The following is a 57,463-nucleotide window of genomic DNA, read 5'->3' on the forward strand; positions in this document are numbered from 1 at the left end:
AGCCGCGCATCGCCGCCGGCAGGTTGTGCATGCGGCGGGCGATCGTCTCCCAGTTCTCCACGGTCGCCGTCGGCTCGAGGTCGAAGATCTCGCGCAGGCCCTGCTCGGGCGAGGCGATCACGTTGAGATCGCGCTGGTAGAAGCCGGCCTCGTACTTCTCCAGCTCGAGCTGCAGTTCGCGGGCCAGATCGAGCTTGGTGACGCGGTCGACCTCGTCCACCGGTTCCGCGGCTTGCACCCTGCGCAGCACGTCGGCCTGGGCTTCGGCCAGGCGGGCATTGCCTTCCGGTGAGTAGTCGGCGTACTCACCCTCACGGCCTGGGCGGCCGAGCCACACGTGGTACTCGGGGACGATGTCGAGTTGCGTGTCGACCCACTCTTCGGCGAGTGCGTCGATGGGCGTGGGAGTTCTCTGCGGTTGCTGAGTCATGAGGGTCAGCCTATGACCACCTCAATGCGCGGCGGCGTCCCAGTTCTCTCCTCGGCCGAGCTGCACGGTGAGCGGCACGCGCAGCTGCGCGGCCGTGGACATGCGGCGCGAGACGATCTCGGCCAGGGCATCCCACTCACCCGCGTTCACCTCGAAGATGAGCTCGTCGTGCACCTGGAGAAGCATGCGAGACCGGAGCTCTTGTTCCCGGATGTCGGCATCGATTCCGATCATGCCGATCTTCATGATGTCGGCGGCCGAGCCCTGGATCGGCGCGTTGAGCGCTGCTCGCTCCGCGTTGTCGCGGATCACCCGGTTGGTGCTGGTGAGATCCGGGAACGGGCGACGGCGCCCGAAGATCGTCTCGGTGTAGCCGTCGACCCGAGCCTTCTCGACCACATCGCGCAGGTAGTCGCGCACTGCGCCGAACCTGGCGAAGTAGTCCGTCATCAGCTGCCTCGCCTCCGCGGTCTCGATGCGCAGCTGCTTCGAGAGGCCGAACGCGCTGAGCCCGTATGCGAGGCCGTACGACATGGCCTTCACCTTGGTGCGCATGATCGGCGTGACGTCTTCGGGAGCGACGCCGAAGATGCGCGCACCGACGAAGCGGTGGAGGTCTTCGCCCGCGTTGAAGGCCTCGATCAACCCGGCGTCCTCGCTGAGGTGCGCCATGATGCGCATCTCGATCTGCGAGTAGTCCGCGGTGAGCAGCGTCTCGTAGCCCTCACCCTTGATGAAGGCGGAACGGATCTGCTTGCCGACCTCGGTGCGCACCGGAATGTTCTGCAGATTCGGATCGTTCGACGAGATGCGCCCCGTGGAGGTTCCGGTCTGGTCGTACGTGGTGTGGATGCGCGCATCCGGTCCCACGGACTTCTCCAGCGTCTCGATGATCTGCTTGAGCTTCGTGGCATCCCTGTGCTGCAGGAGCAGGTCGAGGAACGGATGCGGATTCATCTCCTGCAGGTCGGCCAGCGAGCCGGCATCCGTCGAGTACCCCGTCTTGGTCGACCGCGTCTTGGGCATGCCGAGCTCGTCGAACAGCACCTGCTGCAACTGCTTCGGGGACCCGAGGTTCACCTCGTGACCGATCTCGGTGTACGCCGCCTGGGCGAGCCCGTCGGCGCGAACCGTGAGCTCCTCGCGCTGGCTGCGCAGAATGCCCGTGTCCATCGCGACACCGTTCAGCTCCATGCGGGCGAGCACGCCGGTGATGGGCAGCTCGATGCGCTCCAGTACGCCGCGGGTGCTCTCCTCGAGCGCCACGGAGACCGCCTCAGCGACCCGGTGCACGTACCAGGCCTCCGTCGCTGCGCCGACCGGCTCCACCTCGGGAACGAGCTGCGCCGGATCGGACTGCGGCATCTGCTCCCCGAGCACCTCGTACACCTGGTCGGCGAGTCCCGAAGGCGTGCGGTTCGGGTTCACGAGCCAGATGGCCACGCGCGCGTCGCACTGCAGTCCGCCGAGGGCGACGCCGGCGGCATCCAGCGCCTTGAGCTGGTTCTTCGCGTCGTAGAACCACTTCGGGGAATCGGAGGCGAGCCACGCGACCAGTTCCGGGTCGAGCGAGCGGTTCTCGCCGGCAGGCACATACGCCGATGCGTCATCGGTGGACAGGCCGACGCCGGCGAGCACCACACCGGCGAGGTCGAGCTGCACAGCTATGGGACGCGTGCCGTTCGCGGATGCCTCTACCAGCCATCCACGCAGCTCGTCCCCGACAGGCTCCCGCACCTCGGGCGCCACGACGGTGCCGATCTGCGCGCCGGTGACCGCGCCGGTGTCTGAGCCATCGCCCTCGATCAGCTTGAACACACGCTCCAGGAGCGTGCGGAACTCGAGGCGGGCGAACAGGTCGCGCACCGCCTGCTCGTTCATCGGGCGGCGGGCGAGGTCAGCGGGCCCGACGGGCAGTTCGACGTCGCGCACGAGCTGGTTCAGCCGCCGGTTGCGTAGGGCGTTCTCCTTCTGGTCGCGCAGGTTCTGCCCGACCACACCCTTGATCTCGTCCGCGTGGTCGATGAGGTTCTGCACGTCGCCGTACTGCAGGATCCACTTCACGGCGGTCTTCTCGCCCACCTTGTCGATGCCGGGCAGGTTGTCGCTGGTCTCGCCGACGAGAGCCGCGATCTCCGGGTACTTCTCCGGCGGAATGCCGTACCGGTCGAGCACCGTCTGCCGGTCGTACCGCTTGAGCTCGGAGACGCCACGCACGTTCGGGTAGAGGAGTGTGATGTCGTCGTCGACCAGCTGGATGGTGTCGCGGTCGCCGGAGACGATGAGCACTCGGTAGCCCTGCTCCGCGCCCTGCGTGGCGAGCGTGGCGAGGATGTCGTCAGCCTCGAAGTCGTCCTTCTCCAGCGTGGGGATGTTCATCGCCGCCAGGGCTTCCTGCAGGAGCGGCACTTGCCCCGAGAACTCGGGAGGCGTCGTGCCACGGGTGCCCTTGTAGTCGGCGTACTCCTTCGTGCGGAACGAGTATCGCGACACGTCGAACGCGACGACGAGGTGGCTCGGACGCTCGTTCTGCAGCAGCAGAAGGAGCATCGACAGGAACCCGTGGATCGCGTTCGTGTGCTGCCCGTCACGGGTGGTGAAACTGTCGACCGGAAGCGCGTAGAACGCCCGAAAAGCCAGAGAATGGCCGTCGATGATCAGGAGGGTAGGCTTTTCCGAGTCCGACACGCCTGCCAGCCTACAAGCGGCGTGTGACACTCGATTGAGGCTCGGAAACGGGTGCTGGCATCCGTGGCCGGGCCGATTGAGAGTGTTGAACGGCGCAGCCGGAACACGTTCCTTTCCGGCCCGCGAAGCACCAGGAGCAGCATGTCGACGACCGGTGAAACGGATGCCGCACCCGACGCCCTCGAGTATGTCAAGAGGCGTGGGATGGGCGCCCTCGCGGCGAAGATGGGCATCGAGATGATCGAGTTCTCGGTCGATCGCGCGGTGGCCACGATGCCTGTCGAGGGCAACACGCAGCCGGCGGATCTGTTGCACGGCGGCGCCTATGTCGTGCTGGCGGAGACGCTTGGATCCATGTCCGCGAACCTGTGGGCAGGCGAGGGTCGACTGGCCGTCGGCATCGAGATCAATGCTTCGCACACGCGATCGGCGACGAGCGGCATCGTTACCGGGGTGTGCACCCCGATCCACCTCGGGCGCACCCTGACGACGCACGAGATCGCTGTCACGGATGACCGCGGGCGCCGCTGCTCCACGATCCGCATCACGAACCTGATCAAGGAGCGCGGTTAGCGCCTACTTCTTCGGCGCGAGCTGGTCGATGATCGCCTTCGCGACGTCGTGCATCGTGAGTCGACGGTCCATCGACGCCTTCTGGATCCAGCGGAACGCCTCGGGCTCGGTGAGGCCCATCTTCTCGTTCAGCAGGCCCTTGGCGCGGTCGACGAGCTTGCGGGTCTCGAAGCGCTCGTTGAGGTCGGCGACCTCGGCCTCGAGCGCGATGATCTGCTGGTAACGCGCCAGTGCGATCTCGATGGCGGGCAGCAGGTCGTTCGGGGTGAACGGCTTCACCACGTAGGCGAGTGCGCCTGCCTCGGTGGCCCGGTCGACGAGCTCCTTCTGGCTGAACGCGGTGAGCAGCACGACGGGTGCGACGTGATTCTCCGAGAGCCGCTTCGCAGCCTCGATTCCGTCGAGGTTCGGCATGCGGACATCCATGATCACGAGGTCGGGGCGCAGCTCCGTGGCGAGGGCGACGGCGGTCTCGCCATCGCCGGCCTCGCCGACGACCTCGAACCCGTTGTCGCGCAGGATCTCGACGATGTCGAGACGGATGAGCGATTCATCTTCCGCGACGACTACTCGACGCGGTGCAGCGGTGTTCTCAGTGTCGGTCACGGTGAACAAGCCTACGGTATGGGTGATTGAGCCGAGAGCGACTCGAGCTTGCTCGGGTCGCCGAGGCGATTGAGCCCATGAGCGGCGAAGCCGCGATATACGCGTTGAGCGTGTGAGCGACGAAGTCGCGATATCGTGAACAGCGCACCTGAGCCGGTGTGGCGGAATGGCAGACGCGGAGCACTCAAAATGCTTTGCCCGAAAGGGCGTGTGGGTTCGAGTCCCACCACCGGCACGTTTTAGGCGATCCGCGCGAAGATACGCGATTGCGCCCGAGGGCCGGCCAGCGAGTTTGCGCTACACGGATCGGCATCCGCTACACGAACGTTCTGTAGCGGATGCCGGTTCGTGCAGCGGATGCGAGTTCGGTCGCCGCGCGGCGGGTCTCGCGCCGCACGAGTCGGGTCCGGTGCGGCCCCGGCGGTGCGTCTCTTCCTCCCCAGGTGGCGGACTCCTGTGGTTATCAACAGGCCAGGTCAGCGGTGGTTTCCGTGTCCCGGGAATGTCGGTGGCATGGCCTAGCTTCGAAGGTATGAACGACGTAGAACTAGCACCGGTGCCGGAGGGTGATGCCGCCTTCTGGGCGGAGTTTGCGGACGCGTCGTTGTTCGACGAGTCCGCGGAACTGCTGTTCCTGGACCGACCTTCCCACCCTTCCGCAGACGAGCTTGTGTCGTGGGCTCGGACGACGTTCGGTGCGGGGTTGATGCGGTCCGTCATTGATGATGCGGTCTCCTCGCAGACGATGGTGAACCTGGAGGCGGCACGGCAGCTGTTCGCCATCGGTCGGGCGTTCGAGTACGCCCGTAAGGACCCGAGTATCTACGTTCCGGTCGGGGCGACCGAGAAGGACCCGCGGGCGGAGGAGGTGGACTTCGCGGTCCGGGCTGTCGCGTTTGATCTGGCGCAGTGGTTGCACCTGAGTGAGAACACGGTCCGGTCCATGGCCTGGCAGGCCGAGGTCCTCAACGCTTCGTTGCCGAGGTTGAAGGAGTTGTTCGTCTCCGGTCGGATCAGCCCGAAGCACGTCCGTGCCGCCGTCGAGTCCTGCACCGGGCTCCCCGACGAGGCGGCTTACGCGATGTTTGACGAGCGGATGGCGGGGATCGTCGAGAAGTTGAACCCTGGTGTGTTTGCACGTCGGTGCCGCCTGTTGCGGGAACGGTTGTGTGCCGACACTCTGCAGGAGCGGCACGAGGAGGCCCACACGAAACGACGGGTGGTGGTGGAGGCGGGTGCGGATGCGATGGCCTGGTTGAACCTCCACGCGTCCGTGATGGATGTGGCGCAGATCGAAGTCGCGTTGACCGCGGAAGCCCGCCGGTTGCGCACTATGCCGGGTGAGTCCCGCACTCTGGATCAGGTGCGTGCCGACCTGGCGGTGCAGTGGCTGAAAGGCGACACCACGGGTGCCGGTGCGCACCGTCGTGGTGGTGCGGGGGTGCGGCCGTTCGTGCTGATCGATGACGCGGGCCGGTTCGCTGAGCTCCTCGGGTATGGGCCGATCCCGCCGAATCAGGCGGCAGCCGCACTGCGGGACGCACCCTCGTTTCGGAAGGTGCTGGCCGATCCGATCCGTCCCGCGGTGTTGAACCTGGACACCACCCGGTACCGGCCGACTCCGGATCAGAAGACGTGGCTCACGTTGACGTACGGGCTCGACGAGAACGCCGGGGGGTGTCAGATGGTGTGTGTAAACGGGGCGCTCTGACTGGAAGCGGTCGCTTCCGGAAGGGTGGTTCCTGTGACTATCAAGACGAGTGATGATGGTGTGCCGGTGGTGCCGGCCGAGCTGAGTGATCAGGTCGCGCGACTGGTCGAGCAGGCGCAGTACGACGGTGTGCAGTTGACCGGTGAGGGTGGTCTGCTGCCGGACATGATCAAGCAGGCCGTGGAGGCTGCGCTGCGGGGTGAGATGACCGCGCATCTGGGTTACGACCGGTATGCGGCGGAGGGTCGTGGCAGCGGGAACTCACGCAACGGGTCGACCTCCAAGACGGTGCAGACTGCGGCGGGACCGGCCGAGGTGCAGGTTCCCAGGGATCGGGCTGGCACGTTCGAACCGGTCACCGTGCCGAAGGGTTCCCGCCGGCTGACCGAGTTCGACGACCTGGTCATCGGTCTGTACGCGAAGGGCCTGACGACGCGGGATATCGCCGAGTGGCTCGAGGACACCTACGGGGCCGACATCAGCCACGAAACCGTCGCGAACATCACCGACAGCGTCAACGAGCTGGTCAAAGCGTGGCGATCACGCCCACTGGATGAGGTCTACCCGATCGTCTATATCGACGCGATCCGGGTCCGCGTCCGGGACGGCGGCACCGTGCGGATCAAAGCCTGCCATATCGCTGTGGGCGTGGATCTGGAGGGCCGTAAACGCGTGCTGGGCATGTGGATCGAAGCCACCGAGGGTGCCCGGTTCTGGCTGAACGTGCTCACCGAGCTCCGCAACCGCGGAGTCCGGGACGCGTTGATCGTGTGCTGCGATGGCCTCACCGGCCTGCCCGACGCGATCGGGCAGATCTGGCCGGAAGCGAAGGTGCAAACCTGTGTGGTGCACCTGATCCGTAACAGCATGCGATACGCGTCCTGGAAGGACCGCAAAGCGATCGCTGCCGCGTTGCGCCCCATCTATACCGCTGCCACTGTCGAGGCCGCCGAGCTGGCGTTGGAGGACTTCGCCGACTCGGACCTCGGCCGCCGCTGCCCCGCAGCAGTCGATGTCTGGCGGCGGGCATGGCACGAGTTCACCCCGTTCCTCGAGTTCGTACCCGAGATCCGGAAAGTCGTCTACACGACCAACGCGATCGAGTCGATCAATTACCAGCTGCGGAAGGTCTCCAAGACCCGAGGCCAATTCCCCAACGACGAGGCGGTCTACAAGATCCTCTACCTCGCCATCTGCGACATCGAGACCCGAGACAAGAGCAGAGGAGGGGACGCGAAGAAGAAAAGCATCCTCTCCCGCGGCGCAGCCACCCACGGCTGGACCGCCGCCCTGAACCAACTCGAGATCGCCTTCCCCGGCCGGCTCCCCGCCGGAATCTAACAACAACAAAACAAGCAGCGAACCGATTTACACAGAAAACTTGACACGCTCGAACGCCGCCCCGTTCGTTCCGGTCGGTATCGTCACCGGCGCCGAAGTGGATCACGTCATCGAACGCCAGCACGGCGGACCCACGAACGTGGGCAACCTGGCACCGTTCAAACCGAGACTGCACCGGATGAAGACCGTGACCAGAATCCGGCTGGACCCGAAACCCGACGGCGGCATCCGCGTGAGAACACCCACCGGATACGACAGCGACCCACCACCCTTCTAACGAAGCGACCGTCTCGCGTTATGCCGGATGAGTTCCCCGACCGCGGTCGTCGCCTCGAGTACGCCGTCGAACCACCGTGTACCGTTTGGCAGGGTGAGCACCATCATCCGCGCGTCCGCGATCCTCTTCGACATGGACGGCACGCTCGTCGACTCGTCCGCTGTGGTGGAGCGCGTCTGGACCGACTGGGCCATGGCGAACGACCTCGACCCGGCCGAGGTGCTCGAGGTCGTGCACGGCAGGCAGGGTCACGAGAGCATGGCGATCCTGCTGCCGGAGAGAGCGACCGAGCAGAATCTGGCCGACAACCGCGCGATGCTCGCGCGCGAGACCGCCGAGCTCGACGGGATCGTGGAGATCGTCGGCGCAGCGAGCCTTCTGAATTCCCTGACGGACGCGCCGCACGCCCTCGTCACGTCTGCGACCCTTCCCCTGGCGACTGCACGCATGAACGCGGCCGGTCTCGTGGTCCCGGGAGTCGTGGTCACGGCCGAGAACGTCTCGGCGAGCAAACCTGACCCGGAGGGCTTCCTCGCCGCTGCGCATGCGCTCGGCGTGCCGCCAGAAGAGTGCGTCGTCTTCGAAGACTCCGGCGCGGGCATCGAGGCCGCGCGGGCAGCAGGGATGCGGGTCGTCGGAGTCGGCGGAATGGCGCAGGGGCATGACCCGGACTGGGTCGTGCCCGATCTCGCAGACGTTCGTGTCACCGTCGACGGCGACACGCTCGAGCTCACGCTGTAGCGGTCAGCACGGCGGTTATGACCCTTCGTCGGCGCTATGGTTTCTCGACAGCAGGAAGAACCGCTGAGAGTGAAGAGGTCGCCGTGGATTGGGCCGTGCTTGCCGACTTCGGCACCGCGATCGGCACACTCGTGCTTGCCGTCGCCACGTTCGTCTCGACGAGGTCGGCGAATCGCTCGGCCCGGCTGGCTGAGCGTGCTCTCCTAGAGGGACTGCGCCCGCTCCTGCTTCCTTCGAACTTCACCGACGATGTGCAGAAAGTGCGCTTCATGGACGGCCGCTGGCTCACCGTACAGGGTGGGCGGGCCACGATGCAGGTGGACGAGTCCGTGGTTGCGCTCGCCATGTCGGTGCGCAACGTCGGCTCGGGCATCGCGGTATTGCATGGCTGGCACATCCCGGAAGGCCCGTATGTGCAACCGGCGGAGCCCGAGCAGTTCCAGCGTCTGACCAGAGACATCTACCTCTCGACCGCGTACGTCGGCTTCGTGCAGGTCGCGATCCGCGATCCACAGTCCGACGCATATCGACGAGTCGTCGATCGGGTGAATGCCGATGAATTCGTGCTTGTCGATGTGCTCTATGGAGACGCTGAGGGGACTCAGCGGGTGATCAGCCGCTTCAGCGTGAGCAAGGGGCCGGCCGAGCACGACGCATCGGAGCAGGAGTTCTTCGTCACTGTGTCCCGGCACTGGAACATCGACCAGCCGGCGCCGCGCGTCTGAGTGGCGGCTCAGTGCGGGCATCCGCCGGCGATAGTCTGCACTTCATGTCTGATGCCCCCACCACAACCGGGACTGACGCGGCGTCTGCTGGAGTCGCGAGACCAGTGAACCTGCCGCTGACGAAGCGGCCGTTCGACATCGTGTTCCTGGTCATCTTCGCCGCGTTCATCGTCACCTGCATCATCAGCGACTCCGTCGAGGGACTGGGCCTCGACCAGGTGAGGGACTCACCGAACATCCTCGTGCAGTGGAACTACTGGTACGCGTCGAACTTCGACCCGCTCTATCGGTCCCATCCGGTGTGGCTGCGGTTCATCAGCGGCACCTCCGCGTTCGTCTACGTCGCGTTCTATGTGCTGCTCATCCTCGCCATCGTGCGCAGGTGGAACTGGATCCAACTGCCGAGCGTCATCTACGCGACGATGATCATCTCGCTCACCGGCATCCCGATCTTCGGCGTCGAGTTCTTCGGATCCGCTGCCGAGCGCACGCCGAACCCGGCGGTGTTCCTGGCGTTCAACCTGCCGTACATCGTGTTCCCGCTTCTGCTGCTGATCCGCATGCGCAAGCCACTGCCGTTCACCCGCAGGTTCTGAGCGAAATGCGTCGAGCCGGATGCCCGCGCATGGGCATCCGGCTCGCGCTCGGTCGTCGTGCCGCCTAGGCGAACACCTTCACGCCGTTGGCCATCTTGAACGTCGGTGCGATGATCACCGCGAAGAACGGCACCGCGATGCGCAGGAAGTAGACGAGCGGCACCAGGTGCAGGAAATCGCCGAACGCGAAGCCGACGACCGCGATCAGGGCGAACAGCAGCGCGATTCCGAAGCCCTTCACCGTGTTGAGGAACGGTGTCGCCGTGCCGATGCTCGCGATCACGATGCCGACGTCGACGATGAACGGCTGCCATGCCCCGGCGTTGCCGAGCGCGGCCCCGGCGATGATCCAGGCGGCGATGGCCACCAGCCAGAACAGCACGAACACGGCGCCTGCGATGCGCTTGTCGAGTTCACCCTTCGGTGGCCGAGCGATCATCTTTTCAGTAATCCTTCCGAAGGCTGTGGTCCGGCGGCGTTCAGCATGCTGCCGGCGGTGAGACGGACGGCCCGAAGGCCTTCTCGATAGTACCGCCGGGCGGGAGCAGGGCGAGCGTGATCACCGCCGCTGTGCCGGATACCGTTGAAGCATGTACACGAGCTATGTCGCGATCGGAGACAGCTTCACAGAGGGCGTCGGCGACGTGCTGCCCGACGGCCGCGTGCGGGGCTGGGCCGATCTCGTCGCCGTCGGCCTGGCCGCGGCAGCGGAGGAGCCGGTACGGTATGCCAACCTGGCGATCCGCGGCCGCAAGCTCGGCCCGATCGTCGGCGAGCAGCTGGATGCCGCCATCGCCATGAGCCCGCAACTGCTGAGCATCAACGGCGGGGGCAACGACATCATGCGTCCGCGGGTGTCGGTCGACGACATCGCGGAGAAGACGGCTCGGGCTGTCGGCAAGGCCGTGGACGCAGGCATCCACGTGCTGCTGCTCAGCGGAGCGAATCCGAGCGACAATCTGCCTGGCGGCCGCGCGGTCCAGCGCAGAGGTGATGAACTGGCGGTACGGGTGCGCGCCTTCGTCCGCGAGGTGACGGCAGCCGAGAGCGCCGTCACGTTCGTGGACAACTTCGCGGACGCGGGCCTGCGCGACCTGCGCTACTGGTCGCTGGACAGGTTGCACCTGAACTCCTTCGGGCACGCTCGCGTCGCCTCGAACGTGCTCATGGCGCTCGACGTTCCCGTGCCGGGCGCGTGGCGTGTCGACGAGGTGGCGGCAGAGCCCCCGCTGGGCCGCCGTGCGCCGTCGCTGGCGTATTACCGCGAGTACGTGCTGCCGTGGATCGGACGCCGGCTCACCGGACGCTCGTCGGGCGACGGCCGCAGCGCGAAGCTTCCGGAGCTCACTCCGATCGATCCTGACATCGTGTTCTGAGCCCGCGGGCGCCGGCTTCGGTCCTCCTACAGATGCGGGGCCGAGTTCAACCGGCGTCAGGCGCAAGGGGTTGCCGCTCCTGCGTCCGTCCTCTTACCGTCCCATCGTCGTGTCGAGGAGGGGACGTCGGGGGGACGCATGAGCACACACGAGTTGAAGACGATCCGCACGAGCATCCCGGCCCGCATGGACCGGTTGCCGTGGTCGAAGTGGCACTGGATGGTCGTGGTCGGCCTCGGAACCGTGTGGATCCTTGACGGCCTCGAGGTCACGATCGTCGGCGCGATCGGCAGCCGCCTCACCGAGAAGTCCAGCGGGCTGGGCCTCACCGCCGGCGAGGTCGGCCTCGCCGCGGCGATCTACGTGGCCGGTGCGTGCGTCGGAGCGCTCGTCTTCGGTTACCTCACCGACAGGTTCGGCCGCAAGAAGCTCTTCATGATCACTCTCGGCCTCTACCTGCTGGCGACGGTCGCGACCGCGTTCTCGTTCAACCCGATCTTCTTCTTCGCCTGCCGGTTCTTCACCGGGGCAGGCATCGGCGGCGAGTATTCGGCCATCAACTCCGCCATCGACGAACTGATCCCGGCGAAACGTCGAGGCGTCGTCGACCTCGCGATCAACGGCTCCTACTGGCTCGGCACGGCGTTCGGGGCCATGCTCACTGTCGTGCTGCTGAACACCGCGATCTTCGCACCGTGGCTCGGCTGGCGTCTCGCGTTCGGCCTCGGCGCGGTGCTTGGCCTCACCATCCTGCTGGTCCGGCGAAACGTCCCTGAGTCGCCCAGGTGGATGTTCATCCACGGCCGTGACAGGGACGCCGAGAAAGAGGTCGGCGAGATCGAGCAGCAGGTGGAGGACGACACCGGCGAAAAGCTCCGGAGCGTCGGCGACGACAAGGCCATCGAGATCAAGCAGCGCAACACGACCGGCTTCGGCGAGATCGCTCGTGTGGCCGTCACGAAGTATCCGAAGCGGTTCACTCTGGGGCTGTCGCTGTTCATCGGCCAGGCGTTCCTCTACAACGCGGTCTTCTTCACCTACGCGCTCGTGCTCACTCAGCTCCTGCACGTGCCCGACGACGTTGCTCCGTGGGCTCTGGTGCCGATCGCGGTCGGCAACTTCCTTGGGCCCCTGCTGCTCGGGAGGCTGTTCGACACGATCGGTCGCAAGGTGATGATCTCGCTGTCGTACATCCTGAGCGGTGTGCTGCTGGTGGGCACCGGCATCCTTTTCGATGCCCGCATTCTGGACGCCACCTGGCTCACGGTGTGCTGGGTCGTCGTGTTCTTCTTCGCGTCGGCGGGTGCGAGCGCCGCCTACCTCACCGTCAGCGAAGTCTTCCCGATGGAGACCAGGGCCATGGCGATCGCATTCTTCTACGCGGTGGGAACGGGGCTCGGCGGCATCATCGGCCCACTGCTGTTCGGCCAGTTCGTCTCCATGGGCATCGGCGCAGTCGCCGTTGGTTACTTCATCGGTGCCGGTCTCATGATCGCCGCCGGTCTCGTCGAGGTGTTCCTCGGCGTGAACGCCGAAAGGAGATCGCTCGAGGACATCGCCGATCCGCTCTCCAAGACGGATGCACCGCAGCAGGAAGCACACGCGACCTGACCGAGTCCCATCGCCTCGAGGTTGCCGCCCGCCCGGTTCCGCGCGGATGCGGCGCCGTAAGCTTGGGCCGGAAGGGCCCGACATGATCTTCGTGGATCGTCTTGACGCGGGGCGTCGCCTCGCCGCAGCGTGTTCGACGTATCGGAACGGGTGGCCGACCCCCGTGGTCCTCGGCATTCCGCGCGGCGGCGTGCCGGTCGCGGCGGTCGTCGCCGATGCACTGGATGCCCCGCTCGACGTCATCCTCGTGCGCAAGCTCGGACTGCCGCGCAACGAGGAGGTCGCGATGGGCGCGATCGGCGAGGGAGTGCGTGTCGTCGACGACGGGCTCGTCCGCGTGATGGGCGTCACCGACGAGCAGCTGGCCCGCGTCGAGGAGCGGGAACAGGCGGAACTGGAACGGCGTGTGCGCCGGTACCGCGAGGGCAGGCATCCGGTCGACCTGAACGGTGCGACGGCGGTGGTCGTCGACGACGGGCTCGCCACTGGGGCGACCGCCCGCGCTGCGTGCGCCGTGGCGCGGGCGCAGGGAGCGGCATCCGTGGTGCTGGCCGTACCGGTCGCCCCTCCCGACTGGGAACCCCAGCCAGGAGAGGACGCGGATTCCTTCGTGTGCGTCGCACGACCGAGCGGATTCTTCGCGATCGGTCAGTGGTACCGCGACTTCACGCAGACCACCGACGCCGAGGTGCGCCGGCTGCTCGGCCTGCCCAGCGAGTGAGTTGAAGGGCGAAGCCCGATCAACGCAACGCGGCGTATGCGGGCGCTGCCTCGTTGTGCACATCGCCGACGACGTGCACACGCACGTCGTTCGTCGAGCCGGGGATGCCGGGAGGAGACCCGGAGATGACGACGACCTTGTCTCCCATCTCCGCCAGGCCCTTGCCGATGAGCAGATCGTCCACCTGTCCCATCATCTGGTCGGTGTGCGTCACCCGGTCGACCAGGAACGCCTCGATACCCCACGTAAGCGCCAGCCGGCGGCGGATGCCCTCGCTCGGCGTGAACGCCTTCATCGGCAGCGGCGAACGCAGCCGCGACATGCGTCGTGCCGAGTCGCCGGACTCGGTGAAGACGCAGAGGTAACGGGCGTCGACGAAGTCGGCCACTTCGGCAGCGGCGAGCGTGAGCACGCCGCCCTGCGTGCGGGGCGTTGTTCCCAGGGGCAGGATGCGCTCGAGCCCGTGCTCCTCGGTGGACTCGATGATGCGCGCCATCGTCTGCACCGTGACGACCGGGTACTCCCCCACGCTCGTCTCACCGGAGAGCATGACGGCGTCGGCGCCGTCGAGCACGGCGTTGGCGCAGTCGGATGCCTCGGCGCGCGTCGGGCGGGGGCTCGTGATCATCGACTCCAGCACCTGGGTCGCCACGATGACCGGCTTCGCCATGCGGCGCGCGATCTCGATGGCGCGCTTCTGCACGATCGGCACGGCCTCCAGAGGCAGTTCGACGCCCAGATCGCCACGGGCGACCATGATGGCGTCGAACGCGTCGACGATCTCGTCGAGGTGGTCGACCGCCTGCGGCTTCTCGATCTTGGCGATGACCGGCACGCGCCGGCCCTCCTCGTCCATGATCTCGTGCACGCGCTTCACGTCGTCCGCGTTGCGCACGAACGACAACGCGATGTAGTCCGCGCCGAGCTTGAGGCCCCAGCGCAGGTCCGCCTCGTCCTTCTCGCTGAGTGCGGGAACGTTGACCGCGACGCCCGGCAGGTTGATGCCCTTGTTGTTGGAGATCGGTCCGGGCACGATCACCTGGGTCTTCACGCGCGGTCCGTCGACCTCGAGGACGCGCAGCGCGACCTTGCCGTCGTCGATGAGGAGCGGGTCGCCGGGCTTCACGTCCTGCGGCAGACCCTTGAACGTGGTCGAGGAGAGCTCCTTGTTGCCCAGCACATCCTCGGTGGTGATCGTGAAGATGTCGCCCTCGGCCAGCTCGTACGGTCCGCCCTCGAACTTGCCGAGACGGATCTTCGGGCCCTGCAGGTCGACCATCACGGCCACGGCGCGCCCCGAGTCATCCGCAGCGCGGCGCACGTTGGCGTAGACGGCTTCGTGCACGTCGTACGTACCGTGGCTCAGGTTCATGCGGGCGACATCGACGCCCGCATCGATGATGGCGCGGATGTTCTCATAGCTGGACGTTGCCGGACCCAGCGTTGCGACGATCTTGGCTCGTCTCATTCTTCTTCTTCGTACTCCATGGTTGCTTGCACGTGCACTATCGATCGGCACCGTGGCCGGTGCGGGTGCGACGAGCGTCAGATCGTGATACCGCGGTCGGTCGGCCTGATGGGCGAAGGGAGGGCGGTCTCCCCTTCAAGATACCGGTCCACCGCTGCCGCCGCAGCCCGGCCCTCCGCGATCGCCCACACGATGAGCGACTGGCCCCGGCCCGCGTCGCCCGCGACGAACACGCCGGGCTCCTGCGTCTGGTAATCGTCGTCGCGCACGACGTTCCCGCGCTGGTCGAACGGAACGGCGAACTGCTCGCCGAGCGTGTCCTGCTCAGGACCGGTGAAGCCGAGCGCCAGCAGCACCAGGTCCGCGGGGATCTCGCGCTCGGTGCCCGCCTTGGGCACGCGACGGCCGTCGAGGTACTCCGTCTCGGCGACCCGCACGGCCACCACCTCCCCGACCTCGTTGCCGACGAACTCGACGGTCGACGCCAGGTACTCGCGCCTGCCGCCCTCTTCGTGAGCGGTCTGCACCTCGAACAGGGTCGGCGTGGTCGGCCATGGCTGGTGCTCCGGCCGCTCGTTCGGCGGCTGCTTGCCGATGGCGAGGTTGGTGACGGATGCCGCCTTCTGCCGGTGTGCGGTACCGATGCAGTCAGCTCCGGTGTCGCCGCCGCCCAGAACGACGACGTGCTTGCCCTCCGCGGTGATCTGCGTCGGCACGGAGTCGCCGGCACCGACGCGGTTCTGCTGCACCAGGTACTCCATCGCGAAGTGCACACCGGCGAGATCGCGGCCGGGGATCGGCAGGTCGCGCGGCACCATGGCGCCCGTGGCGATGACCACGGCGTCGTAGCGCGCCTTGAGGTCGGGCCAGCTGATGTCGACGCCGATGTCCACACCGGCGCGGAACCGGGTGCCCTCAGCGGTCATCTGCGCCAGGCGCGCCTCGATGTGCTTCTTCTCCATCTTGAAGTCCGGGATGCCGTAGCGCAGCAGACCGCCGATGCGGTCGTCGCGCTCGTACACCGCCACCGTGTGCCCCGCCCTGGTGAGCTGCTGGGCCGCGGCGAGACCGGCAGGACCGGATCCGACGACGGCGACCGTCTTTCCGGTCAGTCGCTGCGGCGGGTGCGGCTGCACCCACCCGTTCGACCACGCCTGATCGATGATGTCGTGCTCGATCTGCTTGATGGTCACCGGCGGCTGGCTGATGCCGAGCACGCAGGAGTCCTCGCACGGGGCAGGGCACAGGCGACCGGTGAACTCCGGGAAGTTGTTCGTCGCGTGCAGTCGCTCGATGGCCTGACGGCCCTCGCCGCGCCACATGAGGTCGTTCCACTCGGGGATCAGGTTGCCCAGCGGGCATCCCTGATGACAGAACGGGATGCCGCAATCCATGCAGCGGCCCGCCTGACGGCGCAGCTGTGCGGGATCGCCGGCCTCGTAGACCTCTTTCCAGTCCATCAGGCGCACGGAGACGGGCCGCCGCTTGGGCAGTTCGCGCTCCGTGACCTTGAGGAAGCCCTTCGGGTCAGCCACCCGTCACCTCCAGAATCCGATTCCAGACGACGTCGCCGTCGGGGTCGAGGCCCTCGTCGACGGCGTTCCTGCGTGTCTCAAGCACTGCCGCGTAGTCGCGTGGCAGCACCTTCGTGAAGCGGGCGGATGCCGCCTCCAGATCGGTCAGCAGCGCCTTGGCCACGTTCGAGTCCGTCTCAGCGACGTGCTGCTCGAGCAGGTCGCGCACGATCTCGATGTCCCCGCTGCCGAGCGTGGAGAGCTCCAGCTCCCCGGTGGCCAGCGCCTCACGGTTGACGCGCTCTTCGCGCAGGTCGAGCACGTACGCGGTGCCGCCCGACATGCCGGCGCCGAGATTGCGCCCGGTCGTGCCCAGGATGAGAGCGAGTCCACCCGTCATGTACTCCAGCGCGTGGTCGCCCACACCTTCGACGACGGCGGTGGCTCCCGAGTTGCGCACCAGGAACCGCTCACCGACCGTTCCGCGGATGAACATGCTGCCCTGTGTCGCGCCGTAGCCGATCACGTTGCCCGCGATCACGTTGCGTTCGGCGGGGAACACGCTCGAGCGGTCGGGACGCACCACGATGCGACCGCCGGAGAGACCCTTGCCGACGTAGTCGTTCGAGTCGCCCTCGAGGCGCAGCGTGATGCCGCTGGGGAGGAACGCGCCGAACGACTGGCCGGCCGATCCGGTGAGCGTCACGTCGATCGACCCGTCCGGCAGCCCGTGCTCGCCGTGCCGCACGGTCACCTCGTGACCGAGCAGCGTTCCGACCGCGCGCTCCGTGTTGCGGATCGGCAACGCCAACTCCACGTGCCCGCCGTGCTCCAGCACGTCGGCCGCTTTCTCGATGAGCCGGTTGTCGAAGTGCTTCTCGATCTCGTGGTTCTGTCGCCTGCGGTTGCTGCGCGGGGCATCCTCAGGGAACTGCGGCCCGTGCAGCACGGGGGTGAGGTCCAGCCCAGACGCCTTCCAGTGGTCGACGGCGCGGTCGACGTCGAGCAGCTCGACGTGCCCGACCGCCTCCTCGATCGAGCGGAAGCCGAGTGCCGCGAGGTACTCGCGCACCTCCTCCGCGATGAACTCGAAGAAGTTGACGACGAACTCGGGCTTGCCGCTGAACCTGCTGCGCAGCACCGGGTTCTGAGTCGCCACGCCCACCGGGCACGTGTCCAGGTGGCAGACGCGCATCATGACGCAGCCGGAGACCACGAGAGGTGCGGTGGCGAAACCGAACTCCTCGGCCCCGAGCAGTGCGCCGACGATGACGTCGCGCCCGGTCTTCAGTTGACCGTCGACCTGCACCACCACACGATCGCGCATCCCGTTCAGCATGAGCGTCTGCTGTGTCTCGGCGAGACCGAGCTCCCACGGCGTCCCCGCGTGCTTGAGCGAGTTCAGAGGGCTCGCCCCCGTTCCGCCGTCGTGGCCGGAGACGAGGATGACGTCGGCCAGCGCCTTCGCGGTGCCCGCGGCGACCGCCCCGATGCCCGTCTCGCTCACCAGCTTCACGTGCACCCGGGCATCCGGGTTAGCGCGCTTGAGGTCGTAGATGAGCTGCTTCAGGTCTTCGATCGAGTAGATGTCGTGGTGCGGCGGCGGCGAGATGAGGCCGACGCCAGCAGTCGCGTGCCGGGTGCGGGCCACCCACGGGTACACCTTCGTGGGCGGCAGCTGGCCGCCCTCTCCCGGCTTCGCACCCTGCGCGAGCTTGATCTGCAGGTCGGTGGCGTGGGTGAGGTACATGCTCGTCACGCCGAACCGGCCGGAGGCCACCTGCTTGATGGCGCTGCGCCGCTCCGGGTCGAGGAGTCGGTCGATGTCTTCGCCGCCCTCACCCGTGTTCGACTTGCCGCCGAGGCGGTTCATCGCGATGGCCAGCGTCTCGTGCGCCTCGCGCGAGATGGAGCCGTAGCTCATCGCGCCGGTGGAGAACCGCTTCACGATCGAGGCGACGGACTCGACCTCCTCGATCGGCACGGGAGGCCGGATGCCCGTGCGCAGCTCGAACATCCCGCGCAGCGTCATGAGCTGCTCCGACTGGTCGTCGACGAGCTTCGTGTACTGCCGGAAGATGTCGTACCGGCGGGTACGGGTCGAGTGCTGCAGCCGGAACACCGTCTCAGGGTTGAACAGGTGCGGAGCGCCGTCGCGACGGTACTGGTACTCGCCGCCGGTGGCCATGCGCTCATGCGCGAGCACGGCGCCCTCCTCCGGATACGCAGAGCGGTGACGCGCAAGGTTCTCCGCGGAGATCACCTCGATGCCGACACCGCCCAGCTTGGAGTTGGTGCCGGTGAAGTACTCGTCCACGAACCCCTGGGCCAGGCCGACCGCCTCGAACGCCTGAGCGCCGGCATAGGACGACACCGTGGAGATGCCCATCTTCGACATGATCTTGAGCACGCCCTTGCCGAGCGCCTTGATCACGTTCTTCACGGCCTTGTCGCCGGAGATTCCGGTGATCATGCCGCTGCGCACGAGGTCTTCGCACGTCTCCATCGCCAGATACGGGTTCACCGCGCTCGCGCCGTAGCCGATCAGCAGGGCGACGTGGTGCACCTCGCGCACGTCGCCGGCCTCCACCACGATGCCGACCTTGAGGCGGTTCTCGGTGCGGATGAGGTGGTGGTGCACGGCGGAGAGCATGAGCAGTGACGGGATAGGCGCCAGGTCCTTGTTGGAGTCCCGGTCGCTGAGCACGATGAACTTCGCGCCGTCGGCGATCGCCTGGCTCACCTCGTCGCAGATCTCGTCGAGGCGGCGCTCCATCGCATCCACGCCGGCGTCGAACCGGTAGAGGCCGCGCACCGTCACGGTCGTTCGCTGCCCCGGCGTCGGATCGATGTGCTGGATCTTCGCCAGCTCGTCGTTGTCGATCACCGGGAAGTCGAGCACGACCTGCCTGGTGTGCTCCGGTCCGGGCTCGAGGAGGTTGCGCTCCGGCCCGAGGCCCAGGCTCAGCGAGGTCACGACCTCCTCGCGGATCGAGTCGAGCGGGGGGTTCGTGACCTGGGCGAACTGCTGCGTGAAGTAGTCGAAGAGCAGGCGGGGCCGCTTCGAGAGCACCGCGATGGGCGTGTCGGAGCCCATGGCGCCGAGCGGCTCTGCGCCGGTCTTCGCCATCGGGGTGAGCAGGATGCGCACCTCCTCCTCCGTGTAGCCGAATGTGCGCTGCCTGCGCGTCACCGACGCGGGCGTGTGCACGATGTGCTCGCGCTCCGGGAGGTCCTTGAGGTTGATGCGGCCCGCATCCAGCCACTCGCCGTACGGCTGAGCGGAAGCCAGCGACGACTTGATCTCGTCGTCTTCGATGAGCCGACCCTCGACGGTGTCGACGAGGAACATCTTGCCGGGGCGCAGCCGCCCCTTGCGAACGACCCGGCTCGGGTCGATGTCGAGAACACCGGTCTCGCTGCCCAGCACGACGAGCCCGTCGTCGGTGATCAGGTAGCGTCCAGGGCGCAGCCCGTTGCGGTCCAGCGTTGCTCCCACGAGCGAGCCGTCGGTGAAGACGAGGGCGGCCGGGCCGTCCCACGGCTCCATGAGCATCGAGTGGTACTCGTAGAACGCTCGACGTGCCGGATCGATCTCGGTCTGCTTCTCCCACGCCTCCGGCACCATCATCATGACGGCGTGCGGCAGCGAGCGCCCGCTGAGCGTGAGCAGCTCGACGACCTCGTCGAAGGATGCCGAGTCGCTCGCCCCCGGCGTCACGATCGGGTACAGCGGCTTCAGCTCGCCGAGCAGGTCGCTGTGCAGCTGCGACTGGCGTGCCCGCATCCAGTTGCGGTTGCCCTGCACGGTGTTGATCTCGCCGTTGTGCGCGATCATGCGGAACGGCTGGGCAAGCGGCCACGACGGGAACGTGTTCGTCGAGTACCTGGAGTGCACGAGCGCCAGCTTCGACGCGAACCGCTCGTCGGAGAGGTCGGGGTAGAACGGCTCCAGCTGCAGGGTCGTGACCATGCCCTTGTAGACCAGGGTGCGGGCCGACAGCGACGCGAAGTACACGTCGAGCTCACGCTCGACCCGCTTGCGAAGCCGGAATGTGAGCCGGTCGAGCGCAATCCCTGACAGGTGCGAACCGTTCTCGGTCGTGCGCTCGGTGTCGACGTACAGCTGCTCGATCGCGGGCATCGCCTCTCGCGCGAGCGTGCCGATCTCGTCCGCACAAACCGGCACCTCGCGCCAACCGAGAACACGCAGGCCCTCTTCGTCGGCGATGCGCTCGATCGCCGCCTTGACGGGCGCGCGCTCGGAGTCCACCAGGGGCAGGAACGCGTTGCCGACGGCGTACTTGCCCACCTGCGGCAGTTCGAAGTCGACGACGGCGCGCAGGAAGGCATCCGGGATCTGCGTCAGGATGCCTGCACCGTCACCCGTGCCGGCGTCGGAACCGACCGCGCCGCGGTGCTCCAGGTGACGCAGCGCGTTCAGCGCGTTGTCGATGATGTCGTGGCCCGCGGTCCCGCGCAGGGTGGCGACCATCGCCAGGCCGCACGCGTCGCGCTCGGCGCTCGGGTCGTAGAGGCCCTGGGCGTCGGGAACGGTGCTGAACCGGGAAAACGGGGTGCGCTGCGCCATGGGTACCGTCCTCACATCGATCGGGGAGAGGGACGACGTCGGCCCGTGGACAGGGAGAGGGATCGCGGGTCGCCCGCCGTTTGGTGGGGAGACGCTCGCAACGTGGCTGTACGGGTGTGCCGTGATACCTGTCAGTCAGTTGTCGTTTTGGGTTCAGCCGGCAGAGCTTGTGGCTTCGGCCTTGGCTTCACTCGATTCGCTCGAATTGCTCGTCGCGGAGGCGTCGTCGTCGACGTTGTCCTCATCGGAATCGGTGTCGAACGAGTCTACCGCGTCGCCGGACCGCTTCCATTCACGCCCTGGAAGGTACACGCTCGTCTCCAATCCCGGGTGCCTGCGGGACTGCACGATGAACAGCACGAGGCCGAGAACGAAAGCGAGGAAGGCGGCCCACACGTTGAACGGAATGCTCAGGAACGAGTATTCGCTCGGGTCGATGCGGATGGACTCCAAGTAGCTGCGCCCGAGTCCGTACCACATCAGGTAGCCGGCGAACATCTTGCCCCAGCGCCAGTTGAGCCGCTTCTCCAGCGCGAGCAGCACGATGACGCCGACGACGTTCCAGATGATCTCGTACAGGAACAGCGGCTCGAACACGGTGCCGCTCGGCAGCCCCGTCGGGTAGGCGGCGTTCGTGCTCTCGATCTGCAGCCCCCAGGGCAGATTCGTGGGAAGCCCGTACAGCTCGTGGTTGACGTAGTTGCCGAGCCGGCCGATCGCCTGGGCGAGCAGGATGCCCGGGGCGAGGGCATCCGCGAAGGAGAGGAAGCGCACCCCGGTCTGTTTGCTGGCGATGAACGCGCCGATCGCGCCGCCGATGAGCGAACCGAAGATGGCGTTGCCGCCATCCCAGATCGCGAACACCTTCCAGAGGTTTGCCCCAGGGTAGAAGTAGTCGTGCGGGTGCGTGAAGACATGGTAGAGACGCGCGCCGACGAGGCCCAGCACGACGGCCCAGATGAGGAAGTCGATGACGACGCCCGGCTCTCCGCCCCGTCGGGTCAGCCTGCGCGATGTCCAGATCGTGCAGATGATGATCCCGACCAGGATGATCAGAGCGTACGTGCGGATGGTCCAATGCAGGCCGAAGATGTCGATGTCGAACCCTTGCCACGCTATCGGCGGGCTCGGAATGCTGAGCGGTGCGATCACCTGTCGGGTTCCCTTTCGTGTGGATGCGCAGTCGGGCTGCGCGTCGGCAACTCAGTCTAAGAGGTACCGCTGGTGAGGCTCGCCTGAGCTGGTCTCGACGAGCTCAAGGGCCGGTGTGCGTGCCCTCGGCCAGGCTCCTGGCCACGTCGGCGGCACCCGCGACTCCGCCGTCGGCCAGCGCGTGCACGAGTGCCGACCCGACGATGGCGCCGTCGGCGTACTCCAGCACCTCGCGCACCTGCTGTCCCGTCGAGATGCCGATGCCGACGCACGCGGTGGATGCTCCGGCGGTGCGCAGGCGGGAGACCAGCGTGCGGGCCGCGGCATCCACGTCCGCACGCTCTCCCGTGATGCCCATGGTGGAGACGGCGTAGACGAATCCGCGGGAGGCGCCGGCCGCCAGACGCAGCCGCTCGTCGCTCGAGGTGGGAGCGGCGAGGAACACACGGTCAAGGCCCGTGCGGTCGCTGGTGGCGATCCAGTCCGCTGCGGAGTCCGGTGTGATGTCGGGCGTGATGAGCCCGCTGCCGCCGGCTGCGGCGAGCTCGTCGGCGAAGCGGTCGAGGCCGAACTGGACGACGGGGTTCCAGTACGTCATGACGAGTGCCGGAACATCGACGCGGGAGCGGATCTCACGCACCGCCGTGAACACGTCGCGAACGCGGAAGCCGTTCTGCAGCGCTTGCTGCGTCGCCGCCTGGATGACCGGCCCGTCCATCACCGGGTCCGAGTACGGCAGGCCGAGCTCGAGCACGTCCACGCCGTTCTCGGCGAGGGCGACTGCCGCATCGATGCTCGTGGCAAGGTCGGGGAATCCGACAGGCAGATATCCGATCAGCGCGCCGTTCCGTGTCTCGCGGGCCGCCGCGACGACCGGCTGCACGTGCGCCAACGCCGTTTCGGTGCTCATCGTCTCGTGCCGTTCGCGTCGCTGCCCGTGCCGGGAACCTGCTCGTCCAGGAGCCCGAAGTATGCGCCCGCGGTCTCGACGTCCTTGTCGCCTCGGCCCGACAGGTTGACCAGGATGAGGGCATCCGGTCCAAGCTTCTTGCCCAGCTCGAGCGCTCCGGCGAGAGCGTGCGACGACTCGATGGCGGGCAGGATGCCCTCCGTGCGACTGAGCAGCCGGAACGCCTGCATCGCCTCGTCGTCGGTGATCGGCAGGTAATTGGCACGCCCGATGTCGCGCAACCACGCGTGCTCGGGACCGACGCCCGGGTAGTCAAGACCGGCGGAGATGGAGTGCGATTCCATCGTCTGGCCGTCTTCGTCCTGTAGAACGTAGGTCTTCGTGCCGTGCAGGATGCCGGGGGTGCCCTGACTGAGCGTCGCACCGTGCTCACCGCTGGCGATCCCGTGGCCGCCGGGCTCGAAGCCGTAGAGCTGCACGTCGGTGTCGTCGAGGAACGCGTGGAAGATTCCGATCGCGTTCGAGCCGCCTCCGACGCATGCGGCCACGGCGTCGGGCAGGCGGCCGGTGAGGTCGAGGACCTGCTGCCTCGCCTCCTCGCCGATCACCTTGTGGAAGTCGCGAACCATTGTGGGGAACGGATGCGGGCCGTTGACGGTACCGAGCAGGTAGTGCGTGTTCTCCGCGTTCGCGACCCAATCCCTGAACGCCTCGTTGATGGCATCCTTCAGCGTGCGCGAACCGGTCTTCACCGGGACCACCTCGGCGCCGAGGAGCCGCATGCGGGCGACGTTGAGCGCCTGGCGCTTCGTGTCCACCTCGCCCATGTAGATGGTGCACGACATGCCGAACAGGGCGGCGGCCGTCGCGGTGGCGACGCCGTGCTGTCCAGCCCCGGTCTCCGCGATGAGGCGCGTCTTGCCGAGGCGACGCACCAGGAGCGCCTGGCCGAGCACGTTGTTGATCTTGTGCGACCCGGTGTGGTTGAGGTCTTCCCGCTTGAGGATGACGCGCGCGCCGCCCGCGTGCTCCGCGAACCGCGGCACCTCGGTGATGATCGACGGGCGGCCGGTGTAGGTGGCGTGCAGGCGCGCCAGCTCTTCGGCGAAGGCCGGATCCTGCTTGGCGGCCGCGTACAAGGCCGAGAGCTCGTCGAGGGTGGCGATGAGCGACTCGGGCATGTATCTGCCGCCGTAGTCGCCGAAGTCGGGACCGTTCGTCTCGCGTAGGGCCATGGTCACTTCCCGTCGGGGATGGGCACGGAGAGGAATTCTGCGAGACGCGCCGTCGGGTCGCCGGTGACGAGAGCTTCGCCGACGAGCACCACGTCGGCTCCCGCCTCGCGGTAGTGAGCGACGTCGTCCGGTCCGATCACCGCGGACTCGGCGACCTTGATCACGCCGGACGGGATGCGGTCGGCGAGCGAACCGAACAGGTCGCGGTCCAGTTCGAACGTGTCGAGATCGCGGGCGTTGACCCCGACGACGGCGGCTCCTGCGTCGATCGCGCGGGAGATCTCCTCGGCGGAGTGGGTCTCGACGAGGGCGGTCATGCCGAGCCGCAGCGTCAGTTCGTGCAGTCGGACGAGCGTTGCCTGGTCGAGGGCCGCCACGATGAGCAGCACGATGTCGGCACCCGCAGCTCGCGCCTCGTAGACCTGGTACGGCTCTGCGATGAAGTCCTTGCGCAGCACCGGAATGCCGACGGTGCTCCGCACCGCTCTGAGGTCGTCGAGCGAGCCGAGGAACCGGCGCTGCTCGGTGAGAACGCTGATGGCACTGGCACCGCCCTGCTCGTAGAGTGACGCGAGGGCGGCGGGATCCGGGATGTCCGCCAGCCGACCACGCGACGGGCTCGCTCGCTTCACCTCGGCGATGATCTTGACGCGGTCGGCGGGAGCAAGCGCCGCGAGCGCATCGAGCGCCGGAGCAGCCTGTTCAGCGGCAGTGACGACGGCGTCGAGCGGCACCTCGGCGGCGCGAGCGCGGGCATCCGCCACCGATCCGCCGACGAGTTCGTTCAGCAGCACTCAGTGACCTTTGGGCTGGTACTTCGGCCCGTTCACGCCGTAGCCGGCCTTGGCCATGATGACGCCGACGATCGGGCCGATGACCACCACGATCGCGCAGGCCACGACGATCCACGGCTGGTCGAACCAGAAGGCGAAAACCCCGACGACGAAGCCGACCAGCATGATGATGACGGCCGTCCATGCCGCAGGCGAGTGACCGTGGCCCGGATCCGAGGACTCAGCGCTCATGACTCTCTTTCGGTACAGGTGAGTGGGGCACAGACATCCTATCGAACGGGAGGCTCCTGCCCGTCCTCGGTGGGGTCGTCGCCGCGGCTGAGCTCGTCCCAGTCGTCGATCGCCGCGTCGCGTGTCCTTGCACGGCGATCGGCGGGTGACAGCGTGTCGTCGTCCTCCGCAACGTCTCCCTCGGGATGACCGGTCCGAGGATGCCCGGCATCTTCGGTGGCACCATAGCGGCGCGACGTGACAGGCCAGAGGTGGCCGGTGCCGGCGACGCAGAGCGCGGCGATCGCGAGCGCGATGCCCCCGGCCAGCGCGAGCACGGGCCAGGGCGAGGCATCCGCGTGGGCGACGATGGCCCGCACGCTGGTGTCGCCGGCGATGCCGGTGGCCTTGCTGACCACGGTGATTCCGGTGCCGACCGGGTCCGTCATGGCCGAGATCGTCGAGCCGATGATGCCGGCGGCCAGTATGAGACCGAGCAGCGCGAGCACGTAGCGAAGGATGCGGCCGGCCAGCGCGAGTGCGCCGGCGAACGCGACGCCCGCGAGCGAGAGCGCGGCGATCGCGGGCGCTGCCTGCGAGCCGGTGACGGTCAGCGTGCCCGCGTGGCCGGACGCCGCCGTGAGGTGCAGCGTGTACCAGGTCTGCGTCGACGCGGTCAGCGCCAGGCCGCAGGCGAGCACGGCCAGCAGCATCGTGCCGTACTTGAGACGACCTGCGATTCGCGCGCGCTCTGCCATGTCAGACCACGCGTTCCAGTGCGTTCGCGATCGCCACGGCGCGCAACGGCGCCGCCGCCTTGTTCTGGGACTCGATGAACTCGCTCTCCGGCACGGAGTCGGCGACGAGGCCACCGCCGGCCTGCACGCGGGCGACGCCGTCCATGATGGTCGCGGTACGGATGGCGATGGCCAGGTCGGCATCACCACCGAAGCCGAAGTAGCCGACGACTCCCCCGTACACGCCACGCTGCGCAGGCTCGAGCTCGTCGATGATCTCCAGCGCCCGCGGCTTCGGAGCCCCGGAGAGCGTGCCGGCCGGGAACGTCGAGCGGAACACGTCCACTGCGGTCGCGTCGTCCCGAAGGTCGCCCTCCACCGACGAGACGATGTGCATGATGTGGCTGAACCGCTCGACGCGCATGAACTCGGTCACCTCGACGGTGCCGGCAACGCACACCCTTGCCAGGTCGTTGCGTGCGAGGTCGACGAGCATAAGGTGCTCGGCACGTTCCTTCTCGTCGGCGAGCAGCTCGGACTCGAGCTCCGCGTCCTCCTCCGGTGTCGCGCCTCGCGGCCGGGATCCGGCGATCGGATGCGTGTACGCTCGCCGCTCCTGCACCTTCACCAGCGCCTCCGGCGACGACCCGACGACGGTATACGGTGCTCCGCCGACGCGTTCCAGCTGCAGCAGGTACATGTACGGGCTCGGGTTGAGGCTGCGCAGCACGCGGTAGACGTCGAGCGGATCCGCGGCCGTCTCCAGCTCGAACCGCTGCGAGACGACGACCTGGAAGATGTCGCCGGCCCTGATGCGCTCCTTCGCCGTCTCGACGGACGCCAGGAAGTCCTCGCGCCTGGTGCGCGAGGAGACGGACGGCTCGACCGAGAAGTCCGCGCGCTCCAGGTGTGCTTCCGCCGGCTTCGACAGCGCGGCCTGCATGCGGTCGAGCCTGTCTTGGGCATCCGCCCACCGTTCGTCGGCCCAGCCTTCATCGGTGCCGACGTCATCGCCGGGCGCGAGCACGTTCGCGATGAGTTGCACCGTGCCGAACCGGTGGTCGACGGCCACCAGGTCGGCGACGAAGCACAGCGCCTGGCCGGGAACGTCGAACTCCGCGGGCGGCTGGTCCGGCAGCCGCTCCAACTGCCGCACGGCCTCCCAGCCGATGAAGCCGACGAGGCCGCCGGTCAGCGGCGGCAACCCCTCCACCGGTTCGGAGCGCCAGCGCTCGTACAACAGCGCGAGCAGCTCGAGGGAAGGGGTCGTCGAGAGCCGGGAGGCGGCATCCGTGCCGAAGGCGGAGGAGGCGTCGAGCCCGTAGTCGAGCCAGAGCGCGTCGTCGCCGTTCTGCGTGAGCACACCGAAGGCCGCAACCCCGACGAACGAGTACCGCGAGAAGATGCCGCCCTGCTCCGCCGACTCGAGGAGGAAGGTGCCAGGACGCCCGTCGGCGAGCTTGCGGTAGATGCCGACGGGTGTCTCACCGTCGGCGAACAGCTCACGGGCGACCGGGATGACCCGTCGTGTGCCGAGCAGCTCGTCGAACCGCTCCCGCGTGGTGGTTCCCGTGCCGCTCATGATCCGTTCCGTTCGTTCGGCGCGCTCTCGTGCCGCTCGTGCTCGGCGGGCGCCTCGATCACGACGGGGTCGAGGAGGTCAGCGTCGAAGCACGTGTGGGTGCCTGTGTGGCAGGCCGCCCCGATCTGCTCGACGCGCACCAGCAACGTGTCGCCGTCGCAGTCCAGTGCGGCCCCGCGCACGTACTGCACATGGCCGGAGGTGTCGCCCTTTCGCCAGTACTCCTGCCGTGACCTGGACCAGAACGTGACCCTGCCCTCGCTCATCGTGCGCAGGAAAGCCTCACGGTCCATCCAGCCGACCATGAGCACCTCGCGGGTGTCCCACTGCTGGATCACCGCAGGCAGCAGGCCCTTGTCGTCGAAGCGCACGCGGTCGAGCACAGCGGTCGCCCGCTGCCTGGCCTGTTCGCGCTCCCCCGGCGTCTGCGCACTCGCGTCGGTCACCGCCGCACCTCCTCGCCTGCGGACTGCAGGGCATCCTTCACGTCGCCGATAGTCATCAGCCCGTCGTGGAAAACGCTTGCGGCGAGCACCGCGTCGGCGCCCGCCTGTACGGCTGGGGCGAAATGCTCGACGGCTCCCGCACCGCCGGAGGCGATCACCGGAACGGTGCTTGCCTCCCGCATGCGTGCCACCAGTTCGAGATCGAAGCCCTGCTTCGTGCCGTCCGCGTCGATCGAGTTCACGAGCAGCTCTCCCGCTCCGAGGTCGATGGCCTGACGCGCCCACGCGATGGCATCCAGGTCGGTCTCCGTGCGACCGCCGTGCGTCGTCACCACGAAGCCGGACTCGGTGCGCGGCGACCGCTTCACGTCGAGCGAGAGCACGAGCACCTGCGCCCCGAAGCGGTCGGCGATCTCGGCGATGAGAGGCGGCCGGGCGATTGCCGCGCTGTTCACGCCGATCTTGTCGGCGCCGCTGCCCAGAAGGCGGGCGACGTCGTCGCTCGAGCGCACTCCCCCGCCGACGGTCAGGGGGATGAAGACCTGCTCGGCGGTGCGGCGCACGACGTCGTAGGTGGTGGCCCGGCCCTCGACCGTTGCGGTCACATCGAGGAAGGTGAGCTCGTCCGCACCCTGTTCGTAGTACCTGGCCGCCAGCTCGACGGGGTCGCCCGCGTCGCGCAGGTTGGCGAAGTTGACGCCCTTCACGACGCGCCCGTCGGCCACGTCGAGGCACGGGATGACACGGATCGCGAGCGACATGTCCCCTCCCGCCTCAGAGCCTCGCGGCGTGGATCGCGGTCACCAGGATGGCCCGCGCGCCGAGCTCGTAGAGGTCGTCCATGATGCGGTTGGTGCTGGTGCGCGGCACCATGGCGCGCACCGCTACCCAGCCGGAGTCGCGCAGCGGCGAGATCGTCGGCGACTCCACGCCCGGCGTGAGGGCCACCGCTCGCTCGATCAGGTGCGACGGCAGGTCGTAGTCGATGAGCACGTACTGCCTGGCCACCATGACGCCCTGCAGGCGGCGGTGCAGCGTGGCGAGGCCGGACGCCCGCTCGTCCGCGGCCGACGCATCCTTCTCGGGCCGGGCATCCCCGTTCGGCGCGGCGATCAGCACGGCCTGTGACTGCAGGATGACCGGTCCGAAGATCTCGAGGCCCTGCTTGCGCAGCGTCGAGCCCGTCTCGACGACGTCGGCGACGGCATCCGCGACGCCCAGGCGCACCGCGGACTCCACGGCGCCGTCCAGCCGGACGAGCGTGACGGACACTCCCGCCTCGCGCAGGTACGTGCCGACCAGGCCGTCGTAGCTCGTCGCAACCCGGTGGCCCTCGAGATCGGCGACGTCGGTGAAGCGCCCGGCCGGACCGGCGAACCGGAACGTCGACGATGCAAAGCCGAGCTCGTCGATCTCCCTGGCCGGCGAACCCGAGTCGAGCAGCAGGTCGCGGCCCGTGATTCCTACGTCGAGAGCACCGCTGCCGACGTACGTGGCGATGTCGCGCGGGCGAAGGTAGAAGAACTCGACGTCGTTCGCCGGGTCGGCGACGATGAGTTCCTTGGGGTCTTTGCGGCCCGAGTAGCCCGCCTCGGCGAGCATCTGGGCGGCGGTGTCGGCGAGCGAGCCCTTGTTGGGCACGGCGATCTTCAGCATGGGGTGCAGGTCTTCCTCGTGGTGTGTCGAGCGTCGGTCATCGGCGTTGGCGGGTGCCGGTCACAGATGTCGGTACACGTCCTGCAGCGTGAGGCCCTTGGCCAGCATGAGCACCTGGAGGTGGTAGAGCAGCTGCGAGATCTCCTCCGCGGTCTCGTCGTCGCTCTGGTACTCGCCCGCCATCCACACCTCGGCGGCCTCTTCGACGATCTTCTTGCCGATGGCGTGGATGCCTGCGTCGAGCTCGCGCACGGTACCGGATCCCTCTGGTCGGGTCTCGGCCTTGTGCTGGAGCTCGGCGAACAGGTCGTCGAAGGTCTTCACCCCACTAGATTAGTGGGCCGAAGAGGCGCGCTCCCGCAGCAGGTCGATCTGGGCAGCGGGATGGTCGGCCCGGAAGACGCTCGATCCGGCGACGAACGTGTCGGCGCCTGCCTCGGCCGCGGTGACGATCGTCTCCTCGGTGATGCCGCCGTCCACCTGCAGCCAGACGTCAAGACCACGGGCGGTCACGGCATCCCGCAGCCTGCGCAGCTTGGGCATCGTCTCCGGCATGAAGCTCTGGCCGCCGAAGCCGGGCTCGACCGTCATGACGAGCACCTGGTCGAACTCCTCGAGCAGGTCGAGGTAGCCGTCCGGCTCCGTGCCGGGCTTGAGGGCGATCCCCGCTCGTGCGCCCAGATCCCGCAACCTGCGCGCGAGCGCGACGGGGTCGGAAGACGCCTCGGCGTGGAACGTGACGGAGTATGCGCCCAACTCCGCGTAGCCCGGCGCCCAGCGCTCGGGGTCGGTGATCATCAGGTGAACGTCGAGGGGAATGGGCGAGACGTCCTGGATGCGCCTCACCATCTGCGGTCCGAACGTGAGGTTCGGCACGAAGTGGTTGTCCATCACATCGACGTGAACCAGGTCGGCCGAGGAGATGCGGCCCAGCTCGTGCTGCATGTTCACGAAGTCGGCGGCCAGGATGCTGGGATTGATGCGCGGCATGGCATCCAAACTATTGCTTCTCCAGGAGGGCGATGAACATGGCGTCCGTGCCGTGCCGATGCGGCCACAGCTGCACCTGGGCGGGATCGCCGGCCAGCTCCAGCGGGTTCACCGAGAGGTCTTGCACGACGTCCTGCGTCGGCAGCTCGCGCAACTCGCCGGGATGCCGCTTCAGCGCATCGCTGACCTGCACTCGCGTCTCCGCGAGGTGCGGCGAGCACGTCACGTAGCAGAGCAGCCCGCCCGGCCGCAGCGCCTTCACTGCCGAGTCGATGAGCGCCGCCTGCAGCCTGGTGAGCTCCGGTACGTCGCCAGGCGTCTTGCGCCACCGGGCCTCCGGCCGCCGCCGCAGCGCCCCCAGTCCCGTGCACGGAGCATCCAGCAGCACGCGGTCGAATCGCTCAGGCTCCTGGGCGCCGATCACGGTTCCGTCGCGTTCGGTGAACTTCACGACGGATTCCGCCGGCGCGACCGCGCGGCGCACGAGGTCGAGTCGAGTGGGCACGAGCTCGTTCGCCACCAGCCTCGCGCCGGAAGCCTTCGCCGCGGCGGCCAGGATCGCCGCTTTGCCGCCCGGCCCTGCGCACAGGTCGAGCCAGCGCTCCCCCGGCTCGACGTCGCGGGCGTGCACGAACATCTGCGCGGCCAGTTGCGAGCCCTCGTCTTGCACCCGGACGGCGCCGTCGGTCTCGGAGACGATCGCCCCAGGGTCTCCGCCCTTCCAGACGAATCCGATCGGCGAATAGCGGTCGAGATCGGAGTCCTCGGGGCGCTGGGCCAGCCCGGGCAGCGCGACCAGGTTCACCCGCGGAGCCTCGTTGTCGGCCCTCAGCAGCTCCTCGAGCTCCGATTCCCGGTGCTCGGCGGCCAGTGCGTGCCGGAACGCGCGAACGATCCATGCCGGATGCGACTCGAGCGCGGACAGGCGGTCGTCCTCGTTGCGTGCGCGGTCCGCCACGCGCTGCCGCCAGACATCCGGTTTCACACGGGCGATCGACCGGAGCACGCCATTCGCGAAGCCGACAGCAGAACGCGATGCGGCGGAACGCACCAGCTCCACCGTCTCGTTCACGGCGGCGTGGCTCGGGGTGCGCAGCGTGAGCAGTTGGTGGCAGCCGAGGCGGAGAGCGTCGAGCACCGGCTCGTCGATGCGGTCGGTAGTACGGCCGGCGACGAGCTCGATGACCCGGTCGTAGTAGCCGAGCAGACGCAGCGTGCCGTACGTCAGCTCGGTGGCGAGCGCCGCATCCGAATGCGAAAGCCGGGCGCGCTCGAGGCGCACCGGCAGCAGCAGGTTCGCGTAGGCATCCGACTCGGCGACCGCTCTGAGCACGTCGAATGCAACGGAGCGAGCGGATGCCTGCCTGGCCGGTCGCTCGCTCACGACGCCGCCTCGGTGCGCGTGTCGCCCAGGTCGGCGCTCGTGCCTTCGGCCAGGCCGCGGAGCCAGTCGGGCGCCGCCATGGCCCGTTTTCCGGCCGGTTGAACCTTGACGAGCTCCAGCGGAGCCGTGCCGGTGCCGACGTGGGCGTGACCGGCCCGAAGCCGGAGCGCGCCCGGCGGGAGCGGCTCGGCCGCCGAGCGCGCGGCCGCCAGCACCTTCACCCGGGTGCCGTCGACCGTGAAGAACGCGCCGGGCTCAGGGGTGACGCCGCGCAGTCGCGCGTACACGGCACGGGCGTCGAGGGTGAGGTCGAGCCGCGCATCGTCCAGGGCGAGCTTCGGCGCGAGCGTGGGCTCCCCCGCCTGGGGCACTGGGACCGCCGTGCCGTCCGCGATACCGTCCACCACGTGCTCAACCAGTGCCGCGCCGGCCGTCGCGAGCGAGTCGAGCAGGTCGCCGGCCGTCTCGTCGGCGCCGATCGGCCGTTCCAGCGTGTCGTACACGTCTCCGGCGTCGAGCTCGGGAACCAGCCGGAACACCGCGGCCCCCGTGCGCTCGTCCCCAGCGATCAGGGCGCGTTGCACGGGCGCGGCGCCCCGCCACCTGGGCAGCAGCGAGAAGTGCAGGTTGATCCAGCCGTGCGCCGGCGCGGAGAGCAGCGGTTCGCGCACGAGGCCGCCGTACGCGACGACAACGCCCAACTCGGGTTCAGCATCCAGGATGCGTCCGGTCGCCGTCTCATCCAGCCGTGCCGTCTTCAGCACCTCGAGACTCAGCTCATCGGCTGCCTGCGCCACCGGAGACGGCGTGAGCACGCGTTTGCGGCCGAGCGGGGCATCGGGTCTGGTGACGACCATCGCCACGTCGTGGGGCCCGGAGGCCAGCGTCTGCAGCGTGGGGACCGCGGCGGTCGGGGTTCCGGCGAACACGATCCTCATCGGATGGGCGCTCCTTACGGGCTCGCGGCGGGCTGATGGCGGCTCACGAGAGTTCGGGGTCGTCGAGCCTGACTCTGAGTGTAGGCGGCGGTCGGTAGCCGCGATTGTCCCGCGGCTTCCGGCCCTTCGCCGCAGCACGCACGACCGCTGACCGGAGTGCCGCGGCGACGTCCGCACCGTGTGCGTAGTCGAAGCGCACGATCGCGCGAACCGCATCCGGATGCGCGCGAGCAGTTCGCGGCGCACCGGCGCGTTCGCCGTCGACGGACTGGTGCTCCGGAGTCGGCCCGAGCACGTCGATGAATGTACCCGGCTGGAGGGCGGCGATGGCGTCGCCGACCGACTTGGCCGTGCCGGTCACGGTCGCCACACGAACGGCCGGCGGGAACCGCAGCACACGGCGGTCGGCGAGTTGCTCAGCCGCGTAGGCCGGCTGTCGCCACGTCGCCAGGGCTTGGGCGAGCGGGCCGGCGACGCCCACGAGCACGACAGGCGCGCCCGGCGCCGCCAGGGCGGCCGCGTTCGACCACCAGCGCAGGCAGTCCTCCGCGACGTTCAGAGACTCGCGGGCGAGCATCCGGTCGCCGTCGAGCAGCAGAACGGCGCGGTATCCCCCTGACGCGACCGGTTCGGCGCCACGGGTCGCCACGATCAGAGCCGGCCGTTCGTCGACGGCCGTCACCCGGCGCTCTCCGTCGGAGACCACGACCCGAGTGCCGGGGAACGCACGTCCCAGCTCCTCCGCCGTGCGGGAGCTGCCGCGTGTGACGAGACGGACGCGCGTGCCTCCGCAGTGCGAGCACGCCCATCCGGTGGCGATGGCGCCGCACCATCGGCAGGAGGGCGCAGCGCCGGCCCGGTCGAGGCCGAGCGGTCCGCCGCAGCGACGGCACCTGGCCGCCTCTCGGCACTGTGCGCACGCCAGCACCGGGGCATAGCCGGGACGAGCCACCTGCACGAGCACCGGCCCCGTGGTCAGTCCTTCCGTGGCCGCGCGCCAGGCGCCGTCCGGTACCCGGGAAGGTGCGGCTTCGCCGGACTGTGCGGCGGTCACCACGACGCGGGGTGCGACTCGTGGTTCGGGCGAGAACGCGGTCAGCCAGCCCAGCTCCACTAGACGCTGCACCTCAAGGCCGCGCGTGTGACCGACGAACGCGAGCCCGCAGCCCTCCTCCTCCGCGCGGACCAGGGCGACGTCCCTCGAGTGCGCGTACGGCGCGAGGGGTTCGGCGTGCAGCGGATCGGAGTCGTCCCACAGCGCGATCAGACCGAGCCGGCTCGCCGGCGCATACACGGCCGAACGGTTGCCGATCACGACGACGGCGCGGGGCTCGAGGCAACGCAGGAACGCGCGGTATCGATCCTGGTTCGGTTGCGCTGCATCCAGCCGGGCGACGTCGTCCGATTCGACCAGCTCGGCCAGGGCGGCCTGGAGCTGGTCGAGGTCGCGGTAGTCGGGCACCGCCAGGATGGCGCTTCGCCCGGATGCGAGGCACCTGACAGCAAGCTGGGCGAGCGTCACGGCCCACCCGCCCACCCACTCGCCGCCTGTCGTGCGCGCCAGCCGCGGCACGGCATCCACCGCCACCCGTTCGCCGTCGTCCACGGCGCGACCCAGTTCGGGACGATAGCCGCGAACCTCCGGCGCCGCGCGCGACGGGACTGCGGCCGGATGCTCGCTCGCCAGCCACGCCTTCTCCACCCGCACCATGCGCGGCGGAACCGCCAGCCGCAGCACATCGCTCGCGCTGCCTGCCGAGCGATCGGCGACGCGGCGAGCCAGCCGTTCGACCTGCGGCGTGAGCACCTGGGCGGCGGAGACCACCGAGTCGAGCTCGCTCAGCTCGCCGTCGAAGTCGGCGTGGTCGGTGACCTCGACGAGATAGCCGTCGGCGAGCCTGCCCGCCGACCGCAGCGGAACCGTGACGCGCACGCCAGGAACGGCCTGCTCGCGCAGGCGCTCGGGAATGGCGTAGTCGAACAGCCGGTCGAGCTGAGGCAGTGGGGTGTCGACGATCACCCGCGCCACACGGGCTGCCGGCATCGCCGCTCCTAGATCCCGGCGGCCGACCGCAGCTCGTCGACGCGGTCCAGTCGCTCCCAGGTGAAGTCGGGCAGCTCCCGGCCGAAGTGCCCGTAGGTCGCGGTCTTCGCGTAGATCGGTCGCAGCAGATCGAGATCGCGGATGATCGCAGCGGGCCGCAGGTCGAACACCTCACGAATCGCCGAGGTGATGCGCTCGTCGGGAAGGTGTCCGGTGCCGAACGTCTCGACGTAGAGCCCCACCGGGGAGGCGGTCCCGATCGCGTAGGCGACCTGCACCTCCAGCCGGTCGGCCAGTCCGGCGGCGACGGCGTTCTTCGCCACCCAGCGCATCGCGTACGCGCCGGAACGGTCCACCTTCGACGGGTCCTTGCCGCTGAACGCTCCGCCGCCGTGCCTGGATGCCCCGCCGTACGTGTCGATGATGATCTTGCGACCGGTGAGCCCTGCATCGCCCTGCGGGCCGCCGATCTCGAAACGGCCGGTCGGGTTGATCAGCAGCTTGACGTCGCGCGAGTCGAGGTCGACCCGGTCCAGCACCGGCCGGATGACGTGCTCGGCCACCTCTGCCCGCAGCCTCTCCGTGGACACCGCGGGCGAGTGCTGGGTGGAGAGCACGACGGTGTCGATGGTGCGCGGCACGATGCCGTCGTACCCGACCGTCACCTGCGTCTTGCCGTCCGGGCGAAGGAAGTCCAGCTCGCCCGTCTTGCGCACCTCGGCGAGTCGCTCGGCGAGCCGGTGCGCTATCCAGATCGGCACCGGCATGAGCTCTGCGGTCTCGGTCGTCGCGTAGCCGAACATGATCCCCTGGTCGCCTGCGCCCTGGCGGTCGAGCAGGTCGACGGATGCCCCCTCGCGCGCCTCGTACGCGTCGTCGACGCCCTGCGCGATGTCGGGCGACTGGCCGCCGATCGAGATCGAGACACCGCACGACCGGCCGTCGAACCAGACGTCGGACGACGTATAGCCGATCGAGGTGATGATGTCGCGCACGATGGCGGGGATCTCGACGTATCCGCTTGTGGAGACCTCTCCGGCCACGTGCACCAGGCCCGTGGTCACCAGTGTCTCGACGGCGACGCGACTGTACGGGTCGACGGTGAGCAGGGCATCCAGGATGCCGTCGGAGACCTGGTCGCAGATCTTGTCGGGGTGACCCTCGGTCACCGACTCGGAGGTGAAGAGACGCAGAGATGTCACGAGTGCTCCAGCTGATCCTCAGGGCGCCTCTCGCACCTCGCATGCGGCGAAGCGCTCGGGAACGGCGCCCCTCGCCCCATCCACGTTCTGGTCGCGGGTCAGGCGGAGGTGATGACGTCGAGAATACGGTCGGCCACCGACGCCTTGGTGCCGGAGGCCTCCATCACTATATCGCCGCCGGAATCCAGCACGACGACCTCGTTGTGGTCGGTGGAGAACCCGGTGTGCCAGCCCACGTTGTTGATGACGAGGTAGTCGCAGCCCTTGCGCTGCAGCTTGCGCTTGCCCAGCTCGATCAGCGCCTGCGGGTCGCGCTCGGTCTCCGCCGCGAACCCCACCACGATCTGGTCGGGCTGCTTCGTGGCGGACAGTTCGGCGAGGATGTCGGGGTTCGCGACGAGCGAGAGCTCGAGCCCGTCGCCGACGTTCTCCTTCTTGATCTTCGCCTCGCTGGTGCTCTCCGGCCGGAAGTCGGCGACGGCGGCGGCCATCACCACGACGTCGGCATCCGCAGCGGCACCCGTCACGGCGCGCTGCAGCTCGAGGGCCGTCGACACCGTGCGCGTCTCCACCCCCTCGGGAGCCGGCACGTCAAGGTGCGCGGCGATCAGCACGACATCCGCTCCCCGGTCGCGGGCCGCGACGGCGATGGCGACACCCTGTTTGCCGCTGGAGCGGTTGCCGAGGAATCGCACCGGGTCGAGAGGCTCCCTGGTGCCTCCCGCGGTGATCACGATGCGGTGACCTGCGAGATCCCTGCGGCCCCGCGTCGCATCCTGTGCGGATCCGGCCCGGTCGCGCCGGCCCTGCTGCCGCGCCGCCAGCGCCATAGCGGCCGCCACGATCGCGTCCGGCTCCTCCATGCGGCCAGGGCCGGAGTCCGACCCGGTGAGCTGGCCGACGCCGGGCCCCACGACGGCGACGCCACGCAGGCGCAACGTTTGCACGTTCGCCTGGGTGGCGGGATGCCGCCACATCTCGCTGTGCATCGCGGGCGCGATGAGCACGGGCGCCTCGGTGGCGAGCACGGTGTTCGTCAGCAGGTCGTCCGCCAGCCCGTTCGCGAGCTTCGCGATGGTGTTGGCCGTGGCCGGGGCGATCACGACGAGGTCGGCGCGCTTGCCGATCCCCACATGACGCACCTCGGAGACGCCCTCATAGAGGTCGGTGTTGAGCGGGTTCCGGCTGATCGCCTCGAACGTGGGCGCGCCCACGAACCGCAGCGCGGCATCCGTCGCGATCACGTGCACGTCATGGCCGAGCAGCACGAACGAGCGGATGACCGACACCGCCTTGTACGCGGCGATGCCGCCGGTCACGCCGACGACGATCGTCAACGGCGTGCTCACGGCGGCACTCTCGCTCGCGCTCACTGAACGGCTGTCGCTCGACCGGCGATCACTCGTCGATGGGACGGCTGACGAGCTTGTCCTCGTTGATCTCGTGCAGCGCGACCGACAGCGGCTTGTCGTCGATCGTCGAGTCCACAAGCGGTCCGACGTTGTCGAACAGGCTGCCCTCGTGCAGGTCGGCGTAGTAGTCGTTGATCTGACGTGCGCGCTTCGACGCGAAGATCACCAGCGCGTACTTGGACTCGACGCGCGAAAGCAGCTCGTCGATCGGCGGGTCGATGATGCCCTTGGCTGCTGTTGACATGAATGCTCCTTCGATTGCGGCCGCTGGTCGTGCCCTGGCCACACGAGACGCTTGGTCTGCTGCGGAGGCGGGCTGACCTCGACGTTCAGCGACCGGATGACGTTGCGGCGCGACGCGACCGGCGCGCGCGCACCTGCATCAAGTCTACGACCTGAAGTGCAGCGTCGGCCACGGTGGTGTTCACCACCCGAGCATCGAACTCGTCCTGCGACGCCAGCTCGACCTTCGCGGTGGCCAGTCTGCGGTGCTGTTCCTCCTGCGACTCTGTGCCGCGGCCGATCAATCGGCGCACCAGTTCATCCCAGCTCGGCGGCGCGAGGAAGACGAGCACGGCATCCGGCATCGCCGCTCGCACCTGCCTTGCACCCTGAAGGTCGATCTCCAGCAGCACGCTTCGGCCATCGGCCAGTGCACGCTCGATGGGCGCCCGCGGTGTGCCGTAGCGATGGCTGTTGTGCACCGTCGCCCACTCGAGCAGTTCGTGGTCGGCGATCATGCGGTCGAACTCGGCGTCGTCGACGAAGTAGTAGTCGACGCCCTCGACCTCTCCGGGACGCGGGCGCCTCGTGGTCGCCGACACGGACAGCAGCACCTGCGGATAGTGCTCCCTGATGTGCCTGGCGACGGTGCCCTTGCCCACGGCCGTTGGTCCGGCCAGCACGGTGAGCCGGGTGCGGTGTCCGGCCGCTGGACGCTCGAACCGCTCGACGAGGAACTCGCGCAACCGGGTTCGCTGGTGCTTGCCGAGGCCGCCGAGCCGTTTGACGGGAGCGATCTCGAGGCGCGAGAGGATGTCAGCCGTCTTCGTCGCCCCGATGGCCTTGAGGCTCATCAAGAAGTCGGTGATGCGCAGCGTGCCTTCGGGCCCCCCGGGATCCGCCGTCGCCTTCTCGAGCACCTCGACGGGCGATCGCGCGCCCTTAGCGATGTCCGATTTCACGGCGGCGCGGGCTCGGCGGGCGGCCACCGCGGCGCGGGAGGCGGCGACGCGGTCGACCTCCGGCGGTCGGATGCGAGGAGAACGGAGAGCTGAGTCGGGCATGTCGTCAGATGATGCTGCGGCGCGGAATTGCCGTGCCGCCCGGTTGAAGGAGTACGGGATCAGACAAGGGCGGATCGCACCTCGGCGGCGCGCGAGGCGATGGTGTCGGTGAGACCGGAGGGACCGGCGGAGAGGATGCTGCGCGACTCGCTGACCACGAGCATCCGTGCGAGCTCGCCGTAGATCTCCGCGGCGTTCTCGTAGCGGGCACCCTGATGGCCGAAGCCGGGAGCGAGCACGGGCAGCGCCGGCTCCACCGGGGAGGTGAGGTCGATGCCGAACGTGGACAGGTCGAGCGTGGCGCCCAGCACGACGCCGATCGGACCGATCGTCTCGCCGATCGCCGCGTTCTGCTTCGTCACATCATCGATGATGGCACGGGCCACCGACCGTCCCGAATCCGCATCGCGGGAGCGCTGGATGACAGCCGCTTCCGGATTGCTCGTCGCCGCGAGCACGAAGAGCCCCTTGCCGGATTCCGCCGCGAGACGGATCGGTGCGGCGAGAGATCCGACGCCCTGGAAGGCCGAGATCGTCATCGCGTCGGCCTCCAGCGGCGCCCCGGGAGTGAGCCACGCCTGGCCGTACGCTTCGACGCTGGTGCCGACGTCGCCGCGCTTCACATCGGCGATGACCACGAGACCGGCAGCACGGGCGGCGGCGAGGACCCGCTCGAGGGCGGCATAGCCCGCTGAGCCGAATCGTTCGAAGAACGCCACCTGCGGCTTCACGATCCCCGCACGGCCCGCGGCCGCCTCCACGACGCGAAGGCCGAGCTCGAGCGCGCCGGCCGCGTCGTCGGTCAGACCCCAGTCGGCCAGCAGGTAGGAGTGCGGGTCGATTCCGACGCACAGCGGTCCGTGCGCCCGGATCGCGGCGCTCAGCCGCTCGCCGAAGCCACCGCTCGTCGCGGCGGCGTGCGCGGTCGGCGCGGTCGGTGCGGTCTCGGTCACGCCCGCTCCGCCCTGTCGATCGCATACTGCTGGAGCGATCTCACGTCGAAGCCCTCCCGGATCGCGTCGATCGATGCGACCGCGGCGCTCAGCTCGGCGATGGTGGTGAACAGCGCGATGTCCGCGGCGACCGCAGCCGCGCGGATCTCGTAGCCGTCCGCCCTTGCTGAGCGTCCGCTCGGTGTGTTGACGACGACGTCGATCTCGCCGCTGTTGATCAGGTCGACGATGCTCGGCTCGTCACCCTCCGGCTCCTCGCTGAACTTGCGCACCTTCTCGGTCGCGATGCCGTTGCGGGCGAGCACCTCCGTCGTGCCCTCCGTCGCCACCAGCTTGTAGCCCTGCTGCGTGAGACGGAGCGCCGGCAGCACGATGGACCGCTTGTCCCGGTCGCTGACCGAGACGAAGACCGTGCCGCTCAGCGGCATCCCGCCGTACGCCGCCGTCTGGCTCTTGGCGAACGCCCGCGGGAAGTCGCGGTCGATGCCCATCACCTCACCGGTGGAGCGCATCTCGGGTCCGAGCACGGAGTCGACCATCTGGCCGTCGCGGGTGCGGAAGCGCTTGAACGGCAGCACGGCCTCCTTCACCGAGATCGGCGCGTCGAGGGGAACCACCGAGCCGTCCTGCGCCGGCAGCAGGCCGGCATCCTTCAGTCCGGCGATCGACTCGCCCACCATGATGCGGCTGGCCGCCTTCGCGAGCGGGATGCCCAGCGCCTTCGAGACGAACGGCACCGTCCGGCTGGCGCGCGGGTTGGCCTCCAGCACGTAGAGCACGCCAGCCGCGATGGCGAACTGCACGTTCAGCAGGCCCCGCACGCCGATGCCCTGCGCGATCTTCAGTGTCGCCTCGCGCACGCGGTCGATCTCCGCGCGGCCGAGCGTGACGGGCGGCAGTGTGCAGCTGGAGTCCCCCGAGTGGATGCCCGCCTCCTCGATGTGCTCCATGACGCCGCCGATGTAGAGCTCGTCTCCGTCGTACAGCGCGTCCACGTCGATCTCGGTGGCGTCGTCGAGGAAGCGGTCGACGAGCAGCGGATGCCCAGGGCCGATGATGGCCTGGTCCGCTACGCGCTCGAAGTAGTCCTCCAGTGAGGGCGAGTCGTAGACGATCTCCATGCCGCGTCCGCCGAGCACGTAGCTCGGGCGCACGAGAACCGGGAACCCGATCTCGGCCGCCACGGCCTGGGCACCGGCGACGTCGTACGCCGTTCCATTGCGCGGTGCGAGCAGTCCGGCGTTCTCCAGGATCTCGGCGAACAGGCCGCGCTCCTCCGCCAGGTCGATGGCGCTCGGCGATGTGCCGAGGATCGGCACGCCAGCGGCCTCCAGGCCCTTCGCGAGGCCCAGCGCCGTCTGGCCGCCGAGCTGCACGACGACGCCGACGAGCTCGCCGGACTGCGACTCGGCGTGGATGACCTCGAGCACGTCCTCCAGCGTGAGCGGCTCGAAGTAGAGCCGGTCGCTGGTGTCGTAGTCGGTGGAGACGGTCTCCGGGTTGCAGTTGATCATGATCGTCTCGAACCCGGCGTCGTGCAGCGCGAACGAGGCGTGCACGCACGAGTAGTCGAACTCCACGCCCTGTCCGATGCGGTTCGGGCCGGAGCCGAGGATGACCACCTTGCGCTTGTCGCTCGGCTCCACCTCGGTCTCGCTGTCGTAGCTCGAGTAGTGGTACGGCGTGAGGGCCGGGAACTCGCCGGCGCAGGTGTCCACCGTCTTGTACACCGGGCGCACGCCGAGGATGTGCCGCACCTCGCGCACCTCGGCCTCGCCGAAGCCGCGCAGCTGGCCGATCTGGGCATCCGAGAAGCCGTGATCCTTCGCCAGGAGCATCGTCTCGGTGTCGAGCATGCCGGCGCGCGCGATCTCGTCCGCGACCTCGTTGATCAGCACGATCTGGTCGAGGAACCACGGGTCGATGCCGGTGGCGATGTAGGCATCCTCGACGCTCGCGCCCTTGCGCAGAGCCTGCTGCACGGTGACGATCCGGCCGTCCGTCGGAGTGACGGATGCCCGGAGCAGCTCTTCGACGCTCCGCGGCTCCTCGCCCCAGTGGAACGACGACCCGTTCTTCTCCAGCGACCGCAGCGCCTTCTGCAGGGCGCTGGTGAAGCTGCGGCCGATGGCCATCGCCTCGCCGACCGACTTCATGGTCGTGGTCAGCGTGGTGTCGGCCGCCGGGAACTTCTCGAACGCGAACCGCGGAACCTTGACGACCACGTAGTCCAGGGTCGGCTCGAAGCTCGCCGGTGTGACCTTCGTGATGTCGTTCGGGATCTCGTCGAGCCGGTAGCCGATGGCCAGCTTCGCCGCGATCTTCGCGATCGGGAAACCGGTCGCCTTCGACGCTAGCGCGCTCGACCGGGAGACCCGGGGGTTCATCTCGATGACGATGACGCGGCCGTCCTCCGGGTTCACCGCGAACTGGATGTTGCAGCCGCCGGTGTCGACGCCGACGGCGCGGATGATGTCGATGCCGATGTCGCGCAGCCGCTGGTACTCGCGGTCGGTGAGCGTGAGGGCCGGTGCGACCGTGATCGAGTCGCCGGTGTGCACGCCGACCGGGTCGACGTTCTCGATGGAGCAGACCACGACCGTGTTGTCAGCCGTATCGCGCATGAGCTCGAGCTCGTACTCCTTCCAGCCGAGGATCGACTCCTCCAGGAGAACCTCGTGCGTCGGCGAGTCGTGCAGACCGGCGCCGGCGATGCGGCGCAGGTCGTCCTCGTCGTACGCGAATCCGGATCCGAGGCCGCCCATCGTGAAGCTGGGGCGCACGACGAGCGGATACCCGAGCTCCTCGGCGCCGGCGAGCACCTCGTCCATGGTGTGGCAGATGCGGGAGGCCGCGACATCCGCGCCGCACTCGATCACGAGCTCCTTGAAGACCTGGCGGTTCTCGCCCTTCTCGATGGCGTCGACGTTCGCGCCGATCAGCTCGACGCCGTACTTGTCGAGCGTGCCCGCCTTGAACAGCGCCATCGCGGCGTTGAGCGCGGTCTGACCGCCGAGTGTCGGCAGGATGGCGTCCGGCTGCTCCTTGGCGATGATCGTCTCGATCACGTCGGGCGTGATGGGCTCGACGTACGTGGCGTCGGCGAAGTCCGGGTCGGTCATGATCGTCGCCGGGTTCGAGTTGACCAGGATGACGCGCACGCCTTCCTCGCGCAGAACTCGGCACGCCTGGGTGCCCGAGTAGTCGAACTCGCACGCCTGGCCGATCACGATCGGGCCGGACCCGATCACGAGAACGCTGGAGATGTCGTCGCGCTTGGGCATCAGTTGCCTTCCTTCTGCTGGCGTGCGACGACCATGTCGCGGAATCGGTCGAACAGGTAGTTCGCATCGTGCGGGCCGGCCGCCGACTCGGGGTGGTACTGCACGCTGAACGCGGGGATGTCCAGGCAGTTCAGGCCCTCGACGACGTTGTCGTTGAGGTCGTAGTGGCTCACCTCGACGCGGCCGAATCCTGCGGCCGACTCGCTGACCTCGCCGAGCGGGGCGTCGACCGCGAACCCGTGGTTGTGCGCGGTGATCTCAACCCGTCCCGTGGCGCGGTCGAGCACCGGCTGGTTGATGCCGCGGTGACCGAACGGCAGCTTGTAGGTGCCGTATCCGAGCGCGCGGCCGAGCAGCTGGTTGCCGAAGCAGATGCCGAAGTACGGAACGTCGTTGCGCAGCACCGTGCGCAGCAGGTCGACGTGCTGGTCGGATGCCGCGGGGTCGCCCGGTCCGTTCGAGTAGAACAGGGCGCTCGGCTGAAGCGCCATGATGTCGTCCGCTGTGGCCGTCTCGGGCAGGACGACGACGTCGAAGCCCCGCTCGGCCAGGTAGTTCAGCGTGCTGGTCTTGACCCCGAGGTCGAGCACGGCGACGGATCCGATCCGGTCGCCCTGCGCCGGGATCGTGTACTGCTCCGGCGTCGAGACGACAGAGGAGAGGTTCAGCCCGCGCATGTCGGCGCCGCCGCGCACCAGGTCGAGCTGCTCGGGTGCGCTGAGCGAGGCATCCGCGCCGGAGAAGATGCCAGCGCGCATGGCGCCCGCCGACCGCAGATGCCTGGTGACGGCGCGGGTGTCGATGCCGCTGATGCCGACGACGCCGTTCTCGGCGAGGTCGTCGTCGAGGCTGCGCTGGGATCGGAAGTTCGAGACGATGCGTGCGGGCTCCCGCACGGCGAACCCGGCGACCCAGATGCGTTTCGACTCCATGTCGGCGTCGTTCATGCCGGTGTTGCCGATGTGCGGCGCGGTCATGAGCACGATCTGGCCCGCGTAGGACGGATCGGTCAGCGTCTCCTGGTAGCCGGTCATGCCGGTGGCGAAGACGGCCTCGCCGAGGGTGCGACCGAGTGCGCCGTATCCGCGGCCCTCGTACCGAGTGCCGTCTTCCAGCACGAGCACCGCCGGTTCGCGGCGTGCGGCGACGGCGCCCTGCGACGGTGCAGCCGGCTCGACGCGTGGTGCGCCCGGCGCACCGGTCACGGCCCCGTGCTCCTGGCGGTACTCTTGCGTGGTCTCATCCGTCACGCCCGCGTTGCTCACGGCGTCTGCGTTCTCTGTGGCTTCTGCGCTTTTCGCGGCGTCTGCGCTCTCGGCGGCTTCTGCGGCTTCTGCGGCGAACTCTTCGTCTGACATGTCAGGCCTCGCTTCCGGTGGTCGTATCGGGGGCGACGTCGTCGGCGCCGGGTGTGCTGTTCCGCTGCGGCGCGAGCGAGCGGATGCTCGCGACGAGCCGTTCCTGCTCCGTCGCGTCTGCGGTGCGCAGGTAAGTGTCGATGATGGTGCCGCCGGCATCCGTCGCCGCGCGCTCGCTTCCGCTGCGCCAGGCGACGAGCACGAGTCCGTCGTGCTCCACGGTCCGGTCGATCGTCCACGTGGCGGTTCCTGCCCCGAGGATCGCGTCGGCGGTGATCGCCACGCTCCTCTCCCCGGGTGCCGTGATCGTTACTCCACCGGTCGAGACGGTCACCGTCGCGTTCGCGCGGAAGGCGAGCCCGGGCACGACGACGCGATCGAGCGGGCGATCGTGGTGGGTGCTTCCCACGTGCAGCGCCGTGACCGTGAGGAGTGTCTCCCCTGGCTCGGTCAGTGCGGACGGAACCAAGATCGACGAGTCGCGCCGCGCGCGGCGGCGCCAGCCGATCCACATGCCCACGAAGATGAGCACGACGACGATCGCGATGAGGGCTGTGGGCCAGAGCTTATCCATGCAGCGCCTCCGCCCGATCAGCCTGGGACGCCGCCTCGGCGGCGAGGCGGGCTGCCTCGTCCACGTCGATCAGGGCGCCCTCCCGAAGAATGGCTGTGCCGTCGTGGAACGTCCAGGCGACGCGCCCCGGCAGTTCGCGGCCGAGGTAGGGCGAGTTGACGCCCTTGCCGGCCAGCCTGTCCACGCCGAAGACGCTGCTCGAGTTCGGGTCGTACAGCGTGAGGTCGGCGCGCGACCCGGTGGCCACGGGCATCCCGCGATCCACGCGTCCGATCCGGGCGGGCGTGTGGGACATCACGCGAGCGACGTCCGCCCAGTCAAGGAGTCCCGTGGCCACGACCGCCTGATGCACGACGCTCAGCGCCGACTCGAGGCCGACCATGCCGTTGGCGGCGGCATCCCACTCGCAGTCCTTCGCCTCGATCGGGTGCGGCGCGTGGTCCGTCGCGACGATGTCGATCGTGCCGTCCGCCAGCGCCTCGCGCAGCGCGTGTACGTCCTCGTCGCGTCGGAGCGGCGGGTTCACCTTGTAACGAGCGTCGTATCCGGCTACGAGGTCTTCGGTGAGCAGCAGGTGGTGCGGAGTCGCCTCCGCGGTGACGTCGATGCCTCGCGCCTTCGCCCACCGGATGATGTCGACGGAGCCCGCTGTGGACACATGGCACACGTGCAGCCGGCCGCCCACGTGCTCGGCCAGCAGCACGTCGCGGGCGATGATCGACTCCTCGGCGACAGCGGGCCAGCCGGCGAGACCGAGCGTGCCGGAGAGCGCGCCCTCGTTCATCTGCGCCCCGATCGTGAGCCGGGGTTCCTGCGCGTGCTGGGCGATCACGCCGTCGAACGCCTTGACGTACTCCAGGGCGCGGCGCATGAGCAGCGGATCGGCCACGCACAGGCCGTCATCGGAGAAGACCCGAACCCGGGCTCGGGATGCCGCCATCGCGCCGAGCTCAGCGAGCCGCTCCCCCGCGAGCCCCACCGTGACCGCGCCGATGGGCTGCACGGTCGCGTAGCCGGCGGCACGACCGAGCGTCAGCTCCTGCTCCACGACGCCCGCGGTGTCGGCGACCGGGGACGTGTTCGCCAACGCGAACACCGTGGTGTAGCCGCCGACGGCAGCGGCGCGGGTTCCGGTGAGCACCGTCTCGCTCTGCTCGAAGCCGGGCTCTCGCAGGTGGGTGTGAAGGTCGACCAGGCCGGGAAGGGCGATCAGGCCGGAGGCATCGATGTGCGTGGCATCCTTCGCCCCGTCGCGGGCATCCGTGCCGACCGTCAGCACGTCGTCGGCGACGAGGATGTCCGCACTCGAGCCGTCGACGAGCGTCGCGCTCTCGATGAAGAACCGTTCGCGTGACACCTAACCGACCTCCCGATCGCCCGACAGCAGCAGATAGAGCGCAGCCATGCGCACTGAGACGCCGCTTGCGACCTGGTCGCGCACCAGCGAGCGCGGCGAATCGGCGGCTGCGGCGGAGATCTCCAGACCTCGGATCATCGGGCCCGGATGCATCACCATCGTATCCGGCCGCAACCTGGCCAGACGCTCGGCGTCGAGGCCCCAGGTGCGCGAATACTCGCGGGTGTTGGGGAAGAACGCGGCGTTCATCCGCTCCGCCTGGATGCGCAGCATCATCACCACGTCGGGATCGTCCGCGATCGCCGCGTCGAGGTCGTAGCCGATCTCGGCGGGCCACTGCGCCGTGTCGACGGGCAGCAGCGTCGGGGGCGCCACGAGCGTGACGTGGGCGCCGAGCGTGTCGAGCAGCCACACGTTCGAGCGCGCGACGCGGGAGTGCAGGATGTCCCCCACGATGACCACGCGCAGGCCCGCGAGGTCCTTGCCGCGGCTGGCTGCGCCGTGCAGCCGCTTGCGCATGGTGAAGGCATCCAGCAGCGCCTGCGTTGGATGCTCGTGAGTGCCGTCGCCCGCGTTGAGGATGCCCGCGTCGATCCAGCCGCTGGAGGCGAGCGTGTGCGGCGCGCCCGAGGCGGAGTGCCGCACGACGACGGCGTCGGCCCCGATGGCCGCGAGCGTCTGCGCGGTGTCCTTCAGGCTCTCACCCTTGGACACGCTCGAGCCCTTGGCGCTGAAGTTGATGACATCGGCGGACAGCCGCTTGGCGGCGGCCTCGAACGAGATGCGGGTGCGTGTCGAGTCCTCGAAGAACAGGTTCACGACGGTCTTGCCGCGCAGGGTCGGGAGCTTCTTGACCTCGCGAGTGGAGACATCCGCCATGTCTTCGGCGACGTCCAGGATGCCCACGGCCGTGTCGCGGTCCAGGTCCCGGGTGGAGAGCAGGTGCCGCATCAGCGCTCGCCCTCCTCGCCCGCACCCGCACCGGCGGTTTCCGTGACGGCGTCGGACGCCGCGTCTCCGTCGATGGTGACCGCGTCTTCGCCGTCCACCTCGATGATGCGCACGTTGATGCGTTCCCTGGTCGAGCTCGGCAGGTTCTTGCCCACGAAGTCGGCGCGGATCGGGAACTCGCGGTGCCCCCTGTCGACCAGAACGGCCAGTCGCACAGCCCTTGCGCGGCCGAGATCGCTGAGCGCGTCGAGCGCCGCCCGGATGGTACGTCCGGAGAACAACACGTCGTCGATCAGCACGACCGTCTTGCCGTCGATCGAGACCGGCACGCTCGTCGGCGAAGGCGCCCTGGTCGGATGCTTCGCGAGGTCGTCCCGGTACATCGTCACGTCGAGCGACCCCACCGGCGGCGTCGCGCCATCTTCGATGCGGGCGATCGTGGCACCGATACGCTCGGCAAGCGCTACTCCCCGCGTCGGGATGCCGAGAAGCACGAGATCCGCCGATCCCCGGTTGGACTCCAGGATCTCGTGAGCGATCCGAGTCAACGCCCGGGCGATGTCAGCCTGCTGCAGCACGGTGCGTGCCGTCATGCCGACCCCCTTCCCCGCCTCACAGGACGGCCTTAAAGGTTGCCAAACTCGCACAAGCCTATCAGGGGTACGGGGCGGTAATCGCGCACCCTTCGAGTGGTCGTTCGCGCTACAGCTATCGGCATCCGCCACACGAATGTTCTGTAGCGGATGCCGATAGGTGTAGCTGATGCCGATAGGTGTAGCGGATGCGAGTTCGACGACGGGGAGTGCTCCCCCCGGCGCTGGATCGCTTCCTACTCCGCTCAGCGTCATGTCACGGCGCTCCTGCAGGCATCACGGGACCACGCCAGGTCGCGCGAGACCTTGTGCCGCTACTTGCCGCCCTTGGCGATGAACGCGAGAAGCGCCTTCGTGTCCGTGATGTCGCCGCTGTACTGGTGCCCGTTCACGAGCACCGTCGGAGTTCCCTTGATCGTCTTGATGTCGGCGCCGGGGATCGGTCCGTTCAACGCGTTCTGCGTGTTCTGCGTCAGCCAACTCGCATACCGGTGCGACGTGATGCACGAATCGGCGGATGTCGCGCCCACGCCGTGCGCCAGCGACTTCAGCTTCGCGTCGGTCAGGCCGGAGGATCCCTCCTCGGGCTGATCCGTGTAAAGCGCCGAGAGGTACGTGAGGGTCGCCTTCGGGTCGGATGCCGCCACGCACGTGAGCGCGCTGCCGGCCCGCGACGAGTAGTTCGTGCCCTGCGAGTCCGGGTCGAGGAAGTTCAGCGGATGCACGCGCAATGTGATCGTGCCGTCGTTCACCTTCTGCGCGAGCGAGCGGCCGTTGGCCCGCTCGAACTCCCCGCAGTACGGGCACATCGGGTCGATGTACGTGTCGACGATCGTCTTGCCGTCACCCACGACGAGGGCTCCCTTGTCGAAGTCCGCGGCACCGGTCACACCGGTCGGCACTGCCGCAGCGCTCGGGCTGTGGCTCGTCGAGGCGGCAGGCGACGCAGAGCATGCGGCGAGCACCGTTGCGACGGCGGCGATGAGCACCGCGGCGCCGATACGCCGGGCGAGCGATCGTCTCATGCGGGAGCTTTCCTCACGTTGTGGGCCGGCGGACGGCATCCGTTGCGGATGTCGTCAATGCGCGACGGCTGTACCGATCTTGGCCAGCAGGCCGTTCACGAACTTGGCGGAGTCGTCCGTCGAGAGGATGGTGGCCTGTTCGACCGCCTCGGAGATCGCGACACCGTCTGGGATCGACGGGTTGTGCAGCAGCTCCCACACGCCCATCCGGAGGATCGCGCGGTCGACGGCGGGCATCCGATCCAGCGTCCAGCCCTGGGCATAGGTCTGGATGAGCTCGTCGATCTCGTCGCTGTGGTCGATGACGCCGTCGACGATCTCGCGCGCATACAGCCACGACGCTTCACGCGCCGGCTCCTGTGCGGCTCGCTCCGCCTCAGCCGCCAGCGCGCGGGCGAAAGGGATGCCTCGCACGTCAGCGCTGTACAGGATGTCGATGGCGCGCTTGCGCGCCTTGCTTCTGGCGCTCATTCCGTCGCAGGCACCTAGTCGTTGACGCGGCCGAGGTACTCGCCGGTTCGCGTGTCGACCTTGACCTTCGTGCCGGTCTCCAGGAACAGCGGAACTTGGATCTGGTAGCCGGTCTCGACGGTCGCGGGCTTGGTGCCGCCGGTCGAGCGGTCGCCCTGCAGGCCAGGCTCCGTGTAGGTGATCTCGAGAACGACGGATGCCGGCATCTCGACATACAGCGGGTTGCCGTTGTTCGTCGCGATGGTGACGTTCTGGTTCTCCAGCATGAAGTTCGCCGCGTCGCCGACGATGGTGCCGGGCACGGTGAACTGGTCGTAGTCGCTGGTGTCCATGAACACGAAGCCGTCACCGTCGCTGTACAGGTACTGGTACTCGCGGCGATCGACGTTCTCGAATTCGAGCTTGGTCCCCGCATTGTAGGTGCGGTCGACGACCTTGCCGCTGACGACGTTCTTGAGCTTGGTGCGTACGAACGCGCCGCCCTTGCCCGGCTTGACGTGCTGGAACTCGATCACGGTCCAGAGCTGGCCGTCGATGTTGAGGACGGCGCCATTGCGGATGTCGGCGGTGTCGGATGCCATGCGTGAAGATCCTTCGAGGGGTAGGAAAGAGGAAGCCGGACGGTCAAGGCGCCCAGAAGGCGCCGACCATCAGCCGATTCTATCGGGTGCGACGGCGGGAGTTCGCTTGGAACGGATGTCAGCCGTCGGCTCGACCCGCGATCACTTCGACGAGCTTCGAGACGGCGATGGCGTACCCGGGCACGCCCTCTCCGATCACGTGCACGGCCGACACGTCTCGCACATACGAGAAGCGACGGAACTCCTCGCGTGCGTTGACGTCGGAGATGTGCACCTCGGCGACCGGCAGCGCGACGCTGGACAGCGCATCCCGTAGCACGACGGACGTATGCGTCAGGCCGCCCGGGTTGATCACGATGCCGGCGCAGTCCTCTCTGGCGGCATGTATCGCATCGATCAGCACACCCTCGTGGTTGCTCTGCACGGCACGCACCTCGAATCCGTGCTCGGCTGCAGTGCGCTCCACGAGTGAGACGACGTCGGCGAGGCTTTCGCTGCCGTAGATCTCCGGCTGTCGAACCCCGAGCAGGTTGAGGTTCGGGCCGTTCACCAGCAGCAGCCGTCGAGGGATGTTCTCGGTCACGAGCCGATCTCCTGATAGGCGGCGAACAGCAGGCTGGGGTCGGGCGCCTGCATGATGGTCGGGCGGGCGATGTCGTCGAGCACGATGAACCGCAGCGTGTTCCCGCGCGTCTTCTTGTCGCGCCGCATGGTCGCCAGCAGTGTCTCCCAGCGGCCGGCCGGGTACGTGATGGGCAGGGTGAGGGAGGTGAGGATGCTCCGGTGACGGTCGACGACGTCGTCGTGCAGTCGGCCGCTGAGCCTGGCGAGCTCCGCCGCGAAGACCATGCCGACGGACACGGCGGCCCCGTGCCGCCACTGGTACCTCTCGGTGTGCTCGATGGCGTGCCCGAGCGTGTGTCCGTAGTTGAGGATCTCCCGCAGTCCCGCCTCGCGGAAGTCCTCGCTGACGACCTTCGCCTTCATGTCGATGGCGAGCTCCACGTTGCGGCGGAACACGGGGCTGTGCGGATCGGTCGAGCCGTCCAGGTCACGCTCGACGTTGTCGAGGATCTCCGGCGCCCAGATGAACCCGGCCTTCACGACCTCCGCGTATCCAGCCAGCACGTCGTTGCGGGGAAGCGCCTCGAGCGTGTCGAGGTCGCAGAGCACTCCGACCGGTGCGTAGAACGCGCCGACGAGGTTCTTGCCCTCTGCCGTGTTGATCCCGGTCTTGCCCCCGATGGCGGCATCCACCATGCCGAGCACGGTGGTCGGGATCTGCACGAGCTTGACGCCGCGTAGCCAGGTGGCGGCGACGAAGCCGGCGAGATCCGTGGCGGCGCCTCCCCCGAAGCCGATCACGGCGTCGCTGCGGGTGAAGTCCGCCTGCCCCATGATCTGCCAGCAGAACGCGGCGACCTCGACGCGTTTGGCGGCCTCCGCGTCGGGGATCTCCGCCAGCAGCACCTCATAGCGGTCGGTCAGGCTCTCGCGCAGCTCGGCCGCGGCCGCCGCCAGGGTGGGCTGATGCACGATCAGCACGCGCCGCACGTCGGGGCCGAGCAGTTCGCCCGTCCCGAAGCGGATGCCTCGTCCCACCCGGATGCCGTACGCGTTCGCTCCGGACACCTCCAGCAGCGTGGTCTCCGATTCCGGTTCGCCGGCTGCGCTGTCCTGAATCATGCGTCCTTCCGTTCCGCTCGTTCGCACCACGCGGCGATCTCCTCCACGATCGTGGAGATCGGGCGCCGCGAGGTGTCCGCCCGGTAATCGGCGAGCGACTCGTAGAGCGGCATCCGCTTCGCCACGAGCGCTTGCCAGGACTCGAGCCCCTGCACGAGCGGTCGCTTGCCGTCGTCGATGCGGGCGGCGACCGCTTCCGGGCTGACCGTCAGTAACACGACGCTCGTGCGCTTGAGGTCGTCTTGCGTGCGTTCATCCAGTACCGCTCCCCCGCCGACGGAGACGACGCCGCCTGTCGCGAGCGCATGGACGACGGCGTCGCGCTCCAGTGCGCGGAACGCCGGTTCGCCCCGATCGGCGAAGATCTGAGCGATTGGGCCGTGTTCGCGCACGATCGCCGCGTCCGTGTCGATGAACGGCACGCCGAGTCTCCGGGCGAGCCGCTTGCCGATCCTGCTCTTGCCTGCGGCGGGCGGCCCGATGAGAACGACGGTCACGCGCGCACGGTCTCGGTGTGCAGGGCGGCAGGGATCGCGTCGAGGTAGGCGCGCAGGTTGCGCCGCGTCTCGGGCAGCGAGTCGCCGCCGAACTTCTCGAGCACGGCGTCCGCCAGCACGAGAGCCACCATCGCCTCGGCGACGACACCGGCCGCAGGAACCGCACACACGTCGGAGCGCTGGTGGTGCGCGGGAGCGGCGTCGCCCGTCGCGATGTCGATCGTGCGCAGGGCGTGCGGAACCGTCGCGATCGGCTTCATGCCGGCCCGGACTCGCAGCAGCGAGCCCGTGGTCATGCCGCCTTCGGTGCCCCCGGCCTTGTCACTCGTGCGGGAGATGGTCGAACCATCGGTCACGAGCTCGTCGTGAGCGGCCGATCCGCGGCGTCGCGTGGTCTCGAATCCGTCGCCGACCTCGACGCCCTTGATGGCCTGGATGCTCATCAGCGCCTGCGCCAGCCGCCCGTCGATCCTGCGGTCCCAGTGCACGTGCGAGCCGAGTCCGGCCGGAACCCCGTACACCAGCACCTCGACGACTCCGCCGAGCGTGTCGCCGTCCTTGTGCGCGGCATCCACCTCGGCGACCATGAGCGCGGACGTCGCTGCGTCGAAGCAGCGCAGCGGATCCGCATCGAGCGCGTCGACATCGGACGGCTTCGGCAGCGGCGCGTCCTCCGGCACGCGCACCGGCCCGATCGCCAGCGTGTGGCTCACCGTCGTGATGCCGAGCTCCGCGAGGAACGACTTCGCCACGGCGCCGAGCGCGACGCGGGCGGCGGTCTCGCGTGCGCTCGCGCGTTCCAGGACGGGGCGGGCCTCGTCGAACCCGTACTTCTGCATGCCGACCAGATCGGCGTGTCCTGGACGCGGCCTGGTGAGCGCGGCCCCGCGGCCCGTCGCGAGCTTTTCGGCGTCGACCGGTTCGGGGTTCATCACGTCGACCCACTTCGGCCACTCGGTGTTGCCGATGCGCAGCGCGATCGGGCTGCCCATGGTGAGGCCGTGCCGGACTCCGCCGGAGATTGCGAGCTCGTCCTGCTCGAACTTCATGCGCGCACCGCGCCCGTACCCGAGCTTGCGGCGCGCGAGATCGGCGCGAACGGCATCCAGGGAGACGGGCACGCCGGCCGGCAGTCCCTCCAGAATGGCCACCAGTTCAGGGCCGTGCGATTCTCCTGCGGTGAGCCAACGAAGCATGCGTCAATTCTGGCATGCACGCACAGGCCGACTGGCCACAGGACGAGGCGTAGGCGTCCGGGTCAGAGTGGGCGGCCGGACGCGTCGAGCCCCACGGCGTCGAGCATCGCGGCGAGCACGCGCGCCTCGTCGGGAAGCTCGAGCTCCGGATCCCCCGCCACGAAGATGCGCACCTGCAGAAGTGCCTGGTGCACGAGCATCGCGAGGCCCGAGAGCACGTTCGGGACGGCATCCGCGTCGCTCGCAATAGCGCTCCATTCGGACACGAGGCTGGTCGGCCACGGGTCGTAGGCGACGTCGAACAGCAGGATGCCCTCCCGTGCCGCCTGCGCCACGGCGTCCCCGTGCACCAGCCGCTTGGCTGTGCCGTCCGCGCCGGCATGCCCGGGAAGGGTGCTGACGACCAGGTCCGGCCTCTTCGCGACCGGGTCGTCGAAGCGCGCCACGCGTGCTCGGAGCCCGACGGATGCGCCCAGCCCGACGAGATGCTCGGCGCGGACCGGCTCGCGCACCTGAACCACGACGTCGGACGCGCCGAGCTCGGCGGCGGCAACGAGGGCAGAGGCCGCCGTCGCACCGCCTCCCCAGATCAGCACGGATCGCGCGGACGATGTTCCGGCGGCGGCCAGTGCGCGCACGATGCCGGAGACGTCCGTGTTGAAACCGTGCAGTACCCGTTCGCCGTTCTCCTGGTCGAACAGGATCGTGTTGGCCGCTCCGGTGATCCGCGCCGTCTCGTCGAGTGTCGCCACGAGGGGAAGCACCGACTGCTTGAGCGGCATGGTCAGCGAGAGCCCGCGCCAGGCATCCGACCTGCTGTGCACGAAGCCGGCGAGCTCATCGGCCGCCACCTGTGCGCGCCCGTACCTCCAGGGCAGCTCGAGCACGTGGTATGCCGCGCCGTGCAGGTCGGGCGACTTCGAGTGCGCGATCGGCGAGCCCAGCACGGCCAGCTCGCGCACCCCGTCACTTGCAGTAAGCATCGTTCGCCGGGCTCGCGTTGCACCAGTCCTGAAGCTGTTGAACGGCCTGCTCGTGCTGCTGCTCGGTCTCCGAGAAGACGGTCTCTCCGGTCTTCAGGTTCACCGCCACGAAGTACAGCCACGGCCCGGGCGTGGGGTTCAGCGCGGCCTTGATCGCGTCGTCTCCCGGGTTCGAGATCGGTCCCACCGGCAGACCCTGGTGCACGTACGTGTTGTACGGGTTCGAGGCGTCCGCGCGCTGAGCATCCGTGGTGAACACGGTCTTCACGCCGGCGCCGTACGCCACCGTCGCGTCGGATTGCAGATCCATGCCCTGGTCGAGCCGGTTCTGGAACACCCTCGCCACCTTGCCCATGTCGGCGACGCTTCCCGCCTCCTTCTGCACGATGGAGGCGAGGATGACCGTGTTGTACCGCTTGTCGGCGGGCACGCCGTCTGCGTCCAGCGCCTGGAACGAGCGATCGACCAGCGTCTTGATCACGGTCTTCGCATCGACTCCCGGGTCGAACGTGTAGGTCGCGGGGAACAGGAATCCGTCGAGGTTCGGCGCCTGCGCCGGGAGCCCGAAGTCGGCGGGCTTGGCGGCCGCCTGAAGGTCGGCGAGCGGTAGCCCGGTGGTCTTCGCCAGCGCAGGAAGGATGCTCGCCTCGGTGTCGCCCTCCACGATCGTGAGGGTGCGCTGCAGTTTGTTCTTCGGATCCTGCAGTGCGGCCAGCGCGGCCTTCGCGCTCATCTGCTTCTTCACCTTGTACACGCCGGGCTGGAACACCGGGTCCGGCTTCGTGTGCAGCAGCAGCGTGTAGAACGCGTCGGACGTCTTCACGACCCCGTCCTTGGCGAGGGTCGAGGCGATGTCCGAGCCGCTGTCGCCGTCGTGGATCGTGATGTCCACCGGCGACGTCCCTGAGCCGGTGTAGTCGTTCGGTTCGTTCAGGGCGAGCAGCTTGCGCACCTCGGGCTGGAACGCACTCCACACGTACGCGCCCGCGCCGCCGAGCAGGCCGAGGATGACCACCGCGACGATGGTCACCACCAGCCAGCGGCGCCTCTTCCTGGGGCGCGGCGCACGGGCATCCGTCGAATAGTCAAGGCTCGACCAGGCATTCGTCTCGCCCCGCTCCGGCGACCGGCGTCCTCCGGAGGACGCCGCCTCCCGGTCACCTGCCGTACGGTCGTCTCCGAGTGCACTCCAGAAGGAACCTTCGAGATCGGACTCCGACTCGGGGTTCTCCTCTTGTGCGCCCCGTTCCCGAGCCTCCCGTTCGCGGGCCTCGCGCTCACGCGCTTCGCGTCGGGTCAGCGGAGGGCGGTCGGAGTCGAGCTCGGGACCGGACGACGGAGTTCCTGACGAGTGGGGCTGGGTCACGATGATGGTCCAATGCTGGGGGCCGCGAGCTCGCCTGGGGGCCTGCCGCTGGAGCGTTCGGCGTCGAGCGCGTGCTGCAAAATTACCGTGGCCGCCGCCTGATCGACGACGGAACGGGAATTCCGTGCTGTGCGTCCCGATGCCCTGAGCGCGGACTGGGCGGAGACGGTCGACAGCCGTTCGTCGACGAGCCGCACCGGAATGCCGCACACGTCGGCCAAGCGGGAGGCGAAGGCCACCGCGTCGTCCGTCGACGCCGTGTGGGCGCCGGAGAGCGAGAGCGGAAGTCCGACGATAGCCTCGACGGCTCCGAATTCCGTGGCAAGCGCCTGAATGCGGGCGATGTCGCTTCCGTCCTCCGCGCGCTGCACCGTCTCGACAGGCAGGGCCAGCATCCCGTCCGGGTCGCTGCGGCTCACGCCGATCCGCGCTCGCCCCACGTCAACGCCGACGCGTACCCCTTGGCGCACGCCGCCGCTATCCGATCGCCGAACGGACGGATGCCAGTGCGGCCTCGATCGCGCCGGCATCGGAGCCGCCGCCCTGCGCGAGGTCGTCCTTGCCGCCCCCGCCCCCGCCGAGCACGGATGCCGCGCCCTTCGCGAGCGGTCCGGCCTTCACTCCGGCGTCTCGCGCTGCCCGGTTCGTGGCGACGATCACGACGGGACGTTCGCCGGCCACCGCCGCCAGCGCGACCACTGCCGCGTCGGAGCCGAGGCGCTCGCGCACCGTCGTGGCGAGCATCCGCAGGTCGTCGGCGGAGGCGAGCGACCCGACGTCCTGAGCGACCAGGCGCACGGCGCCCACGCGCTCAGCCTTCTCGACGAGCGAAGGAACGCGGTCGAGCACGGCGCGAGCCTCGAACGCGGCGATCTTCTTCTCCGCCGCCTTCAGACTGCTGACGAGGTCGTCGATCCGCTGCGGCAGCTGCTCGCGCGGTGTCTTCAGCATGCCGCTCAGCTGCGAGACGAGCGTGCGCTCGGCCGCGAGGTCGCGGAACGCCTCGATGCCCACCAGCGACTCGACGCGACGGTTGGTCGAGCCGACGGAGGACTCGCTGATCAGGTTGATCATGCCGATCTCGGAGCTCGACGACACGTGCGTTCCGGCACAGAGCTCACGCGACCACGGACCGCCGATGTCGACGACCCGCACGACGTCGCCGTACTTCTCGCCGAACAGGGCCATGGCGCCCATCGCGCGTGCTTCGTCCAGCGGCAGCTCCCGCGTGACCACCTCGAGATCGTCACGGATCGCGTTGTTGGAGATCTCCTCGATCTCGCTACGCGTCTCCGCGGACAGTCCCTGGTTCCAGGAGAAGTCGAGCCGCAGATAGCCGGCCTTGTTGTACGAGCCGGACTGGTGCGCGTTCGGCCCGAGCACCTGGCGCAGGGCGGCATGGATGATGTGGGTTCCGGAGTGCGCCTGCCGCGCGCCCCTGCGGTAGTCGGCATCCACCACGCTCGTCGCCGGCGCGTCGACGCCGACCTCGCCCTGTGTCACCTGCACCGTGTGGCTGATCAGGCCCTTGACGGGCTTCTGCACGTCGAGCACCTCGAGCTCGTAGCCGGGGCCGACGATGACACCCTGGTCGGCATCCTGACCGCCCGACTCCGCGTACAGCGCGGTCTCCGCGAGGAT

Annotated in this window: 54 protein-coding genes and 1 tRNA gene (2 of these 55 only partly in view); 11 read left to right on the plus strand and 44 right to left on the minus strand. The window is 68.6% G+C overall.

What is annotated here, in order from left to right:
* Positions 1-430: the 5' portion of a DUF885 domain-containing protein gene (locus ACTHNC_RS03865; protein WP_440293277.1), read on the minus strand. Its footprint begins 1,244 nt before the window's first position; 430 of the gene's 1,674 nt are visible here — the first part of the coding sequence; its start codon is at positions 428-430; its stop codon lies beyond the left edge, outside the window.
* A 21-nt stretch (positions 431-451) separates the two neighbouring features.
* Positions 452-3,118 carry a DNA polymerase I gene (gene polA / locus ACTHNC_RS03870; protein ID WP_440293278.1) on the minus strand — a complete coding sequence of 889 codons (2,667 nt, stop codon included), beginning with the start codon at positions 3,116-3,118 and terminating at the stop codon, positions 452-454.
* A gap of 141 nt (positions 3,119-3,259) precedes the next feature.
* Between polA and ACTHNC_RS03875 the strand changes: the two genes are divergently transcribed.
* Positions 3,260-3,691, plus strand: a complete 432-nt coding sequence (locus ACTHNC_RS03875) for a hotdog fold thioesterase (RefSeq protein ID WP_440293279.1) — start codon at positions 3,260-3,262, stop codon at positions 3,689-3,691.
* Positions 3,692-3,694: 3 nt separating this feature from the next.
* Here ACTHNC_RS03875 and ACTHNC_RS03880 read toward each other — a convergent pair whose 3' ends face one another.
* Positions 3,695-4,297, minus strand: coding sequence for an ANTAR domain-containing response regulator (locus ACTHNC_RS03880; protein ID WP_440293280.1), 603 nt, complete (start codon positions 4,295-4,297; stop codon positions 3,695-3,697).
* A 152-nt stretch (positions 4,298-4,449) separates the two neighbouring features.
* On the opposite strand from ACTHNC_RS03880, the gene ACTHNC_RS03885 reads away from it, so the two are divergent.
* The 7 genes from ACTHNC_RS03885 (at position 4,450) to ACTHNC_RS03915 (ending at position 9,688) form a co-directional block, all read left to right on the plus strand.
* A tRNA-Leu gene (locus ACTHNC_RS03885) sits at positions 4,450-4,532 on the plus strand.
* A 297-nt stretch (positions 4,533-4,829) separates the two neighbouring features.
* Complete coding sequence (locus ACTHNC_RS03890) at positions 4,830-6,008, plus strand: DUF222 domain-containing protein (RefSeq protein ID WP_440293281.1); 1,179 nt, start codon at positions 4,830-4,832, stop codon at positions 6,006-6,008.
* Positions 6,009-6,041: 33 nt separating this feature from the next.
* Entirely contained in the window at positions 6,042-7,349 is a 1,308-nt protein-coding gene (locus ACTHNC_RS03895; RefSeq protein WP_440293282.1) for an IS256 family transposase, read from the plus strand.
* A gap of 40 nt (positions 7,350-7,389) precedes the next feature.
* Positions 7,390-7,626 carry an HNH endonuclease signature motif containing protein gene (locus ACTHNC_RS03900; RefSeq protein WP_440293283.1) on the plus strand — a complete coding sequence of 79 codons (237 nt, stop codon included), beginning with the start codon at positions 7,390-7,392 and terminating at the stop codon, positions 7,624-7,626.
* A 93-nt stretch (positions 7,627-7,719) separates the two neighbouring features.
* Positions 7,720-8,367 carry an HAD-IA family hydrolase gene (locus ACTHNC_RS03905; protein ID WP_440293284.1) on the plus strand — a complete coding sequence of 216 codons (648 nt, stop codon included), beginning with the start codon at positions 7,720-7,722 and terminating at the stop codon, positions 8,365-8,367.
* Positions 8,368-8,450: 83 nt separating this feature from the next.
* Positions 8,451-9,092 (plus strand): hypothetical protein, encoded by a 642-nt coding sequence (locus ACTHNC_RS03910; RefSeq protein ID WP_440293285.1) that lies wholly within the window; start codon positions 8,451-8,453, stop codon positions 9,090-9,092.
* Between the two features lie 44 nt (positions 9,093-9,136).
* The gene (locus tag ACTHNC_RS03915) at positions 9,137-9,688 is read left to right on the plus strand and encodes an EXPERA domain-containing protein (protein WP_440293286.1); all 552 of its coding nucleotides are present in this window, start codon (positions 9,137-9,139) and stop codon (positions 9,686-9,688) included.
* Positions 9,689-9,752: 64 nt separating this feature from the next.
* Here the strand turns inward: ACTHNC_RS03915 and ACTHNC_RS03920 are convergent, their stop codons facing one another.
* Positions 9,753-10,127 (minus strand): hypothetical protein, encoded by a 375-nt coding sequence (locus ACTHNC_RS03920; protein WP_440293287.1) that lies wholly within the window; start codon positions 10,125-10,127, stop codon positions 9,753-9,755.
* Between the two features lie 151 nt (positions 10,128-10,278).
* Here ACTHNC_RS03920 and ACTHNC_RS03925 point away from each other — a divergent pair, with 151 nt between their 5' ends.
* From ACTHNC_RS03925 to ACTHNC_RS03935, 3 genes are all read left to right on the plus strand, one after another.
* Positions 10,279-11,064, plus strand: coding sequence for an SGNH/GDSL hydrolase family protein (locus ACTHNC_RS03925; protein ID WP_440293288.1), 786 nt, complete (start codon positions 10,279-10,281; stop codon positions 11,062-11,064).
* A 138-nt stretch (positions 11,065-11,202) separates the two neighbouring features.
* Positions 11,203-12,675 carry an MFS transporter gene (locus ACTHNC_RS03930; protein ID WP_440293289.1) on the plus strand — a complete coding sequence of 491 codons (1,473 nt, stop codon included), beginning with the start codon at positions 11,203-11,205 and terminating at the stop codon, positions 12,673-12,675.
* Positions 12,676-12,757: 82 nt separating this feature from the next.
* Positions 12,758-13,396: a phosphoribosyltransferase gene (locus tag ACTHNC_RS03935; RefSeq protein ID WP_440293290.1), complete on the plus strand. Its 639-nt coding sequence runs from the start codon at positions 12,758-12,760 to the stop codon at positions 13,394-13,396.
* A 19-nt stretch (positions 13,397-13,415) separates the two neighbouring features.
* Here the strand turns inward: ACTHNC_RS03935 and pyk are convergent, their stop codons facing one another.
* From pyk to alaS, 40 genes are all read right to left on the minus strand, one after another.
* Complete coding sequence (gene pyk, locus ACTHNC_RS03940; protein WP_440293291.1) at positions 13,416-14,864, minus strand: pyruvate kinase; 1,449 nt, start codon at positions 14,862-14,864, stop codon at positions 13,416-13,418.
* Positions 14,865-14,941: 77 nt separating this feature from the next.
* Entirely contained in the window at positions 14,942-16,399 is a 1,458-nt protein-coding gene (locus ACTHNC_RS03945; protein WP_440293292.1) for a glutamate synthase subunit beta, read from the minus strand.
* The gene (gene gltB / locus ACTHNC_RS03950) at positions 16,392-20,969 is read right to left on the minus strand and encodes a glutamate synthase large subunit (protein WP_440293293.1); all 4,578 of its coding nucleotides are present in this window, start codon (positions 20,967-20,969) and stop codon (positions 16,392-16,394) included. The genes ACTHNC_RS03945 and gltB overlap by 8 nt, the downstream gene beginning before the upstream one ends.
* Positions 20,970-21,122: 153 nt before the next feature.
* The gene (gene lgt / locus ACTHNC_RS03955; RefSeq protein WP_440293294.1) at positions 21,123-22,121 is read right to left on the minus strand and encodes a prolipoprotein diacylglyceryl transferase; all 999 of its coding nucleotides are present in this window, start codon (positions 22,119-22,121) and stop codon (positions 21,123-21,125) included.
* A 103-nt stretch (positions 22,122-22,224) separates the two neighbouring features.
* Positions 22,225-23,031, minus strand: a complete 807-nt coding sequence (gene trpA / locus ACTHNC_RS03960) for a tryptophan synthase subunit alpha (RefSeq protein ID WP_440293295.1) — start codon at positions 23,029-23,031, stop codon at positions 22,225-22,227.
* Positions 23,028-24,266 (minus strand): tryptophan synthase subunit beta, encoded by a 1,239-nt coding sequence (trpB, locus tag ACTHNC_RS03965; protein WP_440293296.1) that lies wholly within the window; start codon positions 24,264-24,266, stop codon positions 23,028-23,030. The genes trpA and trpB overlap by 4 nt, the downstream gene beginning before the upstream one ends.
* A 2-nt stretch (positions 24,267-24,268) precedes the next feature.
* Positions 24,269-25,057 (minus strand): indole-3-glycerol phosphate synthase TrpC, encoded by a 789-nt coding sequence (gene trpC, locus ACTHNC_RS03970; protein WP_440293391.1) that lies wholly within the window; start codon positions 25,055-25,057, stop codon positions 24,269-24,271.
* Positions 25,058-25,060: 3 nt separating this feature from the next.
* Positions 25,061-25,291, minus strand: coding sequence for a DUF6704 family protein (locus ACTHNC_RS03975; protein ID WP_440293297.1), 231 nt, complete (start codon positions 25,289-25,291; stop codon positions 25,061-25,063).
* Between the two features lie 38 nt (positions 25,292-25,329).
* Complete coding sequence (locus ACTHNC_RS03980) at positions 25,330-26,028, minus strand: Trp biosynthesis-associated membrane protein (protein ID WP_440293298.1); 699 nt, start codon at positions 26,026-26,028, stop codon at positions 25,330-25,332.
* 1 nt (position 26,029) lies between these two features.
* The gene (locus ACTHNC_RS03985; protein ID WP_440293299.1) at positions 26,030-27,589 is read right to left on the minus strand and encodes an anthranilate synthase component I; all 1,560 of its coding nucleotides are present in this window, start codon (positions 27,587-27,589) and stop codon (positions 26,030-26,032) included.
* Entirely contained in the window at positions 27,586-28,035 is a 450-nt protein-coding gene (gene hisI / locus ACTHNC_RS03990) for a phosphoribosyl-AMP cyclohydrolase (RefSeq protein ID WP_440293300.1), read from the minus strand. Before hisI ends, ACTHNC_RS03985 begins: the two co-directional genes overlap by 4 nt.
* On the minus strand, positions 28,032-28,796 hold the full coding sequence (gene hisF / locus ACTHNC_RS03995) for an imidazole glycerol phosphate synthase subunit HisF (RefSeq protein WP_440293301.1): 765 nt from the start codon (positions 28,794-28,796) through the stop codon (positions 28,032-28,034). The genes hisI and hisF overlap by 4 nt, the downstream gene beginning before the upstream one ends.
* A 13-nt stretch (positions 28,797-28,809) precedes the next feature.
* Positions 28,810-29,691 carry an ATP phosphoribosyltransferase gene (gene hisG / locus ACTHNC_RS04000; RefSeq protein WP_440293302.1) on the minus strand — a complete coding sequence of 294 codons (882 nt, stop codon included), beginning with the start codon at positions 29,689-29,691 and terminating at the stop codon, positions 28,810-28,812.
* A gap of 60 nt (positions 29,692-29,751) precedes the next feature.
* Positions 29,752-30,015 carry a phosphoribosyl-ATP diphosphatase gene (locus ACTHNC_RS04005; protein ID WP_440293303.1) on the minus strand — a complete coding sequence of 88 codons (264 nt, stop codon included), beginning with the start codon at positions 30,013-30,015 and terminating at the stop codon, positions 29,752-29,754.
* Between the two features lie 9 nt (positions 30,016-30,024).
* The gene (rpe, locus tag ACTHNC_RS04010; protein ID WP_440293304.1) at positions 30,025-30,681 is read right to left on the minus strand and encodes a ribulose-phosphate 3-epimerase; all 657 of its coding nucleotides are present in this window, start codon (positions 30,679-30,681) and stop codon (positions 30,025-30,027) included.
* A gap of 10 nt (positions 30,682-30,691) precedes the next feature.
* Positions 30,692-32,065: an RsmB/NOP family class I SAM-dependent RNA methyltransferase gene (locus ACTHNC_RS04015; protein WP_440293305.1), complete on the minus strand. Its 1,374-nt coding sequence runs from the start codon at positions 32,063-32,065 to the stop codon at positions 30,692-30,694.
* On the minus strand, positions 32,062-33,003 hold the full coding sequence (locus ACTHNC_RS04020) for a methionyl-tRNA formyltransferase (protein WP_440293306.1): 942 nt from the start codon (positions 33,001-33,003) through the stop codon (positions 32,062-32,064). Before ACTHNC_RS04020 ends, ACTHNC_RS04015 begins: the two co-directional genes overlap by 4 nt.
* 43 nt (positions 33,004-33,046) lie before the next feature.
* The gene (locus ACTHNC_RS04025; protein ID WP_440293307.1) at positions 33,047-35,047 is read right to left on the minus strand and encodes a primosomal protein N'; all 2,001 of its coding nucleotides are present in this window, start codon (positions 35,045-35,047) and stop codon (positions 33,047-33,049) included.
* A gap of 8 nt (positions 35,048-35,055) precedes the next feature.
* Entirely contained in the window at positions 35,056-36,249 is a 1,194-nt protein-coding gene (metK, locus tag ACTHNC_RS04030) for a methionine adenosyltransferase (RefSeq protein ID WP_440293308.1), read from the minus strand.
* Between the two features lie 98 nt (positions 36,250-36,347).
* Positions 36,348-37,586 carry a bifunctional phosphopantothenoylcysteine decarboxylase/phosphopantothenate--cysteine ligase CoaBC gene (coaBC, locus tag ACTHNC_RS04035; RefSeq protein WP_440293392.1) on the minus strand — a complete coding sequence of 413 codons (1,239 nt, stop codon included), beginning with the start codon at positions 37,584-37,586 and terminating at the stop codon, positions 36,348-36,350.
* A 61-nt stretch (positions 37,587-37,647) separates the two neighbouring features.
* Entirely contained in the window at positions 37,648-37,905 is a 258-nt protein-coding gene (rpoZ, locus tag ACTHNC_RS04040) for a DNA-directed RNA polymerase subunit omega (RefSeq protein ID WP_440293309.1), read from the minus strand.
* 85 nt (positions 37,906-37,990) lie between these two features.
* Positions 37,991-38,947 carry a guanylate kinase gene (gene gmk, locus ACTHNC_RS04045; RefSeq protein ID WP_440293310.1) on the minus strand — a complete coding sequence of 319 codons (957 nt, stop codon included), beginning with the start codon at positions 38,945-38,947 and terminating at the stop codon, positions 37,991-37,993.
* A gap of 59 nt (positions 38,948-39,006) precedes the next feature.
* Positions 39,007-39,900: an orotidine-5'-phosphate decarboxylase gene (pyrF, locus tag ACTHNC_RS04050; protein WP_440293311.1), complete on the minus strand. Its 894-nt coding sequence runs from the start codon at positions 39,898-39,900 to the stop codon at positions 39,007-39,009.
* Positions 39,897-43,184: a carbamoyl-phosphate synthase large subunit gene (gene carB, locus ACTHNC_RS04055; RefSeq protein WP_440293312.1), complete on the minus strand. Its 3,288-nt coding sequence runs from the start codon at positions 43,182-43,184 to the stop codon at positions 39,897-39,899. The genes pyrF and carB overlap by 4 nt, the downstream gene beginning before the upstream one ends.
* Positions 43,184-44,308: a glutamine-hydrolyzing carbamoyl-phosphate synthase small subunit gene (gene carA / locus ACTHNC_RS04060; protein WP_440293393.1), complete on the minus strand. Its 1,125-nt coding sequence runs from the start codon at positions 44,306-44,308 to the stop codon at positions 43,184-43,186. The genes carB and carA overlap by 1 nt, the downstream gene beginning before the upstream one ends.
* A gap of 235 nt (positions 44,309-44,543) precedes the next feature.
* The gene (locus ACTHNC_RS04065; RefSeq protein WP_440293313.1) at positions 44,544-45,116 is read right to left on the minus strand and encodes a PH-like domain-containing protein; all 573 of its coding nucleotides are present in this window, start codon (positions 45,114-45,116) and stop codon (positions 44,544-44,546) included.
* Positions 45,109-46,473, minus strand: a complete 1,365-nt coding sequence (locus ACTHNC_RS04070) for a dihydroorotase (protein ID WP_440293314.1) — start codon at positions 46,471-46,473, stop codon at positions 45,109-45,111. Before ACTHNC_RS04070 ends, ACTHNC_RS04065 begins: the two co-directional genes overlap by 8 nt.
* The gene (locus ACTHNC_RS04075; RefSeq protein ID WP_440293315.1) at positions 46,474-47,424 is read right to left on the minus strand and encodes an aspartate carbamoyltransferase catalytic subunit; all 951 of its coding nucleotides are present in this window, start codon (positions 47,422-47,424) and stop codon (positions 46,474-46,476) included.
* Positions 47,424-48,017 (minus strand): bifunctional pyr operon transcriptional regulator/uracil phosphoribosyltransferase PyrR, encoded by a 594-nt coding sequence (pyrR, locus tag ACTHNC_RS04080; protein ID WP_440293316.1) that lies wholly within the window; start codon positions 48,015-48,017, stop codon positions 47,424-47,426. The genes ACTHNC_RS04075 and pyrR overlap by 1 nt, the downstream gene beginning before the upstream one ends.
* A 314-nt stretch (positions 48,018-48,331) precedes the next feature.
* Positions 48,332-49,042, minus strand: a complete 711-nt coding sequence (locus ACTHNC_RS04085) for a DsbA family protein (protein ID WP_440293317.1) — start codon at positions 49,040-49,042, stop codon at positions 48,332-48,334.
* 54 nt (positions 49,043-49,096) lie between these two features.
* Positions 49,097-49,513: a transcription antitermination factor NusB gene (gene nusB, locus ACTHNC_RS04090; protein ID WP_440293318.1), complete on the minus strand. Its 417-nt coding sequence runs from the start codon at positions 49,511-49,513 to the stop codon at positions 49,097-49,099.
* A gap of 14 nt (positions 49,514-49,527) precedes the next feature.
* Complete coding sequence (gene efp, locus ACTHNC_RS04095; protein ID WP_440293319.1) at positions 49,528-50,094, minus strand: elongation factor P; 567 nt, start codon at positions 50,092-50,094, stop codon at positions 49,528-49,530.
* A gap of 118 nt (positions 50,095-50,212) precedes the next feature.
* Positions 50,213-50,677, minus strand: coding sequence for a type II 3-dehydroquinate dehydratase (locus ACTHNC_RS04100; RefSeq protein WP_440293320.1), 465 nt, complete (start codon positions 50,675-50,677; stop codon positions 50,213-50,215).
* The gene (gene aroB / locus ACTHNC_RS04105) at positions 50,674-51,780 is read right to left on the minus strand and encodes a 3-dehydroquinate synthase (protein ID WP_440293321.1); all 1,107 of its coding nucleotides are present in this window, start codon (positions 51,778-51,780) and stop codon (positions 50,674-50,676) included. Before aroB ends, ACTHNC_RS04100 begins: the two co-directional genes overlap by 4 nt.
* Positions 51,777-52,277, minus strand: a complete 501-nt coding sequence (locus tag ACTHNC_RS04110) for a shikimate kinase (protein ID WP_440293322.1) — start codon at positions 52,275-52,277, stop codon at positions 51,777-51,779. Before ACTHNC_RS04110 ends, aroB begins: the two co-directional genes overlap by 4 nt.
* The gene (aroC, locus tag ACTHNC_RS04115; RefSeq protein WP_440293323.1) at positions 52,274-53,473 is read right to left on the minus strand and encodes a chorismate synthase; all 1,200 of its coding nucleotides are present in this window, start codon (positions 53,471-53,473) and stop codon (positions 52,274-52,276) included. The genes ACTHNC_RS04110 and aroC overlap by 4 nt, the downstream gene beginning before the upstream one ends.
* A 62-nt stretch (positions 53,474-53,535) precedes the next feature.
* On the minus strand, positions 53,536-54,456 hold the full coding sequence (locus ACTHNC_RS04120; protein WP_440293324.1) for a shikimate dehydrogenase family protein: 921 nt from the start codon (positions 54,454-54,456) through the stop codon (positions 53,536-53,538).
* Entirely contained in the window at positions 54,440-55,822 is a 1,383-nt protein-coding gene (gene mltG, locus ACTHNC_RS04125; protein ID WP_440293325.1) for an endolytic transglycosylase MltG, read from the minus strand. Before mltG ends, ACTHNC_RS04120 begins: the two co-directional genes overlap by 17 nt.
* Entirely contained in the window at positions 55,819-56,292 is a 474-nt protein-coding gene (ruvX, locus tag ACTHNC_RS04130; protein WP_440293326.1) for a Holliday junction resolvase RuvX, read from the minus strand. The genes mltG and ruvX overlap by 4 nt, the downstream gene beginning before the upstream one ends.
* A 7-nt stretch (positions 56,293-56,299) precedes the next feature.
* Positions 56,300-57,463 carry the 3' portion of an alanine--tRNA ligase gene (gene alaS, locus ACTHNC_RS04135; RefSeq protein ID WP_440293394.1) on the minus strand. It continues 1,491 nt past the right edge of the window, so 1,164 of the gene's 2,655 nt are visible here — the last part of the coding sequence; the start codon falls outside the window, past its right edge; it ends in the stop codon at positions 56,300-56,302.

Origin of the sequence: Humibacter sp., assembly GCF_051954055.1 — a bacterium.
Classification (GTDB): domain Bacteria; phylum Actinomycetota; class Actinomycetes; order Actinomycetales; family Microbacteriaceae; genus Humibacter.

What these genes read in the sequence shown, in the direction of transcription:
- ACTHNC_RS03875 (WP_440293279.1), top strand. Translation starts at nt 3,260, where the DNA reads ATGTCGACGACCGGTGAAACGGATGCCGCACCCGACGCCCTCGAGTAT.
- ACTHNC_RS03890 (WP_440293281.1), top strand. Translation starts at nt 4,830, where the DNA reads ATGAACGACGTAGAACTAGCACCGGTGCCGGAGGGTGATGCCGCCTTC.
- ACTHNC_RS03915 (WP_440293286.1), top strand. Translation starts at nt 9,137, where the DNA reads ATGTCTGATGCCCCCACCACAACCGGGACTGACGCGGCGTCTGCTGGA.
- ACTHNC_RS03920 (WP_440293287.1), bottom strand. Translation starts at nt 10,127, where the DNA reads ATGATCGCTCGGCCACCGAAGGGTGAACTCGACAAGCGCATCGCAGGC.
- ACTHNC_RS03925 (WP_440293288.1), top strand. Translation starts at nt 10,279, where the DNA reads ATGTACACGAGCTATGTCGCGATCGGAGACAGCTTCACAGAGGGCGTC.
- ACTHNC_RS03930 (WP_440293289.1), top strand. Translation starts at nt 11,203, where the DNA reads ATGAGCACACACGAGTTGAAGACGATCCGCACGAGCATCCCGGCCCGC.
- ACTHNC_RS03935 (WP_440293290.1), top strand. Translation starts at nt 12,758, where the DNA reads ATGATCTTCGTGGATCGTCTTGACGCGGGGCGTCGCCTCGCCGCAGCG.
- pyk (WP_440293291.1), bottom strand. Translation starts at nt 14,864, where the DNA reads ATGAGACGAGCCAAGATCGTCGCAACGCTGGGTCCGGCAACGTCCAGC.
- gltB (WP_440293293.1), bottom strand. Translation starts at nt 20,969, where the DNA reads ATGGCGCAGCGCACCCCGTTTTCCCGGTTCAGCACCGTTCCCGACGCC.
- trpA (WP_440293295.1), bottom strand. Translation starts at nt 23,031, where the DNA reads ATGAGCACCGAAACGGCGTTGGCGCACGTGCAGCCGGTCGTCGCGGCG.
- trpB (WP_440293296.1), bottom strand. Translation starts at nt 24,266, where the DNA reads ATGGCCCTACGCGAGACGAACGGTCCCGACTTCGGCGACTACGGCGGC.
- ACTHNC_RS03975 (WP_440293297.1), bottom strand. Translation starts at nt 25,291, where the DNA reads ATGAGCGCTGAGTCCTCGGATCCGGGCCACGGTCACTCGCCTGCGGCA.
- ACTHNC_RS03980 (WP_440293298.1), bottom strand. Translation starts at nt 26,028, where the DNA reads ATGGCAGAGCGCGCGCGAATCGCAGGTCGTCTCAAGTACGGCACGATG.
- ACTHNC_RS03985 (WP_440293299.1), bottom strand. Translation starts at nt 27,589, where the DNA reads ATGAGCGGCACGGGAACCACCACGCGGGAGCGGTTCGACGAGCTGCTC.
- hisF (WP_440293301.1), bottom strand. Translation starts at nt 28,796, where the DNA reads ATGTCGCTCGCGATCCGTGTCATCCCGTGCCTCGACGTGGCCGACGGG.
- hisG (WP_440293302.1), bottom strand. Translation starts at nt 29,691, where the DNA reads ATGCTGAAGATCGCCGTGCCCAACAAGGGCTCGCTCGCCGACACCGCC.
- rpe (WP_440293304.1), bottom strand. Translation starts at nt 30,681, where the DNA reads ATGCCGCGCATCAATCCCAGCATCCTGGCCGCCGACTTCGTGAACATG.
- ACTHNC_RS04020 (WP_440293306.1), bottom strand. Translation starts at nt 33,003, where the DNA reads ATGAGGATCGTGTTCGCCGGAACCCCGACCGCCGCGGTCCCCACGCTG.
- ACTHNC_RS04025 (WP_440293307.1), bottom strand. Translation starts at nt 35,047, where the DNA reads ATGCCGGCAGCCCGTGTGGCGCGGGTGATCGTCGACACCCCACTGCCT.
- rpoZ (WP_440293309.1), bottom strand. Translation starts at nt 37,905, where the DNA reads ATGTCAACAGCAGCCAAGGGCATCATCGACCCGCCGATCGACGAGCTG.
- gmk (WP_440293310.1), bottom strand. Translation starts at nt 38,947, where the DNA reads ATGCCCGACTCAGCTCTCCGTTCTCCTCGCATCCGACCGCCGGAGGTC.
- carB (WP_440293312.1), bottom strand. Translation starts at nt 43,184, where the DNA reads ATGCCCAAGCGCGACGACATCTCCAGCGTTCTCGTGATCGGGTCCGGC.
- ACTHNC_RS04065 (WP_440293313.1), bottom strand. Translation starts at nt 45,116, where the DNA reads ATGGATAAGCTCTGGCCCACAGCCCTCATCGCGATCGTCGTCGTGCTC.
- ACTHNC_RS04075 (WP_440293315.1), bottom strand. Translation starts at nt 47,424, where the DNA reads ATGCGGCACCTGCTCTCCACCCGGGACCTGGACCGCGACACGGCCGTG.
- pyrR (WP_440293316.1), bottom strand. Translation starts at nt 48,017, where the DNA reads ATGACGGCACGCACCGTGCTGCAGCAGGCTGACATCGCCCGGGCGTTG.
- ACTHNC_RS04085 (WP_440293317.1), bottom strand. Translation starts at nt 49,042, where the DNA reads ATGAGACGATCGCTCGCCCGGCGTATCGGCGCCGCGGTGCTCATCGCC.
- nusB (WP_440293318.1), bottom strand. Translation starts at nt 49,513, where the DNA reads ATGAGCGCCAGAAGCAAGGCGCGCAAGCGCGCCATCGACATCCTGTAC.
- efp (WP_440293319.1), bottom strand. Translation starts at nt 50,094, where the DNA reads ATGGCATCCGACACCGCCGACATCCGCAATGGCGCCGTCCTCAACATC.
- aroB (WP_440293321.1), bottom strand. Translation starts at nt 51,780, where the DNA reads ATGATTCAGGACAGCGCAGCCGGCGAACCGGAATCGGAGACCACGCTG.
- aroC (WP_440293323.1), bottom strand. Translation starts at nt 53,473, where the DNA reads ATGCTTCGTTGGCTCACCGCAGGAGAATCGCACGGCCCTGAACTGGTG.
- ACTHNC_RS04120 (WP_440293324.1), bottom strand. Translation starts at nt 54,456, where the DNA reads ATGCTTACTGCAAGTGACGGGGTGCGCGAGCTGGCCGTGCTGGGCTCG.